Raw genomic sequence first — 56,025 nt, 5'->3', positions numbered from 1 at the left:
TTGTCGCGGGTGGGCTCGTCGCGGGTGTGGGCCACGGTATGACCTTCAGCCGGGGCCTGGCCGCGGTCTTGGAGCGCACACCGGCGCAGCGTCGTGCGGAGGTGAGCTCCACCTATTTCGTCGTCGCCTACGTTGCCATCTCACTGCCGGTCGTCGGCGAAGGTCTGGCCGCGCAAGCATGGGGACTGCGCACCGCCGGGGTGAGTTTCGCGGTCGCCGTCGCGGTGCTGGCAGGCATCTGCCTGGTCGCGATCCTGGCCCACGAGGCCCGCGAATCCCGTCGCGCCGCGGTAGAGGTGTGAGCTAGCCGCTCTTGCGGCGGAACTCGCGCCGATTCTCGACCGGGCCGTGCCCCTGTGCCTTCGGGCCCTTCGCGCCACCGTCTTTGTGCGCAGAACCCTCGGCTGACTTGGCCTTTTTCCGCTCCAGCGCTTCCCGGAACTTGCGCTTGGTGTCGTCTTCTTCCGGTGCATCCGCCATGACCGCAGCGTACTGCGCCTCGGCCCACTCGTCGCCTGATTTACCGCTTGCCGGGCGGCATGCCGTAGACGTGCGAGATCGGCAGCGTCATGACGACGCGCCTGTCGTCCACCATCGCACGCCGGTAGTCGTCCCAGTCGGGATGCTCACCGGCGATGTTGCGGTACAAGGCAATCAGCGCTTCCACGGTGTCGTCGTCCGGCGAAGCGGCAGGCGGCGTGAGCGTCGCATCACCCTCGGCGACCGCATACGACCAGCCGTCGTCGGAGCTGACATGGATCGAAGCCCGCGAGTCGCGCCGCAGGTTGCGGGTTTTGGCCCGCGGTTCGGTGATCGACACCTGGATCGTCAGACTGCGCGGGTCGAAGTAGTACGACACATTCGACAGCTGCGGGCGGCCGTCCCTCTTGATCGTGGCCAGGACACCCAGCGAGTTTCCACCGATCAACGCCAACAGCTTTTCATCGAGAACGTGACGCCCCATCACAGCAGCCTACGTCTCTACCATCGAGCAAATGACTGCGATTGACGGCAACACCCTCGAGGGCGTCTCCGCCACCACGTTGTGGACTCTGCACAACCGCGGCACCGAGGCCAAGCGCTCCGACGGGGTGATCCGTGACCCCTGGGCGGTCACCCTGTTCGACGCGATCTCCTATGACTACCTCAAGTTCGGTAAACCCAACCAGTCGCACGGCCTGCGCGCGGTCGCTTTCGACACCGCCGCGAGCGACTATCTGCGCACGCACCCCGAGGCGTCCGTGGTGGCATTGGCCGAAGGTCTGCAGACCAGTTTCTGGCGGCTGCAGCGCGCCGGTGTCGCCGACGAATTAACTTGGTACTCAGTGGATCTCCCGCCGGTCGTGGCACTGAGGGAGAAATTGCTGCCCGCCGAAGAACGGATCGTGCCGCTGGCGCAGTCGGCGCTGGACCTGAGCTGGATGGACCGTGTCGACGACTCACACGGGGTCTTCATCACCGCCGAGGGCCTGCTCATGTACCTGGAGCCCGACGAAGCCCAAGGCCTGATCCGCGACTGCGCGGCCCGCTTCCCCGGCGGTCAGATGATGTTCGACTCGATCCCGCCCTGGTTCTCCCGGCGCACACTGAAGGGCCTCAAGCTCTCCGATCGCTACGTCGCGCCGCCGATGCCGCACGGCCTCAGTGCGGAGGAAGCCCTCACTCTGGCGGGGCGCATTCCGGGTGTGCGCGGCGCCCGCGACATCGCCATGCCGCCCGGCCGGGGCCTGTGGAAGGTAGCGAGCCACCCGACGATGGATCGCATCGGTTTCCTGCGCCGCAATCGTCCCAGCATCACGCTGCTGGAGTTCGGGTAAACAGCTCCTATGACCAGATATGCCGGATTTCTTCGTGGCGTCAACGTCGGCGGCGTCAATCTCAAGATGGCCGAGGTGGCCAAGGTATTCGAAGAGGTCGGATTCGCCAATGTGAAGACGATCTTGGCGAGTGGAAACGTGTTGCTGGACAGCCGTTCCGGGGTGGACGCGGTCAGAAAGAAGGCGGAGAAGGCGCTGCGCGACGCGTTCGGCTACGACGCCTGGGTGCTGGCGTACGACCTGAAAACCGTGCAGATGATCTCCGAGAAGTTCCCGTTCGAGCGCGAAGTCGACGGGTACCACTCCTACGTCACGTTCGTCGCCGACCCCGACGTCCTCGACGAGCTCGCGACCCTCGGCGACGACGCGGGCCCAAAAGAGAAGATCGAGCGCGGCGAGGGTGTCCTCTACTGGCAGGTCCCCAACAAGGGCACGCTGGACACCACAATCGGCAAGACGATGGGCAAGAAGCGCTACAAGTCGTCGACGACCACCCGCAACCTGCGCACCATCGAGAAAGTTCTGCGATAGGTAGATTCGGCCGGGTGACTTCCGAACCGACCGCAAAGGCCGACGGCGCCGTTTTGACCGGAGTGTCCGAGACGGCACTGCTGACGTTGCAGGTACGCGCCAACGAGGCGCGCAGGCCGGACTCGCTCATCGACGACCCGATGGCGATCCGGCTCGTGGACTCCATCGATTTCGACTGGGCCAAGTTCGGCATCAGCCGCCGTCAGGACATGGGGATCCGCGCGCTGGCATTCGACACCGAGGCACGCCGCTACCTGGCCGACCATCCGAAAGCCACCGTGGTGGCGCTCGCCGAGGGTCTGCAGACCAGCTTCTACCGTCTGGATGCCGCCGGTGTAGGGCATGAATTCCGTTGGCTCACCGTCGATCTCCCGCCGATGATCGAGTTGCGCCGTAAGCTGCTGCCGACCGACGAGCGCATCGAGATGCGTGCACAGTCCGCGCTCGACTTCAGTTGGATGGACGACGTGCCCGTCGACGACGGCGTGTTCATCACCGCCGAGGGGCTGCTGATGTACCTGCAGCCCGACGAAGCCCTCGGTTTGATCGCCGCGTGCGCACAGCGCTTCGCGGGCGGCCGGATGATGTTCGACCTGGCGCCGGCCTGGTTCGCGAAAGCCATCACCCGCGGCTTGCTGCGGCCCACGCTGCGCTACCGGGTGCCGCCGATGCCGTTCAGCCTGACGCCGTCGCAGCTGGCAAACCTGGTGAACGAGATCCCCGGCATACGGGCAGTGCACGATCTGCCCATGCCGCAGGGGCGCGGCAAAGCCTTCAACGCCATTGCGTCGACGGTTCAACGGGTGCGGCTGTTCGACCCCGTGCGACCGATCAACACCCTGCTGGAATTCGGCTGAGGCGGCGTTTACGCCGGCAACGCCACTGCAGGATCGGGTTGTGCGACCGCTTGTTCCGACGATTCGAACTGCAGATGCGGGTCGACGACGGAGCCCTCACGCAGCATTCCGACGTCGTAGTAGTAGTTCATCGACACGCGCCATGGCTCCCCGTCACCCTGCTTCGGTAACCGGTCGAGGGCACGCTGGACGTATCCGGCGCTCAGGTCGAGCATCGGCCGGGTCGCCATCCCGGCCTCGGCGACCTCAGCGCGCGCGATGTCGTAACCCTGCGCGTCCATGTGGCTCAGCAGACGGCAGAAGTGCTCGCACAGCAGGCCGACCTTGAGCGTCCATGACGAGTTGGTGTAGCCGAACGCGAAGGCGAAGTTCGGCACACCGGACAGCATCATGGCCTTGTAGGCGACGGAGTCGGCGAGGTCGACCGGCGTACCGTCCACGGTCAGCGACATCCCGCCGAGCAACTGGATGTTCAAACCCGTTGCGGTGACGATGATGTCGGCGTCAAGATGCTTGCCGGATTCCAGCTCGATGCCGGTCTCTGTGAACGTCGCGATGCGATCGGTGACCACGGAGGCCGCACCGCTGCTGATCGCCTTGAACAGATCGGCGTCGGGCACCGCGCACAGCCGCTGATCCCACGGGTTGTACGCGGGGTTGAAGTGCTCGTCTACGGGATAGCCCGCCGGCAGTTCCCGCGCGTTGAGGTGACGGATCAGCCGGCGCGCCGCGGCCGGGTACTTCTGGCTCAACTGGTACACGGCACGCTGCTTGACGATGTTCTTGCGCCGAGCCAGCGCATACCCGCGCTTGGCGCCGAGCAGCTTCTGCGCCGCATTGGCGAAACCGTCCTTTGAGGGCACCGGCAACACATAGGTCGGTGAGCGCTGCAACATGGTGACGTGGCCCGCGGTTTTGGCCATCGCGGGCACCAGGGTGACCGCTGTCGCGCCGCTGCCGATGATGACGACCTTCTTGCCGGCGTAGTCGAGGTCCTTGGGCCAGTGCTGCGGGTGTACGACCTGACCTCGGAATCGGTCGCGACCCGTGAACTGCGGGGTGTAGCCCTGGTCGTAGCGGTAGTAGCCGCCTGCGCAGAAGATCCAGTTCGCACTGATCTGCACCAGTTCCTCGGTGCCCTCCCCCGCGACGCAGCGCTCGACGTCGATCACCCAGCGCGCGTCGGCGCTCGACCATTCCGCGCCCAATACCTTGTGGTGGAAGCGGATCTTGGCGTCGATGCCGTTCTCCGCGGAGGTCTGGCGCAGGTAGGCCAGGATCTTGTCCGCTGAGGCGATGGCGTCCTCGTCGCGCCACGGCTTGAACTCGTAGCCGAACGTGTGCAGGTCGGAGTCCGAACGAATCCCCGGATAGCGGAACAGATCCCACGTGCCGCCGGTTGCGCCGCGTGCTTCCAGGATGGCGTAGGACCGGCCGGGGTGTTCTTTCTGGAGGTAGTAGGCGGCGCCGATGCCGGAGATGCCTGCGCCGACGATCACCACGTCGACGTGCTCGGTGCGGGGCGTGGTGCGGGGCGTGGTGTGGACCATGACGGTGGCTCCTGACGACGGTGGCTTGATACGTAGATCGTCGCGAATCCAGGGTCATCTCGCATAGAACAGAACTCACCGTATTATGCGCACACTTGGTGCACTTTGCACCGTTGCTCTACTCTTGTCCAATGACGTGGCCACGGCCGTCGGCCCAGGTGAGAGAGCTGATCCGGCAGAGTGCGCAGATGATCGTCAATGCGCCACCGGAATGGCTCGACGACCTCGACGCCGCAGTGCTCGGCTCGCACGCCGCCATCGCCGCGGATCCCGAACTCGCGGGGGCGGTGAGCCGCAGCAACCGGGCCAACCTGTTCTTCTGGGCAACGGCCAACGTCCGCGACCCTGGGGCCCCGGTGCCTCCCAACTCCGGACCCGAGCCGGTGGACGTCGCACGGGAACTGGTCCGCCGGGGACTCGACGCATATTCGCTCGACGCGTACCGAGTCGGCGAAGGGGTGGCCTGGCGCCGCCTCATGAGAATCGCCTTCGAGCTGACCTCCGATCCGGCGCAATTGCACGAATTCCTCGACGTGTGCTCCCGGTCGATCAGCGCCTTCGTCGACGGCACCCTGTCGGCCATCGCGGCCCAGATCGACCTGGAGCGCGACGAACTCACGCGCGGAACCCATGCCCAACGTCGCGAGACCGTCGCGCTGGTTCTCGACGGCGCACCCATCCCGCGCAGACGCGCCGAAGATCGGCTGGGCTATGCGCTGACCGGACTCCACACCGCGGCGGTCATCTGGACCGACGAACCAACCGGCGATCTGGCCCGACTCGACAGTGCGGCCGAGTCCGTGGGGCACGCCGCCGGCGGGGCGCGACCGTTGAGCGTGCTGGCCGGGACCGCGACCCGGTGGGTGTGGGTGCCGGGCAGCGGCGACGTCGACACCGATGCGCTGCTGCAGTCGGTGCACCAGACACCAGATGTCCGGATCGCGATCGGGACGACGGTCGGCGGTATCGACGGGTTTCGCCGCAGCCATTTCGACGCCATCACCACCCAGCAGCTGATGGCGCGGCTGCGTTCACCGCAGCAGATCGCGCAGTTCGCCGACGTCCAACTGGTCGCCCTCATCACCGCCGACACCGGCCGCGCCGCGGAGTTCGTCAAGCACACGCTGGGCGATCTCGAATCGGCCGGAGCCGAGTTGCAGGACACGGTAAGGACATTCGTGGCCGAACAGTGCAACGCGTCCCGAACCGCAGCCAGGCTCTACACGCATCGCAACACATTGCTACGTCGACTGGCCCGCGCGGACGAACTCTTGCCGCGACCCCTGGCAGATTCGACCGTTAATGTGGCCGTCGCGCTCGACGTCGTGCGTTGGCGCGGCAGCCACGGCTAGCCGAATGCGGATTCGACGTAGCGCAGCGCGTCCGCCTTGTCGATGCCCAGCGCCTTGGCCGCGGTCACGTAGGTGTGCGCGGCGGTGGCCATCGCGGTGTCGGCAGGGTCGATGCGGGCGACGAAAGTGCCGAAGCGGCCCCGGGTTTCGAGAACCCCCGCCGACTCCAGCTCACGGTAGGCGCGCGCGACCGTGTTGACGGCCAGGCCGAGTTGACCAGCCAGTTCGCGGACCGTCGGCAACCGGGTACCCGGCGGCAGCCTGCCGTCGCGCACGCCTTCGATGATCTGCGTCCTGAGCTGGTCAAACAGGGGGCCTGAAGCGCGATGGTCGATGCAAACCCAATCCCCCAACTTGGTCACGTGCTCAGTATCGCGCAAGCCGCTAGTTTGGTCATGTGCAAGTTACGGTCCTCAGCGGTGCGGGCATCTCGGCGGAGAGCGGCGTGCCGACCTTCCGCGATGCCGAGACCGGGCTGTGGGCCAAGGTGGATCCCTACGAAATTTCCAGTTCAGAGGGCTGGCAGGCGAATCCCGAGCGGGTGTGGGCCTGGTACCTGTGGCGGCACTACATGATGGGCTCGGTTGACCCCAACGACGGCCACCGGGCCGTGGCCGCCTGGCAGGACTACGCCGAAGTGCACGTAGTCACCCAGAACGTCGACAATCTGCACGAACGGGCGGGCAGCAAGAACGTCTATCACTTGCACGGCAGCTTGTTCGAATTCCGTTGTGATCGCTGTCAATCCACGTACACCGGCGAGTTACCGGCAATGACCGAACCGGCGGAGACGGTCGACCCGCCGCGATGCACGTGCGGCGGCATGATCCGGCCCAACGTCGTGTGGTTCGGGGAGGCGCTTCCTGACCAAGCGTGGCAACGCTCGGTGGACGCCGTTGCCGGGGCCGACCTCGTGATCGTGGTCGGCACGTCGTCGATCGTCTATCCCGCGGCGGGGCTGCCGGAGATGGCGCTGGCCAACGGCAAGGTCGTCATCGAGGTCAACCCCGAACCGACACCGCTGTCGGCGGCCGCGACGGTGTCGCTGCGGGAAACCGCGGCCGGTGCGCTGCCAAATCTGCTGCAGAGGCTGCCCGCACTGCTCGGCTAGTGATTTGTGTGCGTTTTGGTGCGGCTACCGCACGCGAACGCACACAAATCGCTGAAGAGGGAACCATTCGGGCGGCTGAAGAGTCGACAAATGATGTGGTTGTCGATGACTACTTGCGCCGACACGACGGGGTAATCACGCTCGCGCAGGCTCAGCACGCGGGACTGAGTCGGCACAGTGCCGGTCGACGGGTCCGAGACGGACGGTGGCGGCGCTGCTCCCCCGGCGTCTTCTTCGCCGACGACCGACCATTTACCGATGCGGCACGCGTGCGAGCCGCCGTGTGGGGCTATGGACCCGAAGCCGCCGCCAGCGGGCTAGCGGCGGCGTGGTGGCACGGCCTGACGAAGTTCGCACCAGACGTGGTTGAGGTCACGGTGCCGAGGACCAGTCATCATCCGCACCGTGCTGGTATCCGCATGCGGCGGCGCGATTTGACACGAAGCGACATCGTCGAGCGAAATGGCTTGAGAATCACCGAATTAGCACTGACGGTGGTAGAGGCCGCCGTACGAAAGCGCGGCGGATCGGTGTTGATGGATTCCGCACTCCAGCGCCAGGTCGAGCTGCGCGACCTTTGGCGTGCGCATCTACGAAACACCGGTCGCCACGGATCTACCGCCGCGAGGCGCCTCCTGCAATCCGCACACGACGGCGCCCGCTCGGAGGCAGAGCGCCTTTTTGTGCAGCTCCTGAGGCAGGCGGACATCGAAGGATGGCGAACTAACTATCCGATTGGTGGATACAGGATCGACGTTGCGTTCCCCGACCAGAAGGTCGCCATCGAAGTCGACGGTTGGGCTTTCCACAACACCCCGGAAGTGTTCGTCAAGGATCGCAATCGACAGAACACCATCGCCCTACTCGGGTGGAAAGTCCTCCGCTTCACATGGTTTGACCTCACCGAGTACCCGCAGCGGGTGATCGCCGAGATCAAGCACGCCCTCAGCCAGTGATTTGTGTGCGTTTTGGTGCGGCTACCGCACGCGAACGCACACAAATCGCTACTTGACCGCGCGGCCGATCGCGAACTCCGAAACCGGCAGCGGCACCCACGTCGGCATCGTCCATTCGCGCCTCGCCCCTGACACCGCAAATCCCGCGCCGGTGATGCTCGCTTCGGTGTCCCGATGCGTGTGGCAATTGCCGAGCAGCCGCGGCCACAGGGTCGCGTCGGCGAACTTCTGCAGACCGCCCCGCGCGCCGCTGCTGGCGATGTGTTCGAGGTACCGGAGCTCTCCTCCTGGCTTCAACAGCGAATGCAGCTCTCGCAGAACATTTTCGGGCTCATCGACCGAGCACAGCACGAGCGAGCACACCACTGCATCGAACGGCTCACCGCCGGAGGCCAGATACTGCTCCACCGTGTCGGTGCTGACGGTGACCGACACCGGTGCGGTGGCGGCCGCCTTGAGTGCGACCTCGGCCAGCGTGTGTTCTGGCTCGACGGCGACCACCTCGGTCACCGTGTCGGGATAGAACTCGAAGTTCGTGCCCGTGCCGGCACCCACCTCGAGGACTCGACCTGAAAGACCGGCGAGGTTCTCCCGCCGCAGCTGCCGAATGGCATCGGTTTCGTGGGTGGACATGACCTTCCACAACCGGGCGAAGAACGGGTTATTGACGGTGTTCGTCATCTAGAAGTCCCTTCAACTTGGCGACGGCGTCCCGCGGAGCGGTCGTGGGTCCGATCGCGCCGGACACGATCTCTCCGACGACGATGGCTTTGAGCACCCGGTCCGCGAACTCCTCGGTGTCACCCCACGGCAAGTATGGCCGTGAGATCAGCATCGCCGCCACCCCGTGCGCAGCTGTCCACAGCTCTAACGCGACGGTGGTCGAATCGTTATCCGGCAGGATGCCCTCGGCCATCAACGCCTCGACCGTCGAACAGATGTGGACGAACGCCGAGTTGTTCAACATCAGGTCCACATCACTGCCCGGCCGGCCCTCCCCCATGGTGGCAATCCGGTACAGCTCAGGGGTTTTCACCGCGAAGCGCACATATGCCAGACCCTGCGCGCGCAGCGCGTCGATGGGGGCCGCCTCACCGGCGGCGGCCGCCTGCATCTCCTCGTCGAGCTTCTCGAAATACCGTGCGCACACCGCGTCCAGCAGTGCGTCCTTGTCGGTGAAATGCAGATAGATCGAGGGCGGGGTCACACCGACGCGTTGCGCCACCGACCGGATGGACACGTCTTTGGCGTGACCGGTGTCCAGCAGCAGATCGGTGGTCGCGTCGAGAATCTCGTCGCGAAGTTGCTCCCCTGACCCGCGGGGCGCGCGCCGCCGTTTCATCGCGCAGGCACGGCCGACGGCGTCTCGGGAGCAGGCGCGGGATCGTCCGCGGACTCACTGATGCCGATCCGTTCGTGCAGTTTGACCAGGGGCTTGGGCGCCCACCAGTTCCACCGTCCGAGCAGATGCATGAACGCGGGCACCAACGCCATACGAACCAGTGTGGCATCGACCAGAATCGCGAGCGTCAGCCCGAGTCCGAACATCTTCATGAAAGCCACCTCCGCGGCGATCAGCGCCGCGAACGAGATGGACATCAGCAGCGCGGCCGCGGTGACGACGCGGCCCGTCTTGGCCAGCCCCAGCGCGACGCTTTCGTCATTGTCTGCGCGGGTTTTGCCGGACTTGAGCCAGAATTCGCGGATCCTGGATATCAGGAACACCTCATAGTCCATCGACAATCCGAACGCGATACAGAACAAGAGCACGGGCATGTTGGCCACCAGCGTGCCGGTCGGGGTGGTACCAAGCGCGCCCAGATGGCCCTCCTGGAAGATCCACACCAACGCACCGAATGCAGCGGTCAGCGATAATACGTTGAGTATCAACGCCTTCAGTGGCAGAACCACGCTACCGGTGAGCAGGAACAGCAGAACGAACGTGATCGCCGCGATCACGCCGAGAACAAGCGGCAACCGCGAGGTGATGGCAACGGAACTGTCCCTGTTCTGCTGCGGGACACCCGTCAGCTGAATCGCCTGCCCGCCCGGGGTGCTCACCGCGCGCAAGCCATCCAGCTGAGCTTCAGACGCGTCGGAGAACAGCGGCGCGCTGCTGGCGACTGTCAGGAACGCGCTGCCGTCCTTGAAGCCGGTGGCAGCTGAGGGAGGACCAGCGGGTCTGCCGTCGACGAAAGTACCGCCGGGCGCGGAAACCGATGTCACGTCGGCGACCTGGGACAGCGCCGCGGCATATCCATTCAGGTCGGCCGGAGTGACGTCGCCAGTGTTCGGGATGACGACAGTGACGTTTCTGGCGGCGTCCACGGCGAAGTCGTTTCGCATCTCGTCGCCGACCTGGCGCGCTGACGCCGATTGCGGCAGCACCCGGTCGTCGGGGAAGCCCCACTTGGCGCCGAGGAAAGGCACACCGAGCGCCAACAGCAACGCAACGATCGCGAGTCCGATCGGAATCGACCGGCGCATAACGAATTTCGTGCTGCGATACCAGAACATTTGCTCGACCGGCTTGCGCACGGGATCGGGCCGCCTGCGCAACCAGCGGAACAACCGTCGGGTGTCCAGCGCATCCAGTCGTTCCCCCAGCAGCACGATCGCCGCGGGGGCCACCACGATCGCCGCCACGGCCGCGAAGGTCACCACAGCGATCCCCGCGTAGGCGAACGACTTGAGGAAGTACATCGGGAACAGCACCATCGCCACCATCGATAGCGCGACGGTCAGCGCCGAAAACAGCACCGTGCGACCGGCCGTCGCCATAGTGCGGGTCAGCGCCCGTTCCCGGTCCGCGCCCTCGGCCAGCTCGTCGCGGAATCTGCTGATGATGAGCAGCGTGTAGTCGATGGCGAGCGCCAGACCCATTGCGATGGTGAGGTTCATCGCGAAGATGGACACATCGGTGACGAACGTGGTCGCGCGCAACACCGCCATCGATCCGAGGATCGCGAACCCGCCGACGGCCAACGGCAGCGCCGCCGCCAGCACGCCACCGAACACCCAGACCAACACGACGAAGCTGAGTGGAATCGCGATGGCTTCCATCATCAGCAGATCTTTTTCGCTCTGACCGTTGATCTGCACATAGATCATCGCCTCACCGCCTGCGCGCACAATCACGCCGTCGCGGTCGTGCACGAGCTTTTCCGTGAGTTCCTTGGCGTGCTTCTGGGCAGCACTTTCTCCACCGGTGATGCCGGCGACGATCAGGCCGGTCTTGCCGTCCTTGCTCAACAGTGCGGGCGCGACGGAAGCCGGTGCCGTCCACACCGACGTCACCTGCACCACGTTCGGTGACGCTTGCAGCTGCTGCGCGATGTCCATGCCGAGCGTGCGGGCCGCGGGGCTCTGTGCGCCGTCAGCTGCGCTGTCGTCGGTCAGGCTGATGACGAGTTCCATATCGCCCTGCCCGAACTTGTCGATCAGCAGCTGCTTCGCCTGCGCCGACTCCGAGGTGGGGTCCTGGAAACCACCGGCAGACAGGCTCTTGGCGACGGGTACGCCGAAGATGCCGCACGCCACCATGACGAGCGCTGCGATCGCCACGATGCGCCGCGGCGCCCTGATCGCCAGTCCTGCGATGCGTTCGAGCACGTCGCGTCCTCCCGACTAGTTGGATATCGCCGCTAACTTATCAGCGATAAGTTAGCGCCCGCAATTCGTCCCTCCCCTAAATACGACGCGGACTGACTAGACGTTCACTCGCGGTCGCGATGAGAATTGTCACGGCCGCAGGTCTACCGCCGTATGACAACCACGACCGCGGAAGTACGTACTCCGAACTCCACCGCCCTACCGGATATCGGCCTTTTGATCCTGCGTCTCGGCCTCGGCGCGGCGATGCTGCAGGCCGCGTTGCTCAAGGCGTTCGACTTCAGCACCACCGTGGGGTTCATGGAGACCGGTGGGTGGCAACCCCCGACCTTGGCGGCGTTGATGGTTACGGTGACCGAGCTCCTGGGCGGCATCGGTCTCCTCTTTGGCGTGCTCACACCGCTGGCGGCGTGTGCGGTCATCGCGGCGATGCTGGACGCGTGGGCCGTGAACGTCTCGGCGGGTGCGGTCTGGTCCGACCCCTTCAATGCGCCGTTCTTGATCGCGCTCGGCGCTGTGACGTTGCTGTTCACCGGCGCCGGGACGCTTTCGGTCGACGCGCGGGTGTTCGGCCGGACGGGGTGGTCAACCAAGATCACGGTCGGGTTGCTGCTCGTCGCGATCGTCGCCGCCGTTGTGACGTGGATTGTGCTCAACGGAACGAACCCGATCCACTTCAGCGCGCCGACCAGCTGAAACCTACTCACGGGTAGGAATCGGACCCTACCGAGCGGTAAGAATTGCCACCGTTTTCCGAATCGTGACTCAAAGATTCCTTAATAGCGATGGTTACTGTTCAGTACATGTGGATCGACGACACCAGTGCCGATGTCATCAAGGTTGACTTCGAGGCGCTCTACCACGGCGATTTCCTGGTAGAGGGCGACACCTCGGAGCAGCTCGACGACGAGCACACCCTGCCCACCGCGGTATGAAAAAGCGCGCGCCCTGAGGGCGCGCGCTCTTCCGCAGCGGTTTGCCCCAGTGCGGGGCCCAGTTCGTTGATTCCTGTTTTCTGAAATCCCGTCCTACGCGACGTTCTCTTCTTGATCGGCCTCGACCATGCCGGCCAACCTGCCGGTGATGATCTCCTCGGCTTCCTCGACGATCCGCGATACCAGGTCACCGCACGTCGGGATGTCGTTGATCAGGCCCATGGCGGTGCCCACTGACCAGATGCCCGCATCCAGGTCGCCGACTTCGTAGACCTTGACGCCGCGCGATCCGGCGACCAGGTCCTTGACGTCCTCGAACTGTCCACCGCGGTTGAGGATCTCCACAACCTCCCGGGACACCGCATTGCTCGCGACGCGAGCAGTGTTGCGCAGCGGCCGGAAGATCATCTCGGTGTCGAGCTCGCTGCCCGCCACGATCGCGTCCTTCACGTTCTGATGAATGGCGGACTCGACGGTGCACATGAACCGGCTGCCCATGTTGATGCCGTCGGCGCCCAGCGCCAGCGCCGCCGCCAGCCCACGTCCGTCGGCGAATCCACCTGAGGCGATCATCGGGATATCGATCTTGGTCGCCGCGGCGGGGATCAGCACCAGGCCCGGGATGTCGTCTTCACCGGGGTGACCGGCGCACTCGAAACCGTCGATGCTGATGCCGTCGACGCCCAGGCTCTGGGCCTTGACCGCGTGCCGCACCGAGGTGCACTTGTGCAGCACCTTGATCCCGTTGTCGTGAAACATCGGCAAGTGCGGTGCTGGATTGGAGCCCGCGGTCTCGACGATTTTGATGCCGGAGTCGACGATCACCTGGCGGTACTCGTCATACGGCGGCGGGTTGATGGTCGGCAGGATCGTCAGGTTCACGCCGAACGGCCTGTCCGTCAGATCGCGGCACTTGGCGATCTCCTTGGCCAAGTCGGCGGGCGTCGGTTGGGTCAGCGCCGTGATGAACCCGAGGCCACCCGCATTGGCCACTGCCGCAACGAGTTCCGCGCGGCCGACCCACTGCATACCGCCCTGGACAACCGGATGCTCGATGCCGAAGGTCTCGGTGAACTTCGTATTGATGGTCATCGGGGAGCCATCCTGATCGCACCGTCGAGGCGAATCACTTCGCCATTGAGCATCGGGTTCTCGATGATGTGCACCGCCAGCGCGCCGTACTCATCGGGATCGCCGAGACGGGCCGGATGGGGCACCTGCTTACCGAGGGACTGCTGAGCCTCTTCGGGCAGCGAGCCCAGCAGCGGGGTCTTGAACAGACCGGGCGCGATGGTGCACACGCGGATGAGCTCCCGCGACAGGTCGCGGGCGATCGGCACCGTCATGCCGACCACGCCACCCTTGGACGCCGAGTACGCCGCCTGGCCGATCTGGCCCTCGAACGCTGCGACGGACGCGGTGTTGATGATGACGCCGCGCTCCTCGCCGAGCGGTTCGTTCTTGGCGATGCGCTCCGCCGAGAGGCGCAGCACATTGAACGTCCCGATCAGGTTGACCTCGACGACCTTCTTGAAGGCGTCCAGCGGGAAGGGGCCGTCCTTGCTCAGCGTCTTGGCCGCGTTGCCGATGCCTGCGCAGTTGACGTTGATGCGCACGGGACCCATCGACTCGGCGACGTCGAGCGCCTTGCCCACCGCCACCTCGTCGGTGACGTTGGTCTCGACGAACTTGGCCCGGTCACCGAGCGCTGCGACGGCCTCTTCGCCGCGCAGATCGATCACCACGACGGATGCGCCCCTGTCAAGCAGCCGCTTGGTGGTCGCCAGGCCGAGCCCGGAGGCTCCACCGGTGACGACGGCTACGGCGTCTTTGATCTCCACTGAATGTGTTCCTTTCGTTTAAACCCAGTCTCGGAGTACGGCTTCGGTGTCGGCGCCTGCCTGTCCGGGCGGCGTCGGGGTTGGCGGCACACTGCGCGAGAATCTTGGCGCGGGCATCGGCTGCAGGTAGCCGCCCTCGGCCGAGTCATCCCGGTAGAAGGTGTCGCGTTCGGTGATGTGCGGCTCGGATTCGACCTCGCCGAAGGACAGCACCGGCGTCACGCACGCATCGCTGTCGGCGAAGACCTTGGCCCAGTGGTCGCGGTCCTTGGCTGCGACGGCCTCGGTGATGGCCGCGCGCAGCTCAGGCCAGCGGCCCATGTCGTTCTGGTCGGGCAGATCGGCGCCTTCGAGGCCAAGGCCCTTGATCATCTCCGCGTAGAACTGCGGCTCGATCGCGCCGATCGCGATGTGCTTACCGTCCGCGCAGGTGTAGGTGTCGTAGTAGGGGGCGCCGCCGTCGAGCATGTTCACCCCACGGGTGTCCGACCACATGCCGTCCTGCCGGAAGCCCCAGATCATCTGCGCCAGAACGCTGGACCCGTCGACCATCGCGGCGTCGACCACCTGCCCCTTACCAGAGGTCTGTCGCTCCCACAGCGCGGACAGAATCCCGACGAGCAGGAACATCGACCCGCCGCCGAAGTCGCCGGTCAAGTTCAGCGGCGGCACCGGCCGCTCACCGGCACGCCCGATCGAGTGCAGCACGCCGTTGAGGGAGATGTAGTTGATGTCGTGGCCGGCCTGCAGCCGCCGCGGCCCGGTCTGACCCCACCCCGTCATGCGGCCGTAGACCAACCGTTCGTTGACCTTGGCGCAGTCCTCGGGCCCCAGGCCCAGCCGCTCGGTGACACCGGGGCGCAGCCCTTCGATCAGCACGTCGGCTTTAGCGACCAGCTTCAGCACGAGGTCGCGGCCCTCGTCGGACTTCAGGTCGGCGGTCACCGACCGGCGATTGCGCAACGCGGTTTCGCGTCTGGAGCTCGGGATGCCGCCGAGTTTTCCTGGCCGATCGATACGGACGACGTCGGCGCCGAGGTCGCCGAGGATCATCGCAGCGTGCGGACCTGGGCCGATGCTGGCCAGTTCTATGACACGCAATCCGTGAAGTGGTCCAGCCATGCCCAAAAACCGCCCTTCGTCCGACTAACCCTGTCGACGCCGACATAGCTTACTTGTATAACCAAGTGGTTCGGTCCTAGGGTGCAGCCATGACAACCGTCGACTCGAGCGCGCAGACCTACAGCGGTATCGACGACCTGACCGTCGAGCTTGTCGACGGCGTGCTGCACGTCACGATGAACAGGCCGGGCAGCCTCAACTCGCTGACCGCCGCGATGTTTCGGACCATGACCTCGGCACTGCAGCAGGCCGCCACCGACCCACGGGTCAAGGTGGTGCGACTGGGCGGTGCGGGCCGGGGCTTCTCATCGGGCGCGGGCATCAGCGACGAGGACCAGGCGCAGAAGTCTGAGGATGGGCCCGAATCCGTTCTGAACGCGGCCAACGACGCCGTGCGGTCGATCGTGAACCTGCCGCAGCCGGTGGTTGCGGTCGTGCAGGGGCCGTGCGCCGGCGTCGGTGCCTCGTTGGCGTTGGCGTCCGACGTCGTAGTCGCCTCGGAGAAGGCGTTTTTCATGCTGGCCTTCACCAAGATCGGGTTGATGCCCGACGGCGGCGCATCGGCACTGATCGCCGCGGCGGTCGGCCGCATCCGTGCCATGCGGATGGCGTTGATGGGCGAGCGGATCAGCGCCGCCGATGCCTATGAATGGGGTCTCGTCACCTCCGTTCACCCCGCCGAGGAACTCGATGCCGCAGCGGACAAGATGATCTCGGCCCTCATGGACGGCCCCGCCGTATCCCTGCGGAAAACCAAACACGCCGTCAACGCCGCGACGCTCACCGAGCTGGAACCCGCGATCGCCCGCGAGACCGAGGGCCAGATGGTGCTGCTCGTCTCGCACGACTTCCGCGAAGGCGCGCGGGCTTTCCAAGAGCGCCGGAAGGCTGACTTCACCGACTCGTAGCACCCGAAAATCGTTGGACGCCGCCCGGGTTGATCGGCGACCATCGATCGGTGAGTACGCAATTCGAGATACAACAACCGGTGCGCGACACCGGCGGTTGGCGTGTGCTCGCACCGTTTCAGATCCGCGAGTACCGCCTGCTGATCGCCGCTGTTTCGCTATCGATCTTCGCCGAGGGCATGTGGGCCGTCGTGATGGCGCTGCAGGTCATCGAGCTCAAGAACGACCCCGCCGCGCTGTCGCTGGTGGCGGCGTGTCTTGGCGTCGGCATCGTGGCCTTCCTTCTGGTGGGCGGTATCGCCGCGGACCGCTTCAACCAGCGCACGATCATCATCCTGGTCGAAACCGTCAACGTCACCGTTGTATCGGTGATCGCCGTACTGGGACTGGTTGGCGCGCTGCAGATCTGGCACATGGCGGTGGCCGCAGGGCTATTGGGTGTGGCCGCGGCGTTCTTCTTCCCCGCCTACAGCGCGATCCTGCCCAGGATCCTGCCTGCGGAACAACTGCTGGCCGCCAACGGTGTCGAAGGTGTGGTGCGCCCGGTGTTTCAACGCGCCGTCGGACCCGCGGTCGCCGGCATGTTGGTGGGTGCGACGTTCCCGGCGCTGGGCTCCGTCGTCGTGGCCGCGCTTTTCGCCGTGGGCCTGATCCTGCTCGTCGCCACAAGAGGAACCGCCACATCGTCTGTCCGCGAAACCGGTCAGGAACGGCCGCACATGGCGCGCGATCTGCGCGACGGCTTCGTGTTCATGCTCCGCACGCCGTGGCTGCTGTGGACGCTGCTGTTCGCGAGCCTGTTCGTGCTCGTCGTGCTGGGCCCCATCGAGGTGCTGCTGCCGTTCATCGCCAACGACCGATTCGAGGACGGCGCTCGCATGTACGGGTTCATCCTGGCGTTCTTCGGAATGGGCAGCGCCCTTGGCGCGCTTGCGGTCTCGTCGGGCCGGCTACCCCGCCGGTACCTCACGGTGATGATGGCGATGTGGGGCCTCGGCTCCGTGCCTTTGGTGATCGTCGGGTTCACGTCGTCGTTCACCCTGATGGCCGTCGCGACGTTCGTGGTCGGTGTCACCGATGGTGCGGGCATGGTCATCTGGGGCACGCTGCTGCAGCGGCGGGTACCCACCGAGATGCTGGGCCGGGTGTCGAGCCTGGACTTCTTCGTCTCGCTGGCGTTCATGCCGGTGTCGTTCGCGATCGTCGGCCCATTGTCGAAAGTCGTTTCGATGCAGACGATCTTCCTGGTGGCAGGCATCGCGCCGGTGCTGCTGGCGGCGATCGCGTTGGTGGCGGCGAAGATGCGTCAGGACGAGCTGGCGCACCCCTTGCGGTAGCCGAAGCGCTAGACGCCGAACATCGGGGGTAGTGCGAGCACCATGACCAGACCCCAGAAAAAGTGGGTCAGCATCGGTGCGAGCACTCCCCCGGTCTTCTGGCGCTCGATCGCACACACCGTGCCGAGCACGATGGCTGCGAAACCCAGCATCGGGTTACCGGTCGCGACCCCGGTTGCGATCACGTACAGCACCGTCGAAACCAGCACCGGGCGAAAGCGACCAAGCGCGGTGTAGAGCGCGCCGCGGAAGAACATCTCCTCGGCCACACCGTTGACGACGGTGATGAACGTGACCAGTAGCAGTGGTCCGTAGTCGGCGAATTCCAGTACCCGAGTGATGTAGTCGCGAACCGGGGGAATCTCGCGGGCGATCAGCCCGCCGACGATGAAGACGGCGCCCAGGAGTAGACCCACTACGGTTCCGGTGATCCACGGGCGCTGGTTGCGGCCCCGGAAACGGATGCAGCCAAGGTGCAGCGGGCCGGACGCCAACGCCCCGACAGCCCACACCGCGGCCAGCGCCAGTGTCAACCAGTAGAACGACGCGTCACCCGGCGGCCGCGCCAGCGAGTACCCAAGCAGCGCACCGCCGATCACCAAGACGACCGCCACGATGACGCGTCTACGCCGGATCACACCGGGTGGCTCGTGATGCGCAACCGGGCACGCGCCCATGATCTCTTTGGCCTCGGCCAGCCACGTGGTCCGAGTCGCAGCCGGTTGGGTCACGCGGACCTCTTCTTCGGAACGAGGTTGATCGCCGTGTCGAGTCCCGTACGCACCGCGGCCGCAAGGGGTCCCGGTACTACGCCGAGCAGTCCCAGTGCCGGCCGCACGAACGGCGGTGTGATGTGACTGGCCAGTTGCCGAATGCGGAACGTGTCGCCACCTGCCCACGTCGGATCCGTGTCGGCCAGATGGTGCGGATCGGCGAGCGCGTCAACGGGGTGCGGCTTGCGACTTTCGAGCGCCCGCGCCATGGCCTCGTCGATTCCGACAAGCCCATCCGGCGGATCAGGCACCACATCGCGAAGCCCGTTGCCAGAAGCCATCATTGGATGGTCAAGCGACTCCACCAGATCGGACGCCAGCCCGCCCGGCACCGGTAGCACCGCGGAAGTCACCAACGACACCAGCCCGGTGTCGACACCGTTGACGGGCAGTTCGGCACGCCACTTGCCCGCGTTGCGGGCGTAGGCCCGCAACAGGTCGGCGTACGACGACGTTTCGGGACCGGAGATGTCGTACGCCCCTGCGGGCACCGTTTCGTCCGCTGCGGCGACCAGGTAATAGAGGACGTCGCTGATCGAGATCGGGTCGATCGGATTGACCGACCACCCGGGCATCGGCATCAACAGAAAACGGTCCCCGACGTAGCGGAGCATCTCGAACGACGTCGATCCAGCCCCAATGATCATCGCCGCGCCCAGCCAGACGACGTCGGGACCACCGTCCACGCTCAGCGACTCGGCGACTTCGGCGCGGCTGCTCAGGTGCTCGGAGAGGTTGTCGTCATCGGGCACGAATCCGCCGAGATACACGATGCGGCGCACACCGGCGTTCTTGGCCGCGTTCGCCACGTTGGCCGCGGCGCGGTTGTCCGACTCGCGAAAGCCTGGCTGCCCGATGCCGTGCACCAGGTAGTAGAGGACGTCTACCGGGCCTGCACTCTCGAACGCGTGCCGCGCCGACTCCTGATTGTGCGCGTCGAGTGCGACCCCGGTGACCCGGTCATGCCAGCCGAAATCAGCCAGCCGGGCCGGGTTTCGCGTTGCGGCGATGACGTCGTGTCCCTCGTCGAGAAGGGCCGTGACGAGCCGCGATCCGACATAGCCGGTCGCGCCCGTCACCAAAGTTCGCACGTTGCTCACCGTACGGCTGTACCCAGCCCCGGCGAATCGGAACCTCCGACGGTCAGGCGGGGGCGTACTTGAAGCTCACCTTCACTACGCCGTGGTCACCCGTGCCGACCTCTCTGTGATTGTCGAAGTTGAGGTGGTCGTTGTTGATGACCATGCCGTCGAACAGCCAGAGCCGGTCCCTGCTGTTGTCGTAGAACTGCTCGCTGACGAGCACCTGATCGAGCGATTCACGAAGGCCCTCGTGAACGTGCGTGTAATAGACATCACGCGTATCGCGGAACTCCTGCAGCGTCTGCGCGGTGTAGAGGCCGACATCGGCGCCGCCGAGCGCATCGCCAAGGAGGAACTTCGGTTGCTCTGTGAGGATGTTCGCGGTGTTGCTGGTCTGACTGTCGTTGATGTCGCCGAGGACGATCACCGGTGTGTCGGAGTCTCGCATCACCCCGGTGAGCATCACACGCAGTGCGACGGCTTCGGCCGTCCGCCTGATGGTGGAGATACCGGCGCCGAGCGCGTTCCGATGCGGTTTGTATTTACCGATTTCAGCCTGGTACCAGGCTTCCTCGCCGATGTCCGTCGGGAGTTTGGATTTCAGGTGCGTCACGAACACTTCGGTCGGGGTCTGATCATCACGGAGCTTCACGCGGAATCGAAGCACCGGCCTCGAGAACGCCTTGATGTTGATTTTGATCTGTGGCGCCTGGGGATCCAGCGGGTCATCCTTGGACTCCAGCCGCACGGCCTCGGGGAATTTGCTCTCCCATATCGGTTCGCCGTCGCGCAGACCCTGGCGGACGAGGGCGCCGCAGACGATCTTCCCTCCGGTCGCGGGTGTGGCGAGCGCTTCGTAGGTGTCCTTCAGATACTTCGGCTCTTCCGGCGTGCCGTGGTTGTAGTTCAGGACCGCCTCGAGCGCCTTCTTGCTCCACAACTCCTGAAGGCCGATGATGTCGGCGTTCATCGTCAACAGCTGCCACACGGTCCATTGGACCTTGAGCACGAACTCCTTGTCGGTCCACGGCTTTTGACCCTTGTTCATCCGCTTGCCGACTTCTTGGAAGTTGTACAGGTTGAACGTCGCGACGCTGAATTCCTTGCGATTCATGCGCCCATCATCGGCCCGCGAGCCCGCGCCGTCGCGCGTAGGTGACTACGTCACCGCGCCGCGGTGCAGCTCGATCAGCGCCTGATAGACCTGCGCGTTGTTCCGGTTGTGCGCGACCTCCGCGTCACTGAGATCACGGCGCGTCTTACCTGGCACGCCCGCCACCAGCGACCGCGGTGGCACCACGAAGCCTTGCGGCACCAGTGCACTGGCAGCGATCAGCGATCCCGCGCCGATTTTGGCGCCGTTGAGGATCACCGCCCCCATCCCGATGAGGCAACCGTCCTCGACCTCGCAGCCATGCAGCACGGCGTTGTGCCCGACGCTGACGTTGGCGCCGACGCGGACGGGAAATCCAGGGTCGACGTGGATCGTCACGCCGTCCTGGATGTTGGTGCCCGCGCCGATCTCGATCGGTTCGGTCTCCGCCCGCAGGGTGGCGCCGTACCAGACGCTGGCCCGCGCGCCGAGGCTCACCTGTCCGATGAGGCTGGCATTGGGCGCCACCCAACTTTCGGCGTGCAACGACGGCGCGCGACCGCGAATGGGCACTATCAGCGGTTCAGGCATGCGCGTCATCGTATGCACCGTGACATATTGACAAGGTGGCCAGTACCCCGACAGCACTAGAGGTCGTCGACGGCATCGACCTGACCGGCAAGGTCTGCGTCATCACCGGCGCTTCGGCCGGGTTGGGCCGAGAGTCGGCACGCGCGCTCGCCAAGACCGGCGCGCACGTCATCCTCGCCGCACGCAATCGGGCAGCCCTCGCCGACACCGAGGAGTGGATACGCACCGAGGTCCCCGACGCCGCGACGTCGACGGTGGAGCTCGACCTGACCTCGCTGGTTGCGATCCGGTCGGCGGCCAAGGCGATCGATGCCATCGCACCCGCGATCCACGTGCTGATGAACAACGCGGGCGTGATGTTCACACCGTTGGGCCGGACGACCGATGGTTTCGAAATGCAGTTCGGCACCAACCATCTCGGCCATTTCGAACTCACCCGGCTACTCGAGCCGCAGCTCGCCGCGGCCGGTGGTGCACGCATAGTGAATCTGTCTTCGGACGGGCACCGGCTCAGCGACGTCGACCTCGACGACCCCAATTGGCAGCACCGCGACTACGACAAGTTCGCCGCCTACGGCGCCTCCAAGACGGCCAATATCCTGCACGTCGTTGAGCTGGACCGGCGGCTGCGCGACCACGCCGTCCGGGCATACGCGGTACATCCGGGGGTGGTGGCGACGTCCTTGGCCCGGCATATGTCCCGCGATGACTTCACCGCGCTGACGGAGTTCGTTCCGTCGGATCCCGCTCAGGAGAAGATCGACGTCCGCCGCGATTTCTCCATGCCCGAACACGGCGCGGCCACGCAGGTGTGGGCCGCGGTCGGCGACGACCTCGCGGACGTCGGATCGGTGTATCTGGCGGACTGCCGGATTCAAGAGAACCTGGCGCCGTACGCGATGGACGAGGCGCGCGCACAACGGTTGTGGGAGACCTCTGAGCGTCTCTGTACCGATGCGGTTGCGGGACACTGAGATTCATGGCTGACGTCGTGCACCTACGGTCCTACGACGACCGCAGCCGCGACGACGCGGATACCGCGAAGATACTCGGCGCGACGGTCGAACTGCTGCGCGAGATTCCGTACTCCGACATCACCATGCAGGCGATCTGCAAGCGCGCCGGCATATCCAGCGGCTCGCTGCGGGAGCACTTTTGGTCGAAGGACGCGATAGTCGCCGAGATCTACCTCGACCGGTTGCGCGCGGTACCGCTGGACGTCGACGTCGAATCGGGCGCCAAGGACCGCATCGTCGCGCAGTTCTCCCATCTGGTGATGTTGTTGGCCGACGAACCCGGTCTGGCCGCGGCCTGCTCCAGCGCGCTGGTATGCAGCGACCCGTCCGTGCGATCCGTTCGGGAGCGCATCCACGCCGAGTACCACCGGCGTGTACGCACGATGCTGCGCTCGGGTGCGTGGCCCGAGGTGACGCAGACGCTCGAATTCGGCCTCGTCGGCGCGCTGGTCCATGCGAGCTGTGGCGTCGACACCTTCCAGCAGACCGCCGACGACCTCGCCGACATGGTGGCGACGGTGCTGCCCGACGGCGGCTAAGCCCCCTGGCGTCGTCCAAATCTCGGCGTACGTTTGGGACGCGCCGCCGCCAATGGTGACAACCAGCAGCTCAGGCACAGTTGCCGTTGTATTCATCCACGGCTGTTCTTCCTTACGCAACCGCACGAAAAGTCGAGTAGTCCTATACGCACGCTCTCGACGCGAATCGCTGCACACTCAATTTCATGCGCATTGTCGTCACGGGCGGCAACAGCGGGGTCGGCAAAGCGACCGCCGGCGCGTTGGCCGCTGCCGGCCACAGCGTGCTGATTGCCTGCCGAACCATTCCCAAGGCCGAGCGGGCTGCTGCGGAGATGACCGGCGACGTCGAAATTCGTCACCTCGACCTCGCCGACCTGACCAGCGTGCGCAGGTTCGCCGACTCGGTGGAAGCCGTCGACGTGCTGGTGAACAACGCCGGAGTGATGGGGCAAGCGCTACCCCGCACCGCCGAAGGCTTCGAGGCGCACATGGGCACCAACTATCTCGGACATTTCGCGCTGACTTGCCTGCTCGGAAGCAAGATCAAGAACCGGGTGATATCGGTGGGCAGCGCGACCTACGCGTTCGGCCACATTCGCCTCGACGACCTCAACCGCCATCGCCGCGAGGCGCCGATGTTTTCCGCGTACGCGGACTCCAAGCTGGCCGTCATGTTGTTCGTCTTCGCGTTGGCCCGCCGCGGCGTCCGCGCGTATGTGGCCGACCCTGGGGGCGCGGAATCCGACATCACTCGGGGCGCTACAGGACTATGGCGCCTGTGGGTCGAGCACAACCCGACGCCGTTTCTCGCGCAACCTTCTGATCTCGCGGCCCGTAGCACCATGCAGGCGGTGGCAACCGAGGAGCCGAGCGGAACCTATATCGCGCCGCGGATCGCGATGCTCGCGGGCGCACCAAGAGTGACGAAGACACTCAAGAAGGCCCGTGATCCCGTTATGGCGGAGCGTCTTTGGGATCTTTCCGCCGAGCTGACCGGCTGTGACTGGACGATTCATCCGGCATCGAGAGGCGCAATGTCATGACTGAGCAGGTGACATCGCGAGACAGCGTGGAGTTCGACCCGTTTTCGGACGACTTCTTCAACTCGCCCTTCAACACTTACCGTCGCCTTCGCGACGAAGCGCCGGTGTACCACAACGAGAAGTACGGCTTCTGGGCGTTGTCACGCTATGAGGACGTCGAGCCGGCGCTGAGGGACTTCGAGACCTACTCATCGGCTAGGGGCATCACGCTCGACACTTATCTGGCCGAACCCGATCCGTCGCAACCGCGAATGATCATCATGATGGATCCGCCGGAACACACGGTGATGCGCAAATTGGTCAACAAGGTTTTCACGCCGCGGGCCGTGGCGGACCTCGAGACGATGATCCGCGAAAAGGTCACTGCCGTCGCGGACACGCTCGATCGCAAAGCGTTTGATGTCGTCGCCGACTTTGGGGCGATCTTTCCCGTCGAGGTCATCACCACCATGCTGGGTGTCCCCGCAGAACACCGGCAGCAGCTACGGCTGTGGAGCGACACACAGTTGGAGCGCAAGCCGGGAGATTTTCACGTTCCGCCGGAAGGTATCGAGGCGGCCGAAGCGATCATGATGTTCTATTTTGGGTTGGTCGTCGAGCGTCGGGCCAACCCGCGCGACGACATGATCAGCCGGCTGACTGAAGTCGATGTCGTACGCGACGACGGTGTGGCGAAGCTGACCGATGCCGAAATCGCTGCCTTCGCAATGATGCTCGGTGGCGCTGGCGCCGAAACGGTCGTGAAGCTGATCGGCAATGCGGCAGTCACGTTCGCGAAGAACCCCGACCAATGGCGAAAACTTCAGCAGGACAAGAGCAAAATCCCCTTCGCGTTCGAGGAATTGCTTCGATACGAGGCACCGTCGCAATACCAACTCCGCTACAGCACGCGGGATGTGACGCTGCATGGAGCCACCATCCCCGCGGGCAGCATCGTCATGTTGATCAACGGGTCGGCGACGCGCGACGAACGCACGTTCATCGATGCCGATCGATTCGACATCGACCGCGTTCCATCCGGGCACAACCTCAACTTCGGGTACGGCGTGCACAGTTGCCTCGGAGCGGCACTTGCACGGATGGAGGGCCGCATCGCACTCGAGGTGATGCTTGATCTCATGCCCGAATACGAAGTGGACACCGGTGGACTGCGACGAGTCGCGATGGCGAACGTGGCGGGGTGGTCGCACGTGCCGGTCCGAGTGCTGCGCTAGGCCCCCAGCCCCGACAGTCTGGCCGCGTTCTACCTCGCAGGAGGCCTCTCTTTTCGTTGCGGCGGCTTTGTGTGGCAAGATCCGCAACGCGCAGGTCAGAGCACCCGCAACCTGAGTTTTACGAGGTTCCGGCTTTGGCGATGGCGCGTTACGGGCTTTAACATGCGTTGCGACTGAAAGACCTGAGGAGCATTTTCGTGAAGACCCGCACCCGCAAGGCCATTGGAGCCGCCGCCGGAATCGCCGCGATCGCCGTGTCCGTGCCGCTGGCCGTGACCGCATACGCGCAGCCGTCCACCGAGCCCGCACCGACGCTGGAGATCCCCGATCCGCAGGGTTCGGGCTGCGACGCCTTCAAAACCGCCGTGCCGAGCTACAAGAACCTGGCCGACGTGCCGGTCGGAACCGCGCTGCAGAGCATCCCGGACGCCAGCACCTTCTACTCGGCGATCTCCGGTGGCTTCAACCCCGCGGTCAACATCGTTCCGGTCCTCGAGAACGGCCCCTACGTTGTCTTCGCGCCGACCAACGAGGCGTTCGCGAAGCTGCTCCCGGGGCAGCTCGATGCACTCAAGGCCGATCCGGCCGCGCTGAGCGACCTGGTCTACTACCACGACTTCCTCGGCCTGCTTGGCAACGAGGACGTCAAGGGCCAGCGGCCGACCCAGCAGGGCGCCGAGCTCAAGGTCGAGGGCGACGGTGGCGACATCAAGGTCAACGACACCGCCAAGGTGGTCTGCGGCGCGATCTTCGCCAAGAACGCACGGATCTACCTGATCGACACGGTTCTTGATCCCAAGGCACCGCCGACCGCCATCACGCCGACGAGCACGTCGGGTACATCCACTACGTCGACGACGACCACCACGCCGACGCCTGCACCCCCGACTGCGGGAGCCGCGGAGGCGCCGGCTGAGCCGATGCCTGCCGCGGACGCGCCGATCGGCTAGAGCCCACGCCGGCGGGCCGGCTAGAGCCCTAAGTCGCGGCCGATGATCTCTTTCATGATCTCGGTCGTGCCACCGAAGATCGTCTGGATGCGCCCGTCGACGTAGTCGCGCGCGACGCGGTACTCCAGCATGTAGCCGTAACCGCCGTGCAGCTGCACGCACTGGTCGACGATCTTCTTGGCCGTCTCGGTCGCAAACCACTTCGCCTTGGCCGCCTCGACGGCGGTCAGCTCACCGTCTACGACACCCTGCAGGCACCGGTCGATGTAGTTCTCGGTGACCTCGAGTTCGGTGTCCATCTCGGCGAGCAGGAACCGGTTGTGCTGGAAGCTGCCGATCGGCTGCCCGAACGCCTTGCGGTCCTTGGCGTATTGCAGTGTCTGCCGCCAGGTTTCGCGCGCGCCCGCGACCGCGGTGATCGCGATCGAAAGCCGCTCCGAGGGGAGGTTGGTCATCAGGTGGTAGAAGCCGCGACCTTCCTTGCCGAGCAGGTTGGCATTCGGAACGCGGACGTTCTCGAAGTGCAGCTCGGAGGTGTCCTGAGCGTGCAGGCCCATCTTCTCCAGCTTGCGGCCGCGGGTGAAGCCCTCCATACCGCGTTCGACGACAAGCAGCGAGAAGCCCTTGTGCCCGGCCTCGGGATCGGTGCGGGCGACGACGACGACGAGGTCGCAATTGATGCCCGAGGAGATGAATGTCTTGGAGCCGTTGACGATCCAGTCGTCACCGTCACGCACCGCCGAGGTACGGATGCCCGCGAGGTCGCTGCCTGCGCCGGGTTCGGTCATCGCGACGGCGATGATCAGCTCGCCGCTGGCGATGCCGGGCAGCCAGCGCTTCTTCTGCTCGTCGTTGGTCAGGTCCTTGAAATACGGTCCGACAACGTCGTTGTGCAGGCTCAGCGCGGGCGCGGGGACGCCGGCCTTGGCGATCTCCTCGTCGATGATCGCGTTGAAGCGGAAGTCGTCGGTGCCACCGCCACCGAACTCCTCGGGCATGTTGAAACCGATGAGTCCGTGCTTACCCGCGGCCACGTACGCCGACCGGTCGACGATGCGGTCCTCTTCCCATTTCTCAGCGTTGGGGACCAGTTCGCTTTCGATGTAACCGCGGACCGTGTCGCGGAACGCCTCGTGCTCGGCTTCGTAGATCGTGCGCTTCATATCTAATTCCCTACTTGAATTACTGTGCTTACTTGGCTTTCCAGACCGGTTGGCGCTTCTCAGCGAAGGCCAGCGGTCCTTCCTTGGCGTCCTCGGAACGAATGAGCGTCCCGATCTCACGAATGGTCCTGCTCCAGCCGGCTTCGTCGCCGGTGATGACTCCGTCGTCGACGCCCATGGCCACGCGCTTGCTCGCCCAGACGGCCAGCGGTGCATTGCAGGTAATCCGTTCGGCCAGAGCGATTGCCGCGTCGACGGCGGTGCCGTCGGGCACGACCTGGTTGATGAGCCCCCACTTGAGCGCGTCCGCCGACGTCATCGGTTCACCGGTGAAGATGAGCTCCATCGCGACCTTGCGCGGCAGATGGTCGACGATGCGGAACACGCCACCCGCGGCGGCGATCAAGCCCCGCTTGACTTCGGGCAACCCGAACTTGGCGCGCTCCTCCGCGACGACGAGGTCACTGGCGAGGGCGAGCTCGGATCCACCGCCCAGCGCGGTGCCGTTCACGGCTGCGATCGTCGGCTTATCGATGTAGTGGTGGACGTATCCCGCGAAGCCCCACTCGGCATGGTCGGGATGGAACAGGTTCTCGCGACGTGAGATCGCCTTGAGATCCGCCCCGGCGCAGAAGGATTCGCCGGCACCGGTGATGACGACGGCGCGAACCTCGGGATCGTCCTGCGCGGCCTGCAGGGCGTCGCCGACACCGATGCTCACCGCACTGTTGACGGCGTTGCGCGCCTCCGGACGATTGATCGTGATGACGAGGACATTTCCCCGCCGCTCGGTGAGAGCGGCGGGGGCGGTCACATCAGCGGTCACAGCAGCTCGATGATGGTGGCGTTGGCCTGGCCGCCACCCTCACACATGGTCTGCAGTCCGTACTGAATTCCCTTGTCCCGCATGTGGTAGAGCATCGTGGTCATGATGCGCGCGCCGGAGCCGCCGAGCGGGTGGCCCAGTGCGATGGCGCCGCCGTTGGGGTTCAGCTTCTTCTCGTCGGCGCCGATGTCCTTGAGCCACGCCAGTGGCACCGGGGCGAACGCCTCGTTGACCTCAAACACGCCGATGTCCTCGAGCCGCAAGCCCGACTTCTTCAGCGCCTTCTGCGTCGCCGGGATCGGCGCGGTCAGCATGATCACCGGGTCAGCGCCGGCCAGCGTGGCGGTGTGCACCTTGGCAAGCGGCTTGAGGCCCAACGACTTCGCCTTCTCGGCCGACATGAAAAGGATGGCGGCCGAGCCGTCGGAGATCTGGCTGGAGTTACCCGCGTGGATCACGCCGTCCTCTTTGAACGCCGGCTTCAGGCCCGCCATCTTCTCGATGGTGGTGCCGCGACGGATGCCCTCATCCTTGAGCACCGCGTTGCCGTCCTGGTCCTTGATGCCGACGATCTGATCGTCGAAGGCGCCGGCATCCTGTGCGGCGGCGGCCTTCTCATGGGAGTCCAGCGAGTACTGGTCGACCGTCGTGCGGTCGAAGCCCCACTGCTCGGCGATCATCTCGGCACCGATGCCCTGATTGGGGGTCTGCGAGTAGCGGTTGCGGAAAGCCTCCGGGTAGGGGTGCCCGCCGTTGGCCAGCGAGGCGCCCATCGGGGTGCGCGACATCGACTCCACACCGCCGGCGACGACCACGTCGTAGTGTCCGGCGACCACACCGGCCGCGGCGAAGTGGATGGACTGCTGGCTAGAGCCGCACTGACGGTCGACGGTCACGCCGGGCACGGTCTCGGGCCAGCCTGCCGCCAGCACGGCGGTACGCGCGATGTCGAGTGCCTGCTCACCGGCCTGCATGACGCATCCCCAGATGACGTCGTCGACGATGGCGGGATCGATGCCCGCGCGATCTGCCAGACCGCTGAGTACCTGCGCCGACAGCTCACCGGGGTGAACACCGGACAACCCGCCGTTGCGCTTGCCGACTGGCGACCGCACAGCCTCGACGATGACGGCTTCAGCCATGACCTATCTCCTTTGAAAGTCGTGTATTCCCCGAAAGTAGAGAACAAAGTTTACTAGGTCAACCTACTGGTTGGTAGGCAGGGTCATCTCACATCACGCCATCTCGGCAGCCCACGCAATGTGACCGTCAAAGCCCAGCTCAGTCGCCATTTTGCGGTAGCGGTCCCGCTGATCCCGATAGGTGGCTCCGTCGCCGTCCGCGAGTGCCAGTAGAGCACGTAGACGCAGCAGCCAGATCTCGTACAGAACAAAGCCGGGCTCGGTCGGCACTGTTGCGAGTCTGTCGATCGTCGCTTGCGCCTCGCGCAGGTCGAGGTCGGAACCGCGACGTAAGAGTAGTTCCACCAGCTGTCCCGAAATAGCTCCCAGCCAGATCCTCTCTTGCGCACGAAGGCACCCATCAAGGGCTGAGCGCGCCACTGGGATGGCGCCGTCGACGTCTCCACGGCGGCCCATCTCACGCGCCAGGTGAATCTCGAACAGGGGCACATTCTGTGGAATGGTCAGGCCATTCTGACTGACGGATGCAGACAACTCCTGCAGCCGTCGGAATCCGAGTTCCCGCTCCGAATCGTCCCCATACGAGAGCAGGGTGCCGCTGGCCACGCGACCCAAGTCGATCGCGACTTGTTCACCGAATCGCTCAGCGGCTGCATGTATTTCATTGGCTGTTCGGATCGCCTCGGCGTCGGGTAGTAACACCCCGTTGGGTAGAGCCATGAGATAAACGATCCAAAACGTCCCCGAGCGAAACTCTTGAGGCACTGCGGCAATCGTCGCAAACGAGCGATCGAAATCGTCTCGCCAACCCGGCAGTCCGGTGCACCATCGGGCTGTGCCGCGAATCGCCAGCGCATTCGCCAAGGGTGACACCGAAATCAGTTCGCCTTCAGCGGTTTCCCCCTTGGCCGCATCGATGACTTGCTGAGACAAGCGAAGGGCCATCGCGATGTCGCCTGTCGCCAGGATCACGTTCAAGGTCGCGACAGAAAGTGCCACGGTCAAACTCGGATCGTTGATCGATTCGAGAACGGCGACCAGTTCACGGGCAAAACCCTTTGCTTCGCGGGGTCCCCTGTCGAGTTGTGTTGCCAGAGTCATTCCAGCGAGGCCGATCGCAAGCGACCTGTGGTCACCTGCCGCGACACATAGCTCTCTGAGTTCGCTGAACTCTAGGTCTCTACGACCGCTGCGGATACGGAACTCTTGGGCGCACAGCAGAGCGCGCGGGGCTATGCGCATCGGCAATCGTTTCTCGTCCTCCGCGGGCAGACGGTCGGCGACATCTCGTGCTCGCTGCCAACTCGACTGCGCGGCCGCAAAATTGCGGAACGTCGACCAATGCGCAGCGCGCATATGCCAATCGAAGGCTGCGTGCAGCTCCCCGGCGGACTCCAGGTGCGTCGCGATCAGTGCTGCGTTCTCGTCTGCGGTACCGCGAGCCTCGATCAATGTGGCCAGTCGGCGATGCAACGCCGCGCGGTCGGACTTCAGCTGTGACTCATATGCAACAGCACGGGTCATGGGATGCCGAAACGCGTACTCGGCAGGCTCGGTGAAGCTCACCTGATCGACGAGTTCAGCCGAGATCAGTGTGCCCACATCGGCATCGGCAAGCAGTTCCGCCAACAGCGCCGCCTCAAACCGCATGCCGATCACGGCCGCGGCATTCAGCGTCTTCTTCGCCGCGCCAGGCAGGCGGTCGATGCGAGCACCGATCGTCGACTGCAGGTTGGCCGGTACATCGACATCGGCGCGTTCGCTTCGCAACACGTATGAACCGGGTTCTCCGTCGACGATTTCGCGCTCGGCGAGGTCGCGCACGATCTCTTCGGCGAACAGCGGATTTCCGGCGGCGCGGGCGGCGACGCGTTCGACCAAGGCAGTCAGTGACGGGTCCGTGCCCACGAGTTCCGTTGTCAATGCTGTGGTTTGTGCGTCACTCAGAGGACGCAGCGCGATGGTTTGGGCGCCGGGCATCTGGCTGAGAAGACCGCGATACTCCGGGCGGTACGTGATCACCATCAGCGTCGACGTCTGAGGAGCGATCGTCATGAAGTCGGCGAGCATGGCTTCACTTGCCGTGTCGATCCAATGCGCGTCCTCGATCACGTACACCGCCGGCTGACGGCCGCTGACAGCGGCGGACTTGACGACGGCTGTCACGCGCCTGCGTCGAGCGTCGGGCCCGATCTCGGGTACTGGAACATCGGGATCGCCGATGCCCAGGAGGTCGTCGATGAGCAACAGGTCTTCGGGCTCGGCCAGCGGAAGTCGTTCCCGAAGGCGTGCTCGCGCCTTTCTGGCATCAAGCCCTTCGATGCCCGTGCTCGCGCCCATCATCTGTGCCACCACATGAAACGGGACGTCGGTGGCGTGCGATTCACAATGCGTGGTGAACACCGGAACACTCCGAGCGGCTGCCACATCGGCGGTTTCGCGAACCAGCCTGCTCTTGCCGATGCCCGGCGATCCCACGATTGTGATCACGCATCCGGCGCCGCTGATCGCTTCATCGAGGATCGCTGTCGCCGTATTCAGTTCCCAGGTGCGCCCGACCAAAGGAGCCTCGCTGCGTCGCCGCCTCCCATGATCGCCGATCCCCAGCAGCAGACGTGCCGACACCGGACTGTCGCTGCCCTTGATGCGGACCTGGTCTGGCTCCGCGAGCGCGACGGCATCCTCGACCAGCCGTGCGGTGCTCACACTGAGCATCACACCGCCAGGCGGCGCCACCGACTCCATCCGCTGCGCCAAGCCAACTTGTTCCCCGATGGCGGTGTAACTCGCTGTACTGGAACCAATTTCACCGGCAATTACCTCACCGGAGTTCAACCCGATTCGCAACGGCTGATCGGTCTGCGCCTGGATCTCCAACGCGGCCATACAAGCCCGAAGTGCGTGATCCTCCAATGCAATCGGGGCGCCGAACACCGCCATGATGCCGTCACCGGTGAACTTGTCCAGGGTTCCGCCATAGCGCCGGACCACAGCAGCAGACCGATCCAGCAATTCGGCCATGATCTCGCGCAGCCGCTCCGGCCCCACGGCCGCCGCCAGGTCCATCGACCGCACGACATCGGCGAACAAGACGGTCACCTGCTTGTACTCGGCAGGCGCCTTCGCTGTGACAGGCGCTCCGCACTCGAAGCAGAACTTGGCGTTCTCCCCTACGTCGGTGGCGCAGACCCCGCACGCGGTCATGCCCGATATCGTTTCACCCTGCGCGTTTGCGCGCCGCTAACCTGCAAGATCTCCCACATGGTTTACTGAGTTGCACAGCTGGCTAGACGGTCAGCAGGACTTTCGTGGGAGTGGGAGTGGCTCGAAGTACACCGTTGGCGCCGATGATCGGGCCGGACGGCGTCGGCGGAGGTACGGCGGTTCGGTCGCCGAAGACCGCCGAGCTCGTCGCAGGCACGTTGCGGCGCATGGTGGTCGACGGTCAACTCCAGGATGGCGACTTCCTGCCCAATGAGGCCGAGCTGATGGCCCACTTCGGGGTCAGCAGGCCGACACTGCGCGAAGCGGTGCGCGTGCTGGAATCCGAGCGACTCGTCGAGGTTCGTCGTGGCTCACGGACGGGCGCCCGCGTTCGCGTGCCGGGCCCCGAGATCGTGGCGCGTCCGGCCGGGCTGCTGCTCGAGCTGTCGGGTGCGACGATCGCCGACCTGATGACGGCCCGGGCGGGTATCGAGCCGTTGGCCGCACGGCTGCTCGCGGAGTCAGGAACCGCTGAGGCATTCGACGAGCTGGACCGGCTGCTTGACGAACATCTGCCGGCTGATTGGCGTTCGGACCGCCTTGCCGAGACGACGGCCGATTTCCATCGGCGGATGGTGCAACTGTCGGGCAACGCGACGCTGGCGATCATCTCGGGCATGCTGCACGAGATCACCGTGCGGCACACCGCGTTCGTCTTCAAGGAAGGCCGACCGGTATCCAAAGCGGACTACGAGAAGCTGATGCGTTCGTACCGGCGGCTGATGCAGATGCTGCGCTCGGGCGATGGCGCCGCGGCCGAAGCGCACTGGCGCAAGCACCTCGACGTCGCACGCGGCCTGATGTTGGAAGGGCTCGAGGACGTCAAAGTCCGCGATGTCATGGGGTAGTCGAGGTCTCCGCTGACCATGTCACATGCACCGGGATGTCGTCGCTCCATGGCTGCCCGGTGACCATGTCGGACACGTTGACGTAGCCGCGCTCGAACTCGCCAGTCGCCGCGTCGACCAACCGATACTCCTGCCGTTGCCGGTGGAACGGTTGGGCGTCGAGGATGATGACGCGCACCTCGCCGGGCTCGAAGTTGCACCGCTTTTGCATCGCGGCAATCAGCTGCTCGTTGTGCATGTGGCCGTCACCGAAATTCCAGCCGATCGCGGTGCTGCACAGTCGCTCACCCTCGGTGATCACGTAGTCGTCCTGATTGCGACCTGCCAGCGCGTTGTGCACCAGGGTCAGCAACGCTTTACCGTGAGAGTTGAAGCCGCGGAACGCATATCCCTTGTAGAGGTAGATCATCGCCTGTTCCGGACTGCCATACACCTTCTCGAGTTGAGAGGCAGGCATACTGGCGATGGCGACGAGGCCACGCTCGATCTTTTCGTTCGCCGACGGCTTGATGCACCACCACGAGGTGTCCCAGTTGCCGGCGTAGTACCGCATCCCCGGCAGGAACGAGACCTTGCGCGGGAACAGGTTTCCGATCACCACGACGGTGGCCAGCAGCAGGAAGAGCGCGGCGGGCAGCGGTGTGGTCATATCGGACAGTCCGACCTCAGCATGTCCGACGAAAAGCGTTATCACGCAGAACATCATGAAGACGTTCCACTCCAGCGGAACACCCATCGGGATCGCCGAGAGGATGCCGAAGTGGAAGCACAGCATGACGAAAGCGGCGATGTAGGTCGGCCAGCCACCGTGGGAGAACAGCAGTACCAGCGGCACCAACATCTCGATCGCGGTGCTGAAGTGGGCGATGAACCGCGACACCGGACCGGGACGCAGATCGTCGGGGAAGTGCTCGAAGAACTTGCGCTTGAGCCACTTCGTCCGGATCAGCGGATTGTTCGACATCATCGTCGAGATCACGAACGGGAAGTGCTTGTTCAGTTTTGACGTGGCCGCGCCCATCCAGATCGCCACACAGACCAGCTTGGCGGCGATGATCATGTCGACGCCGTAGCCCACGAATAGGAACGCCACGACGAAGGAGCCATACACCTCGCCGCGGGCGGCCAGGAAGATCACCTTGTCGCGCAGACCGGCGAGGGCCAGCAGACCGAGAATGGTCCATATCTGCCACATCGGAAGCACGCCAACGGTGGTACCGAGCGCCGGGACTGGTCCGGTGCCGTCGGAGAACAACGCAATGGTGAGCACCACCAGCAAGGCGCCGTAGAGCACGACGTCGACCGGAGAGCGGGTGTCACCCTTGGTCAGGGGTATCCGGTTGGGCCATGGTGGGAGCCGAATGGTGTTGGGCCGCAACCAGTACAGGATCGATCCCAGCGGCGGGAAGAACCGGTTGTTCAGCGGGCCGAACCCACAGCCGAGGCCGATGACCTCGAACAGCATGGTGTACAGCACGACCTTCTGGAACACGATCGGTTCGGTCCACCACTCGGCGACGTTGGTAAACCCGTCCACGCCCGTGGTGGCGAGCGCGAACAGCCAGCCGCCGAGGATGTAGAGCAGGATCTTGACGACGTAAAACAGGTGCATGACGACAGGCGTGCCGAAGCCGACCTCGGCCCAGTGCTCGGCCATCGGCCGGATCTTCTCGGAGCGTGAACCCTTGCTCCACTCGGCGAAGTCGACGACGGGCATGTCGGGCTTGAGAAATCCCATGGCCGAAAGACTAGAACGTGTTCTAGGTCTGCGGAAACAGTTCGTCGTACTCGCAGGACCTAGGCTCACCGCATGACCACGTTTGCACTGGTGCACGGCGGATATCACGGCGCATGGTGTTGGGAGCAGCTGACACCGCTCCTGCAGCAGGCCGGCCATGACGTGGTGACGATGGAACTACCGCTCGAGGAGAGCGCCGGCACCTTCGATACGTATGCCGACGTCGTGTGTGCGGCCCTCGAGGACCGCGATGACGACGTCGTGCTCGTCGGACACTCCTATGCGGGCAACACGATCCCGTTGGTGGCCGCACGCAGGGGCGTACGGCACCTCGTCTACCTGTGCGCGATGGTTCCCGACGTCGGTCGCAGTTTGGCCGAGCAGTTGGCCGACGAACCGGAGATGCTCAACCCGGCATACGAACAGGGCTTGAGCGCGCTCGACGAGCGGATGTGTCAGGAATGGACCGACTTCGACATCGCGCGAGACGTCTTCTATTTCGACTGCGACGAGCAGACCGCACAGGCCGCGCTCGGTCGCCTGCGGCCGCAATCGGTCAACCCGGCGCTGTACCCGTTCTCACTGGCCGAACACCCACGCGTGCCGACGACGTACATGGTGTGCAGCGACGACCGAATGCTTCGGCCGGAATGGTCGCGAGCTGCCGTGGGTGAGCGCCTCGACGCGACGTTGGTCGAACTGCCCGGCGGGCATTCGCCGATGCTGTCGGCGCCGCAGCTCCTTGCCGATCGACTGTTGGGACTTCGTTAGGCGTCGGTCTTCGCCGGCGGGCGATAGAAGATGGCCAGCTGTCCGATGCCGCCGGCCAGGCCGAGGCCCAGTGCGATGACCAGACCCCACCAGCCGTGCAGGTACTCGTAGAGCGCGGAGTTTTTGAACAGCACATAGTCGAGGCTGTATCGCCCCGCTCCGATCGTCGCGATGCCGACCGCCGACGCCGCCAGGATCAGGTTGTACTCCCAGCCCTCCTTGACGATGAAGAAGCCGTTGGGCCGGTGCACGGTCCAGGCAGCGACGAGCATCAGCGCGACGAAGCCGGCGGCGGGAATCGGGGTGAGCAGGCCGACAGCCAGGCCGATGCCGGCCGCCATCTCGGTGGTCGCGGCGATGCGGGCGTGGAACATGCCCGGTTTCATGCCCATGCTGTCGAACCAGCCGGCGGTGCCCTTGAGGCCGCCCTTGCCGAAGAACTTGTTGTAGCCGTGCGCGGCCATGGTGAGACCAAGGACGACTCGCAGGATCAACAGGCCGACGTCGTATGCACTCATGCAACAAAATCTAGGCCATGTGTTAAGTCGCTGCCCACCCCCCATCCACACTGAGGATGGCTCCGTGGATGTTGGCGGCGTCGTCACTGGCCATGAAAACCACGCTTGCGGCCACTTCTTCCGGCGTCGTCATCCGCCGCGAAGGAATGCGCGCCAACATTGGCGCGACGTGTTCGGCGAACTCTGTCGCCCGTTCTGTCGAGATCGGCCCCGGCGCCACCGCGTTGACCCGGACACCGCTGGGTCCGTATTCGTCGGCCCACGACTTCGTGAACGAATGGAGGATCGCCTTGTTCCCCGAGTAGACGGCCGAACCCGCGCTGCCGCGCAGACCGGTATTGGATCCGATGTTGACGATCGCGCCGTGCCCGCGTTCGGCCATCGCGGGCGCCAGGAGGCCGGTCAGAAGGAACGGCGCAAACACATTGACAGCGAACGCCTGCTGCAGCTCGCGCTCGTCGATGTCGGCCGTGGACTTCGGCATCAATAGCAATGCGGCGTTGTTGACGAGTATGTCGATGCGTCCGCCCGCGGCTTGGGTGGCTTGTTCTGCGAGGTTCTTCACGCCTTCTTCGCCGCTACCGAGATCGGCGGCGACGAAGGCGGCCTGGCCGCCCTTTGTGCGTATGTCGGCGACCACCGTGTCTCCGCGTTTCTTGTCGCGGCCACTGACGACGACGAACGCGCCTTCAGCCGCGAGCGCGGTGGCGATGGCCACGCCGAGACCGCCGGTGGAGCCGGTGACCAATGCTGTGCGGCCCTCGAGCCGCGTAGTGTTTTTGTTCATGAGTCCGCATGGTTCGCTTCTCAAAATGGACCCGCAAGTCCAGAAATTGACGTCCAAAGGACGGGCGACGCGACAGCGGATCATCGACGGTGCCGCGGCGGAAATTCGCGAATACGGGGTCGCGGTGGCGACGCTCGACGACATCATGGCGCGGACCGAAACCTCGAAAAGCCAGCTCTTCCATTACTTCCCGCATGGAAAGGAGCAGCTACTGCTGGCCGTCGCCACGCACGAGGCGCAACAGGTTCTCGACGACCAGCAGCCTTACCTCGGTGAGTTGACGTCGTGGGCGGCATGGCAGCGGTGGCGCGATGCTGTCGTGGACCGGTACCGGCGGCAGGGTCAGAACTGTCCGCTGTCGGTGTTGACTTCGGAGATCGGACGGACGACGCCAGGGGCGCAGGCGGTCACGTCGGCGTTGATGCGGCAGTGGCATGACGAGATCGCTGCGGGGGTGCGGCATATGCAGTCGGCCGCGAAGGTTTCGGACGACCTGTCGGCGGAGCACGTCGCCGCGGCACTGCTCGCCGGGATCCAGGGTGGCGTCGGGATCATGTTGGCGACGGGTGAAATCAGCTACCTCGAAGCCGCGCTTGATGTGGGGATCGCGTCGCTTCGCCCGTGACGTCGGGCGGGTTACCCCTAATCGCCCGGCACCCCTCGAACCCCTGGCACCTTCTGAAGTTATCCCCAACCGCGGATTTATCCACAGCTTGGGCTTGAGCTGCTGTTTCGCGGCCGCGACGGCGCTAGTGTCGAATGCATGTTCGAATCACTTGTGAACGCGGCGCTCGCCAGTCGGGGTGTCGCAGCGGTCGGAGCGTGGGCGCACGTCGAAAACGCCGCCTGCGCACGCCGCCTCTTCGCGTCCGCTGATGAGCTCGAACGCATGCTGGCCGCCGACGGATCCGACAACCGCGATCAGTGGTGCCTCGACAACTGGGGCGCGGTCGCGGCCTCGATCGCCGCCGCCCAGAATGTGTCACTCGGGGTGGCCTCCCACCAACTGTTGGTGGCTGATTCGTTGCGCCGGTACCTGCCGCGGGTGGCCGAGGTGTTCGCCGCAGGCGCCATCAACTACCGCATGGTGGCCGCCATCGTGAACCGCACTCGATTGATCAAAGATCCCGACGCGTTGGCCAAGGTGGACACCGAGATCGGCGCCCGAGTCCAAGACTGGGCTTCGCTGTCGGTAGACAAGATCGAGCACGAGATCGACCACTGGATCGACCGCTACGACCCCGCCGCAGTACGACGCACCGAATACTCCGCTCGCGGCTGCCACGTCGATATCCACAAACCCGAGGACGGATCCGGGACCGCCTCCCTGGAAGCGCAACTGTTGGCCACCGACGCCGACGCCTTGGACCAACAACTGGACGCGATCGCACGCACCGTGTGCGAGGGTGATCCGCGCACGCTGGATCAGCGCCGTTCCGCGGCCCTGGGCGCCCTGGGACAGAAGGCTGAGCGCCTGGTCTGCGGATGCGAGAACCCCGACTGCGACGCCAAGGGTGCGGTATCCAGTGCGGTGGTGGTGCATGTCGTCGCGCACGAGGAGTCGCTGACCGATGACACCCCCGCCCAGTTGGACGGCAAGGACCCACCGTTGTTCGACAAGCCGCTGAGCGAGGTGACCTGGGGTGACGCGCTGACCCCTGATCCGCCCCCGACCAATGGGCCGGCCCGCACACGACCGGCTGCACTGCTCAGCGGCGGGATTCTGCCCGCCCCGCTGCTGGCCGCGAAGGTGGCGGGCACGGCGAAGATCGTACCGATCCGCCATCCCGGCGATGCGCCACCGGAACCCCGTTATATCCCGTCGGTGGTGCTGGCGACGTTCATCCGGTGCCGGGATATGACGTGCCGGTTCCCCGGCTGTGACGAACCCGCTTATGGCTGCGATATCGACCACACGATCGCCTACCCGCATGGTCCGACGCAGGCGTCGAACCTCAAGATTCTGTGCCGAAAACATCACTTGCTCAAGACGTTCTGGGGCTGGCAGGACCAGCAGCACCCCGATGGCACAGTTACCTGGACCTGCCCGCAGGGCCAGAAATACACCACCCACCCCGGCAGCCGGCTGCTGTTCCCGACCCTGTGCCACCCCACCGCCCCCGCAGAAGTGGTGCGCCCCAGCGACGCCACCACCGACCCCGCGGCCCGCGGGTTGGCGATGCCGCGACGTCAGACCACCCGAGCGCAAAACCGCACGAAAGCCATCGACGAAGAACGGCGATTCAACCAAACCCTCATCCAAGCCGAGGCCGAGCAACGGGCACGCGAACGCGAACGCGAACAATCGCAAGATCCCGGAACCGATTGGGGCAGCGCCCATTTTCCCTCGCGGCCACCCCCAAGCTACGACGACCCGCCACCGTTCTGAGCGCCGGTCAGCGCCGGGACAGTTCGATTCTGATGCGATCCACGAACGCGTCGACCTCTTCTTCGTTGTATCCCCGCTTGCCAATCGGCGGCTTGGAGAACGCGACATCGTAGAGATCGGTGACGGTGAGACTGCCGGGTGCGGTCCGATCGCGCAGCGTGGACTCGACGCGCTCGAGAAAGGCGTCGACCTCGTCTTCGTCGTAACCGCGTTTGAAGAGCTGCGGTTTGGAGAACGCCACCTCGTGAACCTGCTGTGGGGTCACGCGATCGTCGGTCAAATCATCGCCTCCAATCTTTCAATGTAGTCATCGATGTCGTCGATCGCCGACTCAGCCGCGTGCACGCTCAGAGAGATCGTGTCGCCGACGCCGCACACGGCATGCGTAAGGCCCATCATCGGTGACAGGCCGGGGAATGCGCATGCCACAGTCACCGGTGCGCCGCCAAAACCGAAGTCCATTGCGCCACAATTCACGCTGGACACCACGGTGTTGCCCGTCACGCTTGCCACGCGCACATCGGGATCGAATCGGTCCATCCCCCAACGCAACAACGGTGCCGGCGTCGCCGCGAAAGCGCGGTCCGCCATCCGCATTGCCGGGTGCGCCGCGCGGCGACGGCGCGTATCGAGATCCGCCTCGATTCGCGCTCCGCGTTCCGGCTCCGCCAGCTCCGGATAAAGGCCTACGCCCACATTCCCGAAGTGGTTGTACGCCAGCCGCGGTGGCGGCTTGGCCATCGGCACCTCGGCCCCCAGTGACGACGGGTCCTCACCGAGACTCTGCAACTGCGCGGCCAGCGCCACTGACACCGCCGACAACGCCGCGACCGTCACTGTCGGGCCGGACAAGTCCGACCTCCGCCGCACCACCGTCCGCAAGTGCCGCGGTCCTGCGGGGCGCGCATTGGTCCGCAACGCCGGCCGCAAATCTGCCGGCGCCGGAATCCGTCCCGCCTCGGTGTCCTCCACCAACGTGCGGTGCGCACGTGCGGCGCGAAACCCCTCGATCGGCAGCATGAACGGCCCGGCGTGCGGGGCATCGATCCCCGGTACGACGCCGTCGCGTCGACCGAACATGATCGCCGCGGGCGCCGACGTTCGCCCGCCGCCGCCAAGCGCGTGCGAAATCTGCAACACCGCGACGGTGCCCAAACCCGCGGCGCCCGGCAGACCTTCGACTCCGGTGAACACATGCATCCGCCACGCCGCCACCCGCGCATCCAGCCGTTCGGCGGTCAGGACACGCGCCTCGTCCAAACACGCCTGGAAACTCCCGCTTCCTTTGTCGTGCAACACGAACTGCGATCGGTCAACCTCGCGATGCGCCCACGCTGGGTAGGTAAGGCGTCCACCGTCCTCGATGCGCACCGTCAGATCGGGACAGCCGCGCGCCCTTTCGGCGATCTCCTCGATCGCCACCTCCGGTTCGGCGGCTACACCGTCGAATCCGTACAGCAGCACAGTGTCATTCGGGATCTTGGCCGACATCCAGTACGTCTGCGCGTCCACAGCAGACAGACGCGTCATCGACTACTCGATGAAGTCGATGATCCGGCGCGCAACCACTTCGGGCTGATCCAGCTGGAGGAAATGCCCGGCATCCTCGACGATCGCCACGTCGCTACCATCGGGCAGAATCTTCTCGACCCACTGCGCGTAATCGGGTGTGGCACAGCCGTCGTCGCGGCCGTGCAGATAGAGGGTGGGGATCCGCGGCGCATGAAGCCAATGCTCGTGCAACTCCGCATACTGCGGCGGCACTTTGGTGTTGCGTATGACTGTGCGGTAGTAACCCAGTGCGGCGCGCCATCGTTCGGGGGCACCGATGGCTTCCTTTACGTGCCGCACATCCTCACCGGCCCGATACCCGGGCGACCACTTCCGCCACAGCCGCGGCACTATCCATTCGGTCGAACGCTCTGGCAGCCAAGGCAACTGGAAGTACAGGATGTACCAGCTCTTCAGTAGCTGCGCGGGCAGCGTCGCGGCGAGCCGTCCGCCGTCGGACACCCCACCGCCGGGTGGGCGGAACGACGCAGCCGGCGGAACCGACATGATCACGGCCTTCTTGAACGGGCTGTCCGGCATCGCCGCCAACCCCGCACCCGCCATAGCGCCCCAGTCGTGGCCGATCATCACATCGCGGCCCGTCGGCCCGACCGCGTCCAGCACCCGCAGCGCATCGTCCATCAGCGCACCGATATGAAAGCTGCCGTCCAAAGGTAGCGACGACGGCGCATAACCCCGATTGAACGGCGCGATCACCCGCCACCCCGCATCCACCAGCAACGGCGCCACCTTGCGCCATCCGTGGGCGGTGTCGGGAAAACCGTGTAGACACAACGCGATCGGCGCATCATCTGGACCCCACGACTGAACGCGTAGCTGCACCGTGGGTGTCGCGACGTCGATTGTCTCGGGCGCGAGCATCAGACGGGTTCGAACTCCGAAATCAGCCAGCGACCGTCGACCTTCTCCAGTGTCACTCGAACGCTGGATGCCGTGTCGGTCGGGAGCTCCTGGCCGACGACCACCGTTTGGTTGACGAAGACCAGCACCACGGCATGCGTCGGATCAGCCGACACCGACGCCGCGGCCGGCACCGACGCGACGGCCGAGATTTTCTTCTCGGTCGCGCCCGGAATCACCACATCGTTGATCAGCGACGTGTACGAATCGCGGAACTCACCAGTCAGCAGGTCGCGAGCAGCGTTGAGCTGCTCTCCGACCGTTTCCGGCTTGTACGACAGCATCTTGATCGTGCTGTCCTTGGCGGCATTTATCGAATCGAATGCCGGAGAAGGGTTCTGCTCCGAGGCCGACGGCGGCACTGCTCCGTATTCACTGTCGTTGTACTGCCACCGGGCGAACCCCGCTCCCAACGCGAGCAACAGCGCAACCGTGGGCAGCACGCCGTAAGCGAAAACGCGTGCCCAATCCCGCTTCTTCTTGGGGGCTTCTGTGGCATCGGTGGATTCCGTTGACTCCGCGGAGGATTCTGTTTCCTCGGCGGTGTCGGGGGCTTCGGTCTCGACGGCTTCGGTCTCGGCAGCTTCGGTCTCGGCTGCATCGACGGCGTCGGCGTCGGCTACGGGCTCGGCGGCGTCGGTCTCGACGGCTTCGGTGTCGTCTGTAGGCTGCTCGGCCTTTTCCACGGGTTCCTTACCGCGGCCCGCGGGCAACCGGTGTCTGCTGCTCACGGTACGAACTCCACGTTGGACACCTTTGCCTCGTCACCAACCTTCTCTACCGTCAGCCGCATCCGCCATGCGCGCGGCTCTTGCTGGGGTGCGCCGACGTTCGAGGTGTTTACCGTCACCGCGACAAGTACCTGCGCTTCGTTGCTCGACGCCGACTCCAGCCCCGCCTCGGCGATTGTCCCGACCGATTTCGACTGCGCCTGCTTCACGACCTGAATGAACGGCGCCGAGCGGTTCTGGAAATCGTCGTAAAAGGTTCCGGTCGCCGAATCGAGCACGCGCTGCACGTCGGCCTCGGCGTTCTGCCAGTCGATCGTCGTCAGGTTGATCGCGCCCTGCCTGCCCACTTGCAGGAACAGCTGGCGTTCCTTTTCACCCTGATACGCCTTGTATGCGCGGTAGCCCGTCCAACCCGTCAGCCCAGCGAGTGCGACCACCACGACAAGGCCGGCGATCAGCGCGAGCCGAACGTGCGACATCGGCGGCTTCGATGCCTTAGTCGCCGCAGCCTCGTCGGCGGGCTCGTCAGCCGAAGCGTCCTCGTCAGCCGAAACGGGCTCGTCAGCCGAAGCGTCCTCGTCAGCGGATGCGGCGTCCGATGCGGTGCTGTCCTCCTGAACGGCTGATTCGGGCTCGACGGCGCCGGTTTTCTCCTCGGACGCCGAAGACTCGGTCAGTTCCCCGTCGGGGGCATCAGCATCGTCTGCCATGTTTGCTCCTCTGCGGCGCTTCGGGCCAGGTTGGACTGTGTGTACACACGTCCGTCCGGTCCAACGTACGTGCCTGTCGCCGGATCATATTCGGCGGCCGCTATCGGCGGCGGTGCCGGACCCGGTGGAGGAGCAACTTCTCCTGGCGGCAGCTGGGGAATCGGCTGACCGGACAGCGTGGCGTTGGGATCGCCCTTCCAGTTGTATCCATCGTTGAGCGGCACGTAGTTCTCGCCGCTCTCGCACATCTTCACCGTGGGCGCCCGTTTGCCCGGCACCGTCACACACGGCAGGTTGCGCGCGCCGCGGACGTTGAATGGCGCGTCCTGCGGAATGCGGCAGTACACATCGCCGGCTGGCCTGTCCGGGTAGTCCTGCAGCGCGGGCACCCGCTGCTGCTGGGTCGGCAGGAATCCCGTCGTGCATGGCGGCGGCAGGTTCAGGTTGAGGTTCAGCGTCAGGTAGTCGCCCATGTAGTCCTGTTTGGTGTTCGCCTTGGCCACACCGATCGCCTGAGTCGTCGCGGTGCCCTGTGGGAACAACACCAACAGCTGTTCGAGGCTCGGCTGATAGGCGACGGCGACCTCGCCGATGTTCACCAGATTGGCCAACACGATCGGCAGCGTCGGCTGCAGCCTGTCGAACAGCGCCCGTACCTCTTCGGCCGCCCCGGGCCCCTTCTCGAGAATGCCCGCCACGGCGGGGTCCTGCGACTGCAACTGATCGGTGATCGACGCCAGGTTCGACGCCCACGCCTGAATCTCACCACCGGTGTCGGTCTGGGAATCGAGGATCGGTTGCGACTGATCGATCAACGTGGTCAACGGGTCGAGATTCTCGCGGGCGTCGATGGCCAGGTCCGTTCCGCCGTCGACAAGCCTGGACAACTCGGGCCCGAGGCCACCGAACGCTGTGTACGCCTCGTCCACCGCCGTCCGCAGGTTGTCCCGTGGAATCGCCGCCAGTCCACGGTTGGTCGCATCCAGAACCGTGTTCACGTCGATGGGGACACGCGCGCGATCCTGCGGGATGACATCGCCGTTCTTCAGCATCGGGCCGTCGCCGCTGCGTGGAATCAACTGCACATACAGCTCACCCACCGCGGACACGCTGTGCACTTCGGCCTCGAGATCGGCGGGGATCGGCACGTCGGAATCGAGTGAAAGATCTGCCGCCACACCGTTATCGGTGAGTTTGACGCTCTTCACGATGCCGACCTGCGTCCCCCGATAGGTGACGTTCCCCCGTGGATACAGCCCGCCGGCCTCCGGCAGCTCCAGCGTGACGCGATACTCCCCGATGCCCATGAGGGCGGGCAAGCGCATGTAGGAGATGACCATGATCCCCAGCGCCACCACGGCCAGCATGCTGAAGATCAGCAGCTGGATGACGATCTGTCGTGTCAGTCGCATGTCACGGCCCCTGATCCCAGCGATACGCCTCGAGCAATGGATTGCCCCCAGGCGGCGGGACATTGTGGTTGCACGGGCTGGGCATCTGACCGATGGTGCGACCCCAGAACAACTCGAGCCACGTCAGGTTGCACTCGAACCGGGTCCCCACAAACAGCCCTTGGTCGATACGGCTCAGCGTCATGTCGACGATCAACGACAAGTTCGCGTAGTCGCCCCGAATCCAGTTCGTCAGTGTCTCTTTCGGGAACGGGAACGTCGGGAGGAAGCTCAGTGCCCGCGTCAGTGCAGGACCTGCGTTGGCCAGCTGTTCGAGCGTCGGCCCGAGGTCTTTGAGCTCTTGGACAAGCGCTTCCTTGGTCTGGTCGACCGAGTCGGCGGCCAGCGCACTGAACCTGCCCAGCTGCACGAGCGCCTCGGACAGGTTGTCCCGCTGATCCTTCAATACCTCCAGCGCATCGGGGATAGTCCGTAATGCCTTGTCCACCACCGGCTTCTGCTCGGCGATCTGGCCGACCAGATCGTTGATGCCCTCGTTGGCGGCGATGATGTCGCCCTTTTGGTCGTTCACGTAGCCGATGAAGATGTCGAGCTGCTCGATCAGGCTGCGCAGGTCGGCTTCGCGGCCGGCCCACGCGGTGCTGAACGCCTCGGTGATGTCCTGAACATGGCCGATCCCGCCCCCATTCAGAAGTAGTGCGACCGACGCCAGCGTCTGCTCGGTGCTCGGATACTTGCTCGCCGACTTCAGCGGAATCAGCGAACCCTCGTGCAGTCTGCCCTCCGGAGCCACATCGATCGGGGGCGCGAGCTCGATGTGCAGCGAGCCCAACAGGCTGGTCTGCCCGAGCTTGGCCGTGGCGTTGGCGGGCAGCTGCACGTTCTCGTTGAGCTCCATGGTGACCAGGGCGTTCCAGCCCTGCCGCTCGATCTTCGTGACGTTGCCGACCGTGACGTCGGCGACCCGGACGCGCGAGTTCGGTTCGATGTTGTCGACGTCGGGCATCTGCGCCTGAATGGTGAATGCGCCGGGGCCGCGGCCCTCGACCCCCGGCAGCGGAACCGAGTTCAGCCCCTGCCAGTTGCCACAGCCGGAAACGGCAGCCGCGGCCGTAAGCAGTACAGCGCTGGCACGCAATCGAATTCGTCGGGTACTCATCGTGGCCCCGTTCCGTGCGGCACCATCATTCCCTGCAGACCATCGGCCGGGTTCGTCGCGACGACGGCCTCGGCGGGCAGCGGAGGTCCCGGTGGCGGCGGCGGCGCGGCGCCGTCCGGGGCGACCGGCGCTGGCGCGACTGGTGGCTGCGGCGGAATGTAGTTGGGCCGCATCCACTCCTCGCTGTAAGTGATCTCGTTTGGCCTCGCCTGCGCACCGATGAAGAGGTTCTGACCGATCGGCGGGAAGTTGTATTGGCGGTTCTTGATGATCGGGGCCAAGTACTGCACGCACAGCTTCGCCGACTGCTCGGCGTTGAGCCGCGACGCCGCCTGCACCGCACCGCACAGGAAGCTGATCGGATTGGCGAAGTTGTTGACCGCAAGGATCGCGCTCGCACCGCCCTGCGCGGGTTGGTACACGTTGACGTAGTTCTGGAAAGTGTTGGGCGCCACGTGCAGGAACTGTTTGACGTCGTCGAGGCTGTCGTTCAGCGCCTGCGTGACGCCGGCCAGCTTGTCCGATGTCGTGCCCAGCGACTCTCTGTTGTCCGCCACGAAAGTCTGGACTTCGCCGACGACGGCATTCAAGTCCCGCACGGCATCGGCGACCTCGTTGGGATTGTCGGCGAGCAGACCCGTCACCGACGCCAGGTTCTGGTTGAGCTGGCGCATCAGGTCGGTACTGTCCTGCAGCGCCGACACCAGGATCGACAGGTTCTTGATCGTCGAGAAGATATCGGTGCTCTTGTCGCCGAGAGCCGAAAAAGCTTGTGACAGCTTGATGACCGTGTCACGGATGTTCGCACCCTGGCCACGCAGGTTGTCGGCGGCGGTGTTGATCACCGAGCCCAGCGGACTGACCCCGCCGGGCTCCGTGGGTTGCAGCTCCTGGGCCAGCCGTTCGAGCTGCGAACGCAGTGTGTCCCATTCGACCGGTACCACGGTGCGCTCCCGCGGGATCACCGTGTTGTCGGCCATCGTGGCACCGCCGGTATACACCGGGGTCAGCTGGATGGCACGCGACGTCACCAGCGTCGGCGACAGCACCGCGGCGTTGGCGTCGGCGGGCACCTTGTACTTGTTGTCGTACCAGAACGAGATCTTGACGCGGTCGGGCTCCGGCTCGATCTTGCTGATCCGGCCGACGTTCACACCGAGAATTCGGACGTCGTCACCCACGTAGATGCCATTGCTGTTCTCGAAGTACGCAACGACATTCGTGCGGTTGATGGTGTCGCTGGTCCGCAGCAGCACGACCACACCCGCCACCAGTAGCACCACCAGCGCCGCGGCCACCCAGCTCGTGCGAATGCGGTTCATCGGCCAGCCCCCACCGGATCCGAGTAGACCTCACCGGGTGCGGGAACCATCACCGGACTCGGCGTCGGGACGGGAATCGAGCCCAGGCCTGCCGGCGCCTCTGCGGGCGGTCCCGGCGGCGGCCCGCCGGGCGGTCCCGGCGGAATGGGCTCGCGGTAGGGGTAGCAACCGGTCGGACCAGGCAACGGTATGCCTGGCGGGCCGCATCCCTGATCACCCGGGTTGCCGGTAATGGCATCGGGCAGTTGAAGATTCGGATCGCCGCCCTGTCCGGTGCGCGGGTACGGCACCGGCATCGCAGGCACAGCCGGTGTGCCGACCTGCGGGTCGGTGCGCTCGGACGGCAACAGCACGTTGGGGTCCAGACCGAGATCGGAGAACGCCACATCGATGAACGGCTGCAGGAACTGACCGGGCAGCAGGTTGGCGATGTAGTTCTTGAAGAACGGCCCCGACGACACCGACTCGCCGAGCGACATCGCATAGCCGGTCAGCAGTTTCAGCCCCTTCTGCAGCCGCTCCTTGCGGTTGTCGAGGATCGTCAGCACGCCGTTGAGCTTGTCGATCGCGGGCTTCATCGTGTCGCGGTTCTCGGCGATGAAGCCCTGTAACTGCTGGCTCAGCGCGGAGATGCTGCCCGAGATCTGGTCGATTGCGGCGCTTTGGTTTTGCAACTCGGCCAGCAGCGCGTTGGTATCGGCGATCAGGCTGACGACCTGGTCGCTGCGCTCGGCCAGCACGGTCGTCGACTTGTTGGCGTTGGTGAGCAGTTCCCGCAACTCCGCGTCGCGTTCGTTGAGGGTCTCGGAGAACCGGGCGACACCCTCGACCGCGACACGAAGTTCCGGCGGTGTCTCGGAGAACGTATCCGCAACCACCCGAAGCGAATCCGACAGCTGGGTGGTGTCCAGACCGCTGATCGTCGTCGCGAGTTCACCGAGTGCGTCGGGGAGCTGGTACGGCGATGTCGTGCGGTCGCGCGGAATCGTGCCCTCCTGGCGGCCGTCGCCCCGCGACATGACCTCGAGGATCTTCGTGCCCAGCAGGCCCTTGGTCTTGATCGCGGCCTCGGTGCGGTCCCCGAGCGCGATGTCGTCGTCGATCGTGAACTTGACCAGCACCTGCGGGCCGTCCAGGTCGATCGACTCGACCTTGCCAACCTGGAAGCCCGAAACCTGAACGGCGGCATCGGTGGTCAAGCCGCCGGCCTCATCGAAGTACGCGGAGTACGTCTTCGTCTGATTGATGAACGGAATCTTGTCGTACTGCAGTGCGACGAGCACGATCACCGCGGTCAGGCCGAGGCCGATGGCGCCCATGACGAGCGGACTGCGTTCGGAGAACGGTTTCATCGGGGTGCGCACCTCCCCGTCGGCTGTCCGGCGATCTTCACGTAGACCGGCTGGCCACCCTTGCCGTTGAGCTTGAGGATGATGTCGCACAGATAGAACGAGAAGAAGTCGCCGTAGATGCCCTGCCGGCTCAGCGCTTGATACGCATCGGGAAGGGTGTTGATCAGGTTGTCGAAGTAGTCGTGGTCGGCCACCACGATGCCGGCCGCCCGGTCCGTCTCCTGGATGGTCTTGGCGAACGGCGGCCGCGCCTGCGACAGGAGATCGGCGACGCTGCCCGCGGCGGCGTTCGCATAGGCGACGCCGTTGGCGATGTCGGTCCTCCGCTCGGCGAGACCCTTCACCAGCTCGGAGAGCGATTCGACCGCCTTTGCGAACTGGTCACTCTGACCGCCGAGCGATCCGAGCACGGTGTTCAGGTTGACGATGACCTCTCCGATCAACTGATCGCGGTCGGCCAACGTGTTGGTCAGCGCCGCAGTCTGCGTCAGAAATGAGCCGATCGTCGAGCCCTGGCCCTCGAACGCCTGAATCAGCTGTCCGGACAGGGCATTCACCTGATCGGGGTCCAGCGCCGAGAACAGCGGCCGAAAGCCACCGATCAACGCGTCGAGATCCAGCGCAGGCGATGTTCGAGCCAGCGGAATCGTGTCCCCCGGCTTGACTTTCGTGGTGCCGCCCGCCCCCTCCACCAAGGACAGGTAGCGCCCGCCGATCAGGTCGTCGTACCGGATCACCGCCCGGTTGCCATCGGTGAGAACGACCGAATCGTCGGCGGTGAACTCGACGAGCGCGGTCGTATCTCCCTGGATGGAGATGTTCTCGACCTTGCCGACCTCCACGCCCGCGATGCGCACAAAGTCGTTCTTCTCCAGGCCCGTCACGTTGAGGAACTCGGCCTTGTACGTGTTGGCTTTCTCGCCGAAGCGCATCTGGCCGAACACCGCGTACAACGCGAACACACCGAGCAGGCACACGGCCAGGAAGACGCCGAGACGAACGGCTGCGGCTTTCCAGCTGGCGGTCATCGCGGCGTTCCTTTCTGCTCGAAGTGTCGGTCGAAGGGTCGGGTCACGGTCCCGGGGCTGCGAAGTGCGGCAGCGGAACCGGCGGCAGCGGTGTCGGTTGTTGGTACGCGGGTGCCTGCACCACGAACGGCTCCGATCCCGGCGTCGGACCAGGATCGCGCGGCGCTCCCGGCGGCGGTGCCGGTGGCAGACCCGGCCACAGAGGCGTTCCGTCCGGGGCGTACAGCGGTGCGCCGTACGCCGGGGCACCCGGATACGGAATCGGCCCGATCGCGGGGCCACCGAACAGGTTTCGGATGCTCGGCGGCTCCGGCACCGCGCGCGTGGTCGGCAGGTAGTTGACGTAGCCGGGGAAACCGATGCCAGGGTTGGGGCGCCAGTCGATTCCGGTTCCGAAGCCGGTGTTCGTCACAAGCTGGCGGACCGGCCAGTTGTCCTTCACGACGGGCAGCGATCCGCAGCCCGGCTTGCCACCCGGACCGCCCTTGGCGCCGATGATCGGCAGGTGCCGCGGGAAGCTGTACGGATCGTCGCCGAGTGCCAGACCCGCGTCGAGGACGATCGATCGTCCGTTACCACCCGGCGCTTCGTACCCGCCATGGTCCAACAGGTGCTTGGCGCCCAGCAGTAGGCAGGTGTATGAGGGGTTGTACTTGTACAACAGGTTGGTCGTCGGCTCGAGCACGTTGATGGCCTTGATCAAGTTGGCCTGATTCGGTGCCAGCAGAGCGATACCGCTGTTGGACAACCCGATGGTGCTGAGCAGCAACGCATCCAGCGCGTCCGCGTGTTTGACCACCGTTTCACTGGTTGTGCTCGCCGCATTGAGCGTCGCGAGAATGTCCTGTGCCGCAACGCTATAGGTGTCGCTGAAATTCTCGAGCGCCTGCCAGTCGGCGCGGATGGTCTCGCTGCGCGGGTTGAGCGCGAGGAGAACCTGGTTGGCGTCGGTGGTCGCCTCACCGATCCGTTCGCCCTTGCCGCGGACGCCTTCCGCGAGGGCCGACAGCACACTGTTGAGCTTGGCCGGATCGATCTGGTCGAGCACGCCGACGACGTTCTCGAACACCGTGTTGACCTCGACACTCACGTTGCGAGACACCAGGACCTGGCCTGCCCTCAGCCGCTCCGGGCTGGGATCGCTCGGGTAGACGAGGTCGACGAACTTGGCGCCGAACACCGTGGTGGCGCGGATCTGCGCCTCGACGTTCGCGGGGATGTGCTCGATCTGGTCGGGATAGATCTCGAGCTGGAGTTTCACCGGCTCGGTGCCACCCTGGATCGTGGCGACCCGCCCGACCTGAACGCCACGCAGCTTGACCTTGGCATCGCTCTCCATCACGAGCCCGGACCGGTCGGACGTCAGCGTGACGGGCACGAACTTCTTCAGCGAACCCGTGAACAACGCCTGCGTCAGCCAGATGACACCGACGACCAACAGCACCAAAATCAGCGTCCACCAGCCGGGGTGCAACCCTTCGTCGTCCCTCACGTCAGCCATGGCGTCATCCAGCCAGGTTGAAGTTGCCGGATTGCCCGTACACGGCGAGCGAGATCATCATCACCACGAACGCCGCGACGATCAGCGAGGTACGCACCGCGCGTCCGACGGCCTCGCCGACGCCCGCGGGCCCGCCGCTCGCCGAGAAGCCGTAGAAGGTGTGAATCAACATGATCACCACGGCCATCGCGATGCTCTGGACGAACGACCACACCAGGTCCGTGGGATTCAGGAACGTCCGGAAGTAGTGGTCGTAGACGCCCGTCGACTGACCGTAGATGACGGTGGTGCCGAATCGCGCAGCCCAGAATGACGCGAGCACGCCGACGCAGTACAGCGGGATGACGACGACGAGGCCGGCGATCACGCGGGTGGATGCGAGGTACGCGATGCTGCGAATCCCCATCACCTCGAGCGCGTCGATTTCCTCGTTGATCCGCATGGCGCCCAGCTGTGCCGTGGCACCGGCACCGATGGTGGCCGCGAGCGCGATCGCCGTGGTCGCCGGCGCGATGAGGCGAACGTTGAAGAACGCGGACGCGAACCCGGTCAACGCCTCGACACCGATCTCGGAGAAGTCGGTGTACCCCTGCACCGCCACCAGCGCGCCGGTGGTCACGGTGAGGAACCCGACGATCGCGACCGTTCCGCCGATCACCACCAGAGCGCCTGTGCCCAGGCCCATCTGAGCGATGATCCGCATCAGCTCGATCCGGTAGTGGGTGAACACATAAGGGATGCTGCGCAGCGTCTTGCCGTAGAACTTCGTCTGTACGCCAACGCTGTTCCACGCACCGACATAACCGTCGAGCCGCTTCGCCAAGCGTGGGAACCGCCGGTCGATCGGCCGGCGGGTCCGCTCCATCTCCGCGCTGCTCACATTGTCACCCGCACGGCCACCGCGGTAGCGACGACGTTGATCGCGAACAGCGCCATGAACGTGAAGACGACGGTTTCGTTGACGGCGTTGCCGACGCCCGCCGGGCCGCCGCCCACGGAAATGCCTTTGTAGCAGGCGATGAGACCGGCCGAAAGCCCGAACAGCGCCGCCTTGATAAGGGCGATGGTGACGTCGAGCGCGCCGATGATCAGGGTCAGTCCCGCCGCGAACGCACCCGGTGACACGTGCTGGATGTAGACGCAGAAGAAGTACGCGCCCGCGAGCCCGACGAGGATCACCGTCGCGGACAGCGCCAGCGACACCAGCGTCGCGGCGAGCACACGCGGAACCACGAGCGCCTGGATCGGATCGACGCCCATCACGCGTAGCGCGTCGAGTTCTTCACGGATGGTCCTGGCGCCGAGGTCGGCGCACATGGCCGTGGCACCCGCACCGGCGACCACGAGGACCGTGACGATCGGCCCGATCTGGCGCACGGTGCCGAGCGCGGCTCCGGTACCTGAGAAATCGGCCGCACCGAATTCTCTGAGCAGGATGTTGAAGGTGAACGTCAACAGCACGGTGTACGGGATCGTCAACATCAAGGTCGGCACGATCGACACCCGCGCGACGAACCACGCCTGCGTGATGAACTCGCGCCACGCGAACGGTGGCCTGACCATCGCCACGAATGTGTCGAGCGCCATCCCGTAGAAACCGCCGACAGCACGGACCGGCTTGACGAGCACGTCGGAAGCGACCACGAGCTACTTCCTTCCGCCTGAACAGATCCCCCAGCTGCACATGTGCTGTGAATCAGAGCAGAGCACACGGACGCGGGTGACCGTAGCATCACGGAATCGTCGATGCGCGACAGGACCGTGTGAGAGGCGTGTTTGCCCGCCGAAAGCCATACGAAAGGCTACTTTCGGGGAGCAAATTTAGATGCAATAACGTCAAAAACGGATAGCTTGCTCCAACTCGGCGACGACGATCTTGCGCATACCGAGCATCGCTTTCGTGGCAGCGGCGGCGCGGGCCGGATCCGGGTCGCCGACCAATTCGGTGAGTCGAGCGGGCACGATCTGCCAGCTCAGCCCGAACCGGTCCTTGAGCCAGCCGCACTGCGACTCCTGGCCGCCGTCGACCAGCCGATCCCAGTAATAGTCGACTTCCTCCTGGTCCTTGCAGTCGATCGTGAAGGAAACCGCCTCGGAGAACGGGAACATCGGGCCTCCGTTGATGCCGATGAACCGCTGGCCGTCCAATACGAACGTGCCCGAGACGACGTCGCCGGGCGTGCCCGGTCCGGCCTCCGTGTAGCGCTCGAATCCCTCGATGGAGGAGTTGGGGAAGATCGCCGTGTAGAACGCGGCGGCTTCCTCGAGATCGTTGTCGAACCACAAGCTGGGCGTAATCGATGGCATGTCAATACCGACTGCCGCCGCGCGCCAAACTCATCGCCCGGCCGCGCCCAGCGCACGTAACGCGAAATCCAGGACCTGGTTCTGCGCCTGCTGCATTCCTGCTTTGTCCTCGTAATGCTGAGTGATCATGACCCTGCTGATCACCGCGCTGATTGCGATCGCGTCCCCTTCAGGATCGGTCAGCGGGAACGTGCCGTCGTGGCGACCGCGGCGGAGGATGGCGACCAGCGAACGCTCGCGATCGGCGTGCGCTCGCTCGCGCGCCTCCCGGTATCCCTTGGCGGCGCGCACTTCGTCCGAATCGATCACCCAAAAGTGCATCCGGGTCTGGTCATCGTGTATCAGTCCGAACATGCCGGCAATCCAGGCCCTGACCTGATCGATCGGACCTCCGGGCGCCTCGGCGCAGATGCGATCCAACCGCTCGGCCAACGCGTCGGTCTCCTGGCGCATCATCGCCAGGAACAGCTCGTCCTTGGACTCGAAGTGGCGGTAGAACGCCCGCGTCGACACCCCTGCGCGCTGCAGGATCGCCGCGACCGGGATCGCGCCGCTGTGCGGCTCCGACAGGCAGGTGTAGGCGGCATCGATGATGCAACCACGGTCATCGCCCTCGGCGGTTCCTGGCTGCACGTACCAAAGTGTATGGACCCAGCGAACTTCGCGGGCCGAAGTTGAGCGCGAATTCTTCCTGGGTAACGTGAGCCTCCGGGGGTCGGCGGAGAGGAAGTCGGTGAGTACGACACGCAGCGAGCCGCAAACGGTGAAGTTCCGGGTTACCGGCGCCGACGCCGACATCAGCCTGGTCGCCGACGAGTGGAACCGCGGCGCTGCGGATCGACCAACGGTGCTGATGCTGCACGGCGGCGGCCAGAACCGGTTCTCGTGGAAGGGCACCGGGCAAATCCTGGCCGATCAGGGTCTGCACGTGGTCGCGTTGGACAGCCGTGGGCACGGTGACAGCGACCGCGCACCGAACGCGAATTACTCGGTGGACGCGCTGTGCAACGACACCCTCGCGGTCATCGATCAGATTGGTCGTCCGGTGATCCTGATCGGCGCGAGCATGGGCGGTATGACCGGAATGCTGGTCGCCGAGGCCGCCGGGCCGCAGCGGGTCACCAAACTCGTCCTCGTCGACGTGGTCCCGCGCTACGAAAAGGACGGAAGCGCCCGCATTCGCGAGTTCATGGCGAGCGGTATGGAGGGCTTCGCGTCACTGGACGAGGCTGCCGATGCGGTGGCCGCATACCTGCCCTACCGGACGAAGCCGCGCAGCCCCGAGGGGTTGAAGAAGAATCTGCGGCTGCGTGACGGACGGTGGTACTGGCACTGGGACCCAGCGTTTCTCACCGCACCGATGGACGACCCGTTCGTCCGGGTGGAAAAGCTCGAGCGGGCGGTGACCGAGTCGACGATCCCGATCCTGCTCATCCGCGGCAAACTCTCTGACGTGGTCAGTTCCGAAGGCGTCAAAGACTTTCTCGAGAAGGTGCCCCGCGCCGAGTTCGTCGAGCTGTCCGACGCCGGGCACACCGCCGCCGGAGACGACAACGACGCCTTCTCCGAGGCCGTCGTCCAGTTCGTCTGCAAGTGACCGCAAATCGCCGCACCGTCGGTTTCAACTTCCTCGAAGAGCCGGAGTTGCCTGCACCGCAGGTGAGCGAGGAGCAGGCCGAGCAGATTCTGCGTGAGCACTACGGACTGCGGGCCCACGCCAAATCCCTTGGTAGCCAGCAGGACCGCAACTTCACCGTGGTTTCCGCCGACGGGGCCGTGGCCGGAGTGCTGAAGATCGCCAACCCGGCTTTCAATGCCACCGAGCTACAGGCCCAGGACCTTGCGGCCGATCTGATCGCGGCGGCCGAACCAAGTCTGCGGGTCGCGGTTCCCCTGCCCAATATCGCCGGCGAGAAGTGCACGACCATAACGGGTCTGGTGAGTGGTCCGGCGTACGTACGGTTATTGCAGTATCTGCCCGGTGGCACGCTGCTTCAGGCCGGCTACCTTTCCCCGACGGCGGTGGCAGGTCTCGGTGAGGTGGCAGGCCGGGTGAGCCGGGCGCTCGCCGGCTTCACCCACCCCGGCCTCGACCGGATCCTGCAGTGGGATCTCCGGCACGGCGCCGACGTTGTCGCCGAACTGATTTCGCACGTACCCGACGCGTCGCACCGGAGTGCACTCGAATCCGCGGCGTACCAGGCGTGGTCACGTATTGCGTCACTGGCCGACGACCTGCCGCGGCAAGCGGTCCATCTGGATCTCACCGATGCCAACGTGGTGGTGTCGCGCAAACCCGGCGGCGTACACGTCGACGGGATCATCGACTTCGGCGACCTGGCGGACAGTTGGGCGGTGGCCGAGCTGGCCATC

The 56,025-nt window shown here is 65.1% G+C and carries 58 protein-coding genes (2 of these 58 running past the window's edge); 22 read left to right on the top strand and 36 right to left on the bottom strand.

Annotated features, from left to right (window positions below; translation table 11 throughout):
• On the top strand, window positions 1-302 hold the 3' portion of the coding sequence (locus tag ACIA48_RS24810) for an MFS transporter (RefSeq protein ID WP_396737836.1). It extends 889 nt beyond the left edge of the window; the window shows 302 of its 1,191 coding nt (coding positions 890-1,191); its start codon lies off the left edge, out of view; it ends in the stop codon at window positions 300-302.
• Window position 303: 1 nt separating this feature from the next.
• On the opposite strand, the gene ACIA48_RS24805 is transcribed toward ACIA48_RS24810, so the two are convergent.
• Window positions 304-480 (bottom strand): DUF5302 domain-containing protein, encoded by a 177-nt coding sequence (locus tag ACIA48_RS24805; protein ID WP_396737834.1) that lies wholly within the window; start codon window positions 478-480, stop codon window positions 304-306.
• 40 nt (window positions 481-520) lie between these two features.
• Entirely contained in the window at window positions 521-964 is a 444-nt protein-coding gene (locus ACIA48_RS24800; protein ID WP_396737831.1) for a PPOX class F420-dependent oxidoreductase, read from the bottom strand.
• A gap of 31 nt (window positions 965-995) precedes the next feature.
• Between ACIA48_RS24800 and ACIA48_RS24795 the strand changes: the two genes are divergently transcribed.
• From ACIA48_RS24795 to ACIA48_RS24785, 3 genes are read left to right on the top strand one after another with little or no spacing between them, the layout of a single operon-like run.
• Window positions 996-1,817 carry a class I SAM-dependent methyltransferase gene (locus ACIA48_RS24795; RefSeq protein WP_396737829.1) on the top strand — a complete coding sequence of 274 codons (822 nt, stop codon included), beginning with the start codon at window positions 996-998 and terminating at the stop codon, window positions 1,815-1,817.
• Window positions 1,818-1,826: 9 nt separating this feature from the next.
• Complete coding sequence (locus ACIA48_RS24790; RefSeq protein WP_396737826.1) at window positions 1,827-2,348, top strand: DUF1697 domain-containing protein; 522 nt, start codon at window positions 1,827-1,829, stop codon at window positions 2,346-2,348.
• A 14-nt stretch (window positions 2,349-2,362) separates the two neighbouring features.
• A complete protein-coding gene (locus ACIA48_RS24785; RefSeq protein WP_396737824.1) occupies window positions 2,363-3,205 on the top strand; it encodes a class I SAM-dependent methyltransferase in 843 nt (280 codons plus the stop codon).
• Between the two features lie 8 nt (window positions 3,206-3,213).
• Here the strand turns inward: ACIA48_RS24785 and ACIA48_RS24780 are convergent, their stop codons facing one another.
• Window positions 3,214-4,755, bottom strand: a complete 1,542-nt coding sequence (locus ACIA48_RS24780; protein WP_396737821.1) for a flavin-containing monooxygenase — start codon at window positions 4,753-4,755, stop codon at window positions 3,214-3,216.
• A 131-nt stretch (window positions 4,756-4,886) separates the two neighbouring features.
• On the opposite strand from ACIA48_RS24780, the gene ACIA48_RS24775 reads away from it, so the two are divergent.
• On the top strand, window positions 4,887-6,107 hold the full coding sequence (locus ACIA48_RS24775) for a PucR family transcriptional regulator (protein ID WP_396737818.1): 1,221 nt from the start codon (window positions 4,887-4,889) through the stop codon (window positions 6,105-6,107).
• On the opposite strand, the gene ACIA48_RS24770 is transcribed toward ACIA48_RS24775, so the two are convergent.
• Window positions 6,104-6,469 (bottom strand): GntR family transcriptional regulator, encoded by a 366-nt coding sequence (locus ACIA48_RS24770; protein ID WP_396737816.1) that lies wholly within the window; start codon window positions 6,467-6,469, stop codon window positions 6,104-6,106. The two genes, ACIA48_RS24775 and ACIA48_RS24770, sit on opposite strands and share 4 nt — an antisense overlap.
• A 35-nt stretch (window positions 6,470-6,504) precedes the next feature.
• Between ACIA48_RS24770 and ACIA48_RS24765 the strand changes: the two genes are divergently transcribed.
• Both ACIA48_RS24765 and ACIA48_RS24760 read left to right on the top strand, forming a co-directional pair.
• Window positions 6,505-7,218, top strand: coding sequence for an NAD-dependent deacylase (locus ACIA48_RS24765; protein WP_396737813.1), 714 nt, complete (start codon window positions 6,505-6,507; stop codon window positions 7,216-7,218).
• 95 nt (window positions 7,219-7,313) lie between these two features.
• Window positions 7,314-8,174 (top strand): DUF559 domain-containing protein, encoded by an 861-nt coding sequence (locus ACIA48_RS24760; protein ID WP_396737810.1) that lies wholly within the window; start codon window positions 7,314-7,316, stop codon window positions 8,172-8,174.
• A 48-nt stretch (window positions 8,175-8,222) separates the two neighbouring features.
• Here the strand turns inward: ACIA48_RS24760 and ACIA48_RS24755 are convergent, their stop codons facing one another.
• From ACIA48_RS24755 to ACIA48_RS24745, 3 genes are read right to left on the bottom strand one after another with little or no spacing between them, the layout of a single operon-like run.
• On the bottom strand, window positions 8,223-8,855 hold the full coding sequence (locus ACIA48_RS24755) for a class I SAM-dependent methyltransferase (protein WP_396737807.1): 633 nt from the start codon (window positions 8,853-8,855) through the stop codon (window positions 8,223-8,225).
• On the bottom strand, window positions 8,836-9,516 hold the full coding sequence (locus ACIA48_RS24750) for a TetR/AcrR family transcriptional regulator (protein WP_396737804.1): 681 nt from the start codon (window positions 9,514-9,516) through the stop codon (window positions 8,836-8,838). The genes ACIA48_RS24755 and ACIA48_RS24750 overlap by 20 nt, the downstream gene beginning before the upstream one ends.
• Complete coding sequence (locus tag ACIA48_RS24745) at window positions 9,513-11,786, bottom strand: MMPL family transporter (protein ID WP_396737802.1); 2,274 nt, start codon at window positions 11,784-11,786, stop codon at window positions 9,513-9,515. Before ACIA48_RS24745 ends, ACIA48_RS24750 begins: the two co-directional genes overlap by 4 nt.
• 153 nt (window positions 11,787-11,939) lie before the next feature.
• Between ACIA48_RS24745 and ACIA48_RS24740 the strand changes: the two genes are divergently transcribed.
• Window positions 11,940-12,482, top strand: a complete 543-nt coding sequence (locus ACIA48_RS24740) for a DoxX family protein (RefSeq protein ID WP_396737799.1) — start codon at window positions 11,940-11,942, stop codon at window positions 12,480-12,482.
• A 107-nt stretch (window positions 12,483-12,589) separates the two neighbouring features.
• Window positions 12,590-12,721, top strand: coding sequence for a hypothetical protein (locus tag ACIA48_RS24735; RefSeq protein ID WP_099038094.1), 132 nt, complete (start codon window positions 12,590-12,592; stop codon window positions 12,719-12,721).
• 93 nt (window positions 12,722-12,814) lie between these two features.
• On the opposite strand, the gene ACIA48_RS24730 is transcribed toward ACIA48_RS24735, so the two are convergent.
• Genes ACIA48_RS24730 through ACIA48_RS24720 form a run of 3 tightly spaced genes read right to left on the bottom strand, consistent with a single transcriptional unit; the run spans window position 12,815 to window position 15,684 of the window.
• Window positions 12,815-13,813 carry an NAD(P)H-dependent flavin oxidoreductase gene (locus ACIA48_RS24730; protein ID WP_396737796.1) on the bottom strand — a complete coding sequence of 333 codons (999 nt, stop codon included), beginning with the start codon at window positions 13,811-13,813 and terminating at the stop codon, window positions 12,815-12,817.
• Complete coding sequence (locus ACIA48_RS24725; protein WP_396737793.1) at window positions 13,810-14,562, bottom strand: 3-hydroxyacyl-CoA dehydrogenase; 753 nt, start codon at window positions 14,560-14,562, stop codon at window positions 13,810-13,812. The genes ACIA48_RS24730 and ACIA48_RS24725 overlap by 4 nt, the downstream gene beginning before the upstream one ends.
• An 18-nt stretch (window positions 14,563-14,580) precedes the next feature.
• Complete coding sequence (locus tag ACIA48_RS24720; RefSeq protein ID WP_396737790.1) at window positions 14,581-15,684, bottom strand: CaiB/BaiF CoA transferase family protein; 1,104 nt, start codon at window positions 15,682-15,684, stop codon at window positions 14,581-14,583.
• Window positions 15,685-15,773: 89 nt separating this feature from the next.
• Here ACIA48_RS24720 and ACIA48_RS24715 point away from each other — a divergent pair, with 89 nt between their 5' ends.
• Both ACIA48_RS24715 and tet(V) read left to right on the top strand, forming a co-directional pair.
• Window positions 15,774-16,592, top strand: a complete 819-nt coding sequence (locus ACIA48_RS24715; protein ID WP_396737787.1) for an enoyl-CoA hydratase — start codon at window positions 15,774-15,776, stop codon at window positions 16,590-16,592.
• An 80-nt stretch (window positions 16,593-16,672) separates the two neighbouring features.
• Window positions 16,673-17,929, top strand: a complete 1,257-nt coding sequence (gene tet(V), locus ACIA48_RS24710; RefSeq protein WP_396738468.1) for a tetracycline efflux MFS transporter Tet(V) — start codon at window positions 16,673-16,675, stop codon at window positions 17,927-17,929.
• Between the two features lie 8 nt (window positions 17,930-17,937).
• Here tet(V) and ACIA48_RS24705 read toward each other — a convergent pair whose 3' ends face one another.
• Genes ACIA48_RS24705 through ACIA48_RS24690 form a run of 4 tightly spaced genes read right to left on the bottom strand, consistent with a single transcriptional unit; the run spans window position 17,938 to window position 21,468 of the window.
• Window positions 17,938-18,606 (bottom strand): lysostaphin resistance A-like protein, encoded by a 669-nt coding sequence (locus ACIA48_RS24705; protein ID WP_396738466.1) that lies wholly within the window; start codon window positions 18,604-18,606, stop codon window positions 17,938-17,940.
• Window positions 18,607-18,656: 50 nt separating this feature from the next.
• Entirely contained in the window at window positions 18,657-19,802 is a 1,146-nt protein-coding gene (locus tag ACIA48_RS24700; RefSeq protein WP_396737785.1) for an NAD(P)H-binding protein, read from the bottom strand.
• 43 nt (window positions 19,803-19,845) lie between these two features.
• Window positions 19,846-20,898, bottom strand: a complete 1,053-nt coding sequence (locus ACIA48_RS24695) for a hypothetical protein (RefSeq protein WP_396737782.1) — start codon at window positions 20,896-20,898, stop codon at window positions 19,846-19,848.
• Window positions 20,899-20,943: 45 nt separating this feature from the next.
• The gene (locus tag ACIA48_RS24690) at window positions 20,944-21,468 is read right to left on the bottom strand and encodes a gamma carbonic anhydrase family protein (RefSeq protein ID WP_396737779.1); all 525 of its coding nucleotides are present in this window, start codon (window positions 21,466-21,468) and stop codon (window positions 20,944-20,946) included.
• A gap of 35 nt (window positions 21,469-21,503) precedes the next feature.
• On the opposite strand from ACIA48_RS24690, the gene ACIA48_RS24685 reads away from it, so the two are divergent.
• From ACIA48_RS24685 to ACIA48_RS24665, 5 genes are all read left to right on the top strand, one after another.
• Window positions 21,504-22,442, top strand: coding sequence for an SDR family NAD(P)-dependent oxidoreductase (locus ACIA48_RS24685; protein ID WP_396737776.1), 939 nt, complete (start codon window positions 21,504-21,506; stop codon window positions 22,440-22,442).
• Between the two features lie 5 nt (window positions 22,443-22,447).
• Complete coding sequence (locus ACIA48_RS24680) at window positions 22,448-23,023, top strand: TetR/AcrR family transcriptional regulator (RefSeq protein WP_396737774.1); 576 nt, start codon at window positions 22,448-22,450, stop codon at window positions 23,021-23,023.
• A 185-nt stretch (window positions 23,024-23,208) separates the two neighbouring features.
• Complete coding sequence (locus ACIA48_RS24675; protein WP_396737771.1) at window positions 23,209-24,048, top strand: SDR family NAD(P)-dependent oxidoreductase; 840 nt, start codon at window positions 23,209-23,211, stop codon at window positions 24,046-24,048.
• Entirely contained in the window at window positions 24,045-25,262 is a 1,218-nt protein-coding gene (locus ACIA48_RS24670) for a cytochrome P450 (RefSeq protein WP_396737768.1), read from the top strand. The genes ACIA48_RS24675 and ACIA48_RS24670 overlap by 4 nt, the downstream gene beginning before the upstream one ends.
• Window positions 25,263-25,459: 197 nt before the next feature.
• A complete protein-coding gene (locus tag ACIA48_RS24665; protein ID WP_396737765.1) occupies window positions 25,460-26,212 on the top strand; it encodes a fasciclin domain-containing protein in 753 nt (250 codons plus the stop codon).
• Window positions 26,213-26,232: 20 nt separating this feature from the next.
• Here the strand turns inward: ACIA48_RS24665 and ACIA48_RS24660 are convergent, their stop codons facing one another.
• The 4 genes from ACIA48_RS24660 to ACIA48_RS24645 form a co-directional block, all read right to left on the bottom strand.
• Window positions 26,233-27,375 carry an acyl-CoA dehydrogenase family protein gene (locus ACIA48_RS24660; RefSeq protein WP_396737762.1) on the bottom strand — a complete coding sequence of 381 codons (1,143 nt, stop codon included), beginning with the start codon at window positions 27,373-27,375 and terminating at the stop codon, window positions 26,233-26,235.
• A 28-nt stretch (window positions 27,376-27,403) separates the two neighbouring features.
• Window positions 27,404-28,201 carry a crotonase/enoyl-CoA hydratase family protein gene (locus ACIA48_RS24655; RefSeq protein WP_396737759.1) on the bottom strand — a complete coding sequence of 266 codons (798 nt, stop codon included), beginning with the start codon at window positions 28,199-28,201 and terminating at the stop codon, window positions 27,404-27,406.
• A complete protein-coding gene (locus ACIA48_RS24650) occupies window positions 28,198-29,343 on the bottom strand; it encodes a thiolase family protein (protein WP_396737757.1) in 1,146 nt (381 codons plus the stop codon). Before ACIA48_RS24650 ends, ACIA48_RS24655 begins: the two co-directional genes overlap by 4 nt.
• Before the next feature lie 93 nt (window positions 29,344-29,436).
• The gene (locus ACIA48_RS24645) at window positions 29,437-32,547 is read right to left on the bottom strand and encodes an ATP-binding protein (RefSeq protein ID WP_396737754.1); all 3,111 of its coding nucleotides are present in this window, start codon (window positions 32,545-32,547) and stop codon (window positions 29,437-29,439) included.
• Window positions 32,548-32,663: 116 nt separating this feature from the next.
• Between ACIA48_RS24645 and ACIA48_RS24640 the strand changes: the two genes are divergently transcribed.
• A complete protein-coding gene (locus tag ACIA48_RS24640; RefSeq protein WP_396737752.1) occupies window positions 32,664-33,455 on the top strand; it encodes a FadR/GntR family transcriptional regulator in 792 nt (263 codons plus the stop codon).
• Here ACIA48_RS24640 and ACIA48_RS24635 read toward each other — a convergent pair.
• Window positions 33,445-35,193 carry a DUF3556 domain-containing protein gene (locus ACIA48_RS24635; protein WP_396737749.1) on the bottom strand — a complete coding sequence of 583 codons (1,749 nt, stop codon included), beginning with the start codon at window positions 35,191-35,193 and terminating at the stop codon, window positions 33,445-33,447. The genes ACIA48_RS24640 and ACIA48_RS24635 overlap by 11 nt on opposite strands.
• Before the next feature lie 72 nt (window positions 35,194-35,265).
• Between ACIA48_RS24635 and ACIA48_RS24630 the strand changes: the two genes are divergently transcribed.
• Window positions 35,266-35,964, top strand: a complete 699-nt coding sequence (locus tag ACIA48_RS24630) for an alpha/beta fold hydrolase (RefSeq protein WP_396737747.1) — start codon at window positions 35,266-35,268, stop codon at window positions 35,962-35,964.
• Here the strand turns inward: ACIA48_RS24630 and ACIA48_RS24625 are convergent.
• Entirely contained in the window at window positions 35,961-36,482 is a 522-nt protein-coding gene (locus ACIA48_RS24625) for a DoxX family protein (protein ID WP_396737744.1), read from the bottom strand. The two genes, ACIA48_RS24630 and ACIA48_RS24625, sit on opposite strands and share 4 nt — an antisense overlap.
• Window positions 36,483-36,504: 22 nt before the next feature.
• Window positions 36,505-37,269 (bottom strand): SDR family NAD(P)-dependent oxidoreductase, encoded by a 765-nt coding sequence (locus ACIA48_RS24620; RefSeq protein ID WP_396737742.1) that lies wholly within the window; start codon window positions 37,267-37,269, stop codon window positions 36,505-36,507.
• 25 nt (window positions 37,270-37,294) lie between these two features.
• On the opposite strand from ACIA48_RS24620, the gene ACIA48_RS24615 reads away from it, so the two are divergent.
• Complete coding sequence (locus ACIA48_RS24615; protein WP_396737739.1) at window positions 37,295-37,894, top strand: TetR/AcrR family transcriptional regulator; 600 nt, start codon at window positions 37,295-37,297, stop codon at window positions 37,892-37,894.
• Window positions 37,895-38,032: 138 nt separating this feature from the next.
• Window positions 38,033-39,658: a DUF222 domain-containing protein gene (locus tag ACIA48_RS24610; protein WP_396737737.1), complete on the top strand. Its 1,626-nt coding sequence runs from the start codon at window positions 38,033-38,035 to the stop codon at window positions 39,656-39,658.
• A 7-nt stretch (window positions 39,659-39,665) separates the two neighbouring features.
• On the opposite strand, the gene ACIA48_RS24605 is transcribed toward ACIA48_RS24610, so the two are convergent.
• The 15 genes from ACIA48_RS24605 to ACIA48_RS24535 all read right to left on the bottom strand — a co-directional run bounded on the left by ACIA48_RS24605 (window position 39,666) and on the right by ACIA48_RS24535 (window position 54,285).
• On the bottom strand, window positions 39,666-39,938 hold the full coding sequence (locus ACIA48_RS24605) for a DivIVA domain-containing protein (RefSeq protein WP_396737735.1): 273 nt from the start codon (window positions 39,936-39,938) through the stop codon (window positions 39,666-39,668).
• Window positions 39,935-41,188: a WS/DGAT domain-containing protein gene (locus tag ACIA48_RS24600; RefSeq protein ID WP_396737732.1), complete on the bottom strand. Its 1,254-nt coding sequence runs from the start codon at window positions 41,186-41,188 to the stop codon at window positions 39,935-39,937. Before ACIA48_RS24600 ends, ACIA48_RS24605 begins: the two co-directional genes overlap by 4 nt.
• 3 nt (window positions 41,189-41,191) lie before the next feature.
• Window positions 41,192-42,091: an alpha/beta fold hydrolase gene (locus ACIA48_RS24595; RefSeq protein ID WP_396737729.1), complete on the bottom strand. Its 900-nt coding sequence runs from the start codon at window positions 42,089-42,091 to the stop codon at window positions 41,192-41,194.
• The gene (locus ACIA48_RS24590) at window positions 42,091-42,861 is read right to left on the bottom strand and encodes a hypothetical protein (protein WP_396737726.1); all 771 of its coding nucleotides are present in this window, start codon (window positions 42,859-42,861) and stop codon (window positions 42,091-42,093) included. The genes ACIA48_RS24595 and ACIA48_RS24590 overlap by 1 nt, the downstream gene beginning before the upstream one ends.
• On the bottom strand, window positions 42,858-43,571 hold the full coding sequence (locus tag ACIA48_RS24585) for an Mce protein (protein ID WP_396737723.1): 714 nt from the start codon (window positions 43,569-43,571) through the stop codon (window positions 42,858-42,860). Before ACIA48_RS24585 ends, ACIA48_RS24590 begins: the two co-directional genes overlap by 4 nt.
• The gene (locus ACIA48_RS24580) at window positions 43,535-44,983 is read right to left on the bottom strand and encodes an MCE family protein (RefSeq protein ID WP_396737720.1); all 1,449 of its coding nucleotides are present in this window, start codon (window positions 44,981-44,983) and stop codon (window positions 43,535-43,537) included. The genes ACIA48_RS24585 and ACIA48_RS24580 overlap by 37 nt, the downstream gene beginning before the upstream one ends.
• Window position 44,984: 1 nt before the next feature.
• Window positions 44,985-46,142 carry a virulence factor Mce family protein gene (locus ACIA48_RS24575; protein ID WP_396737717.1) on the bottom strand — a complete coding sequence of 386 codons (1,158 nt, stop codon included), beginning with the start codon at window positions 46,140-46,142 and terminating at the stop codon, window positions 44,985-44,987.
• Window positions 46,139-47,464, bottom strand: coding sequence for a virulence factor Mce family protein (locus ACIA48_RS24570; RefSeq protein WP_396737715.1), 1,326 nt, complete (start codon window positions 47,462-47,464; stop codon window positions 46,139-46,141). Before ACIA48_RS24570 ends, ACIA48_RS24575 begins: the two co-directional genes overlap by 4 nt.
• Window positions 47,461-48,816: an MCE family protein gene (locus ACIA48_RS24565; RefSeq protein WP_396737712.1), complete on the bottom strand. Its 1,356-nt coding sequence runs from the start codon at window positions 48,814-48,816 to the stop codon at window positions 47,461-47,463. The genes ACIA48_RS24570 and ACIA48_RS24565 overlap by 4 nt, the downstream gene beginning before the upstream one ends.
• Window positions 48,813-49,844 (bottom strand): virulence factor Mce family protein, encoded by a 1,032-nt coding sequence (locus ACIA48_RS24560; protein ID WP_396737709.1) that lies wholly within the window; start codon window positions 49,842-49,844, stop codon window positions 48,813-48,815. Before ACIA48_RS24560 ends, ACIA48_RS24565 begins: the two co-directional genes overlap by 4 nt.
• Before the next feature lie 43 nt (window positions 49,845-49,887).
• The gene (locus tag ACIA48_RS24555) at window positions 49,888-51,345 is read right to left on the bottom strand and encodes an MCE family protein (RefSeq protein WP_396737707.1); all 1,458 of its coding nucleotides are present in this window, start codon (window positions 51,343-51,345) and stop codon (window positions 49,888-49,890) included.
• Window positions 51,346-51,349: 4 nt separating this feature from the next.
• Window positions 51,350-52,210 (bottom strand): ABC transporter permease, encoded by an 861-nt coding sequence (locus ACIA48_RS24550; protein ID WP_396738464.1) that lies wholly within the window; start codon window positions 52,208-52,210, stop codon window positions 51,350-51,352.
• A gap of 11 nt (window positions 52,211-52,221) precedes the next feature.
• Entirely contained in the window at window positions 52,222-52,989 is a 768-nt protein-coding gene (locus ACIA48_RS24545; RefSeq protein WP_396737704.1) for an MlaE family ABC transporter permease, read from the bottom strand.
• 192 nt (window positions 52,990-53,181) lie between these two features.
• Entirely contained in the window at window positions 53,182-53,652 is a 471-nt protein-coding gene (locus ACIA48_RS24540; RefSeq protein WP_396737701.1) for a VOC family protein, read from the bottom strand.
• A 30-nt stretch (window positions 53,653-53,682) separates the two neighbouring features.
• Entirely contained in the window at window positions 53,683-54,285 is a 603-nt protein-coding gene (locus ACIA48_RS24535; protein ID WP_396737698.1) for a TetR/AcrR family transcriptional regulator, read from the bottom strand.
• A 100-nt stretch (window positions 54,286-54,385) separates the two neighbouring features.
• Here ACIA48_RS24535 and ACIA48_RS24530 point away from each other — a divergent pair, with 100 nt between their 5' ends.
• Both ACIA48_RS24530 and ACIA48_RS24525 read left to right on the top strand, forming a co-directional pair.
• Entirely contained in the window at window positions 54,386-55,249 is an 864-nt protein-coding gene (locus tag ACIA48_RS24530; RefSeq protein ID WP_396737696.1) for an alpha/beta fold hydrolase, read from the top strand.
• Window positions 55,246-56,025, top strand: the start of a protein-coding gene (locus ACIA48_RS24525; RefSeq protein WP_396737693.1) for an aminotransferase. Its footprint extends 2,142 nt past the window's final position; only the first 780 of its 2,922 coding nucleotides appear in the window; the start codon lies at window positions 55,246-55,248; the stop codon falls past the right edge of the window. The genes ACIA48_RS24530 and ACIA48_RS24525 overlap by 4 nt, the downstream gene beginning before the upstream one ends.

It is taken from the genome of Mycobacterium sp. NPDC051804, from assembly GCF_044452905.1.
Taxonomy (GTDB): domain Bacteria; phylum Actinomycetota; class Actinomycetes; order Mycobacteriales; family Mycobacteriaceae; genus Mycobacterium.
This window is presented reverse-complemented; position numbering and strand designations above follow the sequence as displayed.

Bases quoted from the DNA above. Each gene is read 5' to 3' on its own strand.
- ACIA48_RS24805 (WP_396737834.1), bottom strand. From the start codon at position 480: ATGGCGGATGCACCGGAAGAAGACGACACCAAGCGCAAGTTCCGGGAA.
- ACIA48_RS24800 (WP_396737831.1), bottom strand. From the start codon at position 964: ATGGGGCGTCACGTTCTCGATGAAAAGCTGTTGGCGTTGATCGGTGGA.
- ACIA48_RS24795 (WP_396737829.1), top strand. From the start codon at position 996: ATGACTGCGATTGACGGCAACACCCTCGAGGGCGTCTCCGCCACCACG.
- ACIA48_RS24790 (WP_396737826.1), top strand. From the start codon at position 1,827: ATGACCAGATATGCCGGATTTCTTCGTGGCGTCAACGTCGGCGGCGTC.
- ACIA48_RS24780 (WP_396737821.1), bottom strand. From the start codon at position 4,755: ATGGTCCACACCACGCCCCGCACCACGCCCCGCACCGAGCACGTCGAC.
- ACIA48_RS24775 (WP_396737818.1), top strand. From the start codon at position 4,887: ATGACGTGGCCACGGCCGTCGGCCCAGGTGAGAGAGCTGATCCGGCAG.
- ACIA48_RS24755 (WP_396737807.1), bottom strand. From the start codon at position 8,855: ATGACGAACACCGTCAATAACCCGTTCTTCGCCCGGTTGTGGAAGGTC.
- ACIA48_RS24750 (WP_396737804.1), bottom strand. From the start codon at position 9,516: ATGAAACGGCGGCGCGCGCCCCGCGGGTCAGGGGAGCAACTTCGCGAC.
- ACIA48_RS24740 (WP_396737799.1), top strand. From the start codon at position 11,940: ATGACAACCACGACCGCGGAAGTACGTACTCCGAACTCCACCGCCCTA.
- ACIA48_RS24735 (WP_099038094.1), top strand. From the start codon at position 12,590: ATGTGGATCGACGACACCAGTGCCGATGTCATCAAGGTTGACTTCGAG.
- ACIA48_RS24730 (WP_396737796.1), bottom strand. From the start codon at position 13,813: ATGACCATCAATACGAAGTTCACCGAGACCTTCGGCATCGAGCATCCG.
- ACIA48_RS24720 (WP_396737790.1), bottom strand. From the start codon at position 15,684: ATGGCTGGACCACTTCACGGATTGCGTGTCATAGAACTGGCCAGCATC.
- ACIA48_RS24715 (WP_396737787.1), top strand. From the start codon at position 15,774: ATGACAACCGTCGACTCGAGCGCGCAGACCTACAGCGGTATCGACGAC.
- ACIA48_RS24705 (WP_396738466.1), bottom strand. From the start codon at position 18,606: ATGGGCGCGTGCCCGGTTGCGCATCACGAGCCACCCGGTGTGATCCGG.
- ACIA48_RS24695 (WP_396737782.1), bottom strand. From the start codon at position 20,898: ATGAATCGCAAGGAATTCAGCGTCGCGACGTTCAACCTGTACAACTTC.
- ACIA48_RS24690 (WP_396737779.1), bottom strand. From the start codon at position 21,468: ATGCCTGAACCGCTGATAGTGCCCATTCGCGGTCGCGCGCCGTCGTTG.
- ACIA48_RS24680 (WP_396737774.1), top strand. From the start codon at position 22,448: ATGGCTGACGTCGTGCACCTACGGTCCTACGACGACCGCAGCCGCGAC.
- ACIA48_RS24675 (WP_396737771.1), top strand. From the start codon at position 23,209: ATGCGCATTGTCGTCACGGGCGGCAACAGCGGGGTCGGCAAAGCGACC.
- ACIA48_RS24670 (WP_396737768.1), top strand. From the start codon at position 24,045: ATGACTGAGCAGGTGACATCGCGAGACAGCGTGGAGTTCGACCCGTTT.
- ACIA48_RS24660 (WP_396737762.1), bottom strand. From the start codon at position 27,375: ATGAAGCGCACGATCTACGAAGCCGAGCACGAGGCGTTCCGCGACACG.
- ACIA48_RS24650 (WP_396737757.1), bottom strand. From the start codon at position 29,343: ATGGCTGAAGCCGTCATCGTCGAGGCTGTGCGGTCGCCAGTCGGCAAG.
- ACIA48_RS24645 (WP_396737754.1), bottom strand. From the start codon at position 32,547: ATGACCGCGTGCGGGGTCTGCGCCACCGACGTAGGGGAGAACGCCAAG.
- ACIA48_RS24635 (WP_396737749.1), bottom strand. From the start codon at position 35,193: ATGGGATTTCTCAAGCCCGACATGCCCGTCGTCGACTTCGCCGAGTGG.
- ACIA48_RS24630 (WP_396737747.1), top strand. From the start codon at position 35,266: ATGACCACGTTTGCACTGGTGCACGGCGGATATCACGGCGCATGGTGT.
- ACIA48_RS24625 (WP_396737744.1), bottom strand. From the start codon at position 36,482: ATGAGTGCATACGACGTCGGCCTGTTGATCCTGCGAGTCGTCCTTGGT.
- ACIA48_RS24620 (WP_396737742.1), bottom strand. From the start codon at position 37,269: ATGAACAAAAACACTACGCGGCTCGAGGGCCGCACAGCATTGGTCACC.
- ACIA48_RS24615 (WP_396737739.1), top strand. From the start codon at position 37,295: ATGGACCCGCAAGTCCAGAAATTGACGTCCAAAGGACGGGCGACGCGA.
- ACIA48_RS24610 (WP_396737737.1), top strand. From the start codon at position 38,033: ATGTTCGAATCACTTGTGAACGCGGCGCTCGCCAGTCGGGGTGTCGCA.
- ACIA48_RS24600 (WP_396737732.1), bottom strand. From the start codon at position 41,188: ATGACGCGTCTGTCTGCTGTGGACGCGCAGACGTACTGGATGTCGGCC.
- ACIA48_RS24595 (WP_396737729.1), bottom strand. From the start codon at position 42,091: ATGCTCGCGCCCGAGACAATCGACGTCGCGACACCCACGGTGCAGCTA.
- ACIA48_RS24585 (WP_396737723.1), bottom strand. From the start codon at position 43,571: ATGGCAGACGATGCTGATGCCCCCGACGGGGAACTGACCGAGTCTTCG.
- ACIA48_RS24580 (WP_396737720.1), bottom strand. From the start codon at position 44,983: ATGCGACTGACACGACAGATCGTCATCCAGCTGCTGATCTTCAGCATG.
- ACIA48_RS24575 (WP_396737717.1), bottom strand. From the start codon at position 46,142: ATGAGTACCCGACGAATTCGATTGCGTGCCAGCGCTGTACTGCTTACG.
- ACIA48_RS24570 (WP_396737715.1), bottom strand. From the start codon at position 47,464: ATGAACCGCATTCGCACGAGCTGGGTGGCCGCGGCGCTGGTGGTGCTA.
- ACIA48_RS24565 (WP_396737712.1), bottom strand. From the start codon at position 48,816: ATGAAACCGTTCTCCGAACGCAGTCCGCTCGTCATGGGCGCCATCGGC.
- ACIA48_RS24560 (WP_396737709.1), bottom strand. From the start codon at position 49,844: ATGACCGCCAGCTGGAAAGCCGCAGCCGTTCGTCTCGGCGTCTTCCTG.
- ACIA48_RS24555 (WP_396737707.1), bottom strand. From the start codon at position 51,345: ATGGCTGACGTGAGGGACGACGAAGGGTTGCACCCCGGCTGGTGGACG.
- ACIA48_RS24550 (WP_396738464.1), bottom strand. From the start codon at position 52,210: ATGGAGCGGACCCGCCGGCCGATCGACCGGCGGTTCCCACGCTTGGCG.
- ACIA48_RS24540 (WP_396737701.1), bottom strand. From the start codon at position 53,652: ATGCCATCGATTACGCCCAGCTTGTGGTTCGACAACGATCTCGAGGAA.